Origin of the sequence: Zunongwangia endophytica (genome assembly GCF_030409505.1) — a bacterium.
GTDB classification, from domain to species: Bacteria; Bacteroidota; Bacteroidia; order Flavobacteriales; family Flavobacteriaceae; genus Zunongwangia; species Zunongwangia endophytica.
The window spans coordinates 403701-461371 of record NZ_JAUFPZ010000002.1 but is presented as its reverse complement, the minus strand read 5'-3'; the positions used below and the strand labels follow the sequence as shown (position 1 = coordinate 461371).

44 protein-coding genes and 1 pseudogene (2 of these 45 cut by a window edge) are annotated in these 57671 nt (G+C 34.7%); 18 read left to right on the top strand and 27 right to left on the bottom strand.

Annotated features, from left to right (window positions below; all coding sequences use genetic code 11):
• Both QWY91_RS02180 and QWY91_RS02175 read right to left on the bottom strand, forming a co-directional pair.
• Positions 1–412 carry the 5' portion of an efflux RND transporter periplasmic adaptor subunit gene (locus QWY91_RS02180; RefSeq protein ID WP_290231269.1) on the bottom strand. 635 nt of this gene lie to the left of the window's left edge, so the window shows 412 of its 1047 coding nt (coding positions 1–412); it begins with the start codon at positions 410–412; its stop codon lies off the left edge, out of view.
• Between the two features lie 22 nt (positions 413–434).
• Complete coding sequence (locus QWY91_RS02175; protein ID WP_290231266.1) at positions 435–1028, bottom strand: TetR/AcrR family transcriptional regulator; 594 nt, start codon at positions 1026–1028, stop codon at positions 435–437.
• 461 nt (positions 1029–1489) lie between these two features.
• On the opposite strand from QWY91_RS02175, the gene QWY91_RS02170 reads away from it, so the two are divergent.
• From QWY91_RS02170 to QWY91_RS02160, 3 genes are all read left to right on the top strand, one after another.
• Positions 1490–2041, top strand: a complete 552-nt coding sequence (locus QWY91_RS02170; RefSeq protein ID WP_290231264.1) for a hypothetical protein — start codon at positions 1490–1492, stop codon at positions 2039–2041.
• An 86-nt stretch (positions 2042–2127) separates the two neighbouring features.
• Positions 2128–2616: a MarR family winged helix-turn-helix transcriptional regulator gene (locus QWY91_RS02165; protein ID WP_290231261.1), complete on the top strand. Its 489-nt coding sequence runs from the start codon at positions 2128–2130 to the stop codon at positions 2614–2616.
• A 62-nt stretch (positions 2617–2678) separates the two neighbouring features.
• Positions 2679–3251, top strand: a complete 573-nt coding sequence (locus tag QWY91_RS02160; RefSeq protein WP_290231259.1) for a pseudouridine synthase — start codon at positions 2679–2681, stop codon at positions 3249–3251.
• 5 nt (positions 3252–3256) lie between these two features.
• On the opposite strand, the gene ggt is transcribed toward QWY91_RS02160, so the two are convergent.
• The 5 genes from ggt to QWY91_RS02135 all read right to left on the bottom strand — a co-directional run bounded on the left by ggt (position 3257) and on the right by QWY91_RS02135 (position 12096).
• The gene (gene ggt, locus QWY91_RS02155; protein WP_290231256.1) at positions 3257–4978 is read right to left on the bottom strand and encodes a gamma-glutamyltransferase; all 1722 of its coding nucleotides are present in this window, start codon (positions 4976–4978) and stop codon (positions 3257–3259) included.
• A 63-nt stretch (positions 4979–5041) separates the two neighbouring features.
• The gene (locus QWY91_RS02150) at positions 5042–5608 is read right to left on the bottom strand and encodes a biliverdin-producing heme oxygenase (protein ID WP_290231254.1); all 567 of its coding nucleotides are present in this window, start codon (positions 5606–5608) and stop codon (positions 5042–5044) included.
• Complete coding sequence (locus QWY91_RS02145) at positions 5589–6152, bottom strand: response regulator (RefSeq protein WP_290231252.1); 564 nt, start codon at positions 6150–6152, stop codon at positions 5589–5591. The genes QWY91_RS02150 and QWY91_RS02145 overlap by 20 nt, the downstream gene beginning before the upstream one ends.
• A gap of 55 nt (positions 6153–6207) precedes the next feature.
• Positions 6208–8433: an ATP-binding protein gene (locus QWY91_RS02140; protein ID WP_290231249.1), complete on the bottom strand. Its 2226-nt coding sequence runs from the start codon at positions 8431–8433 to the stop codon at positions 6208–6210.
• Positions 8434–12096, bottom strand: coding sequence for a chemotaxis protein CheB (locus QWY91_RS02135; RefSeq protein ID WP_290231247.1), 3663 nt, complete (start codon positions 12094–12096; stop codon positions 8434–8436).
• 530 nt (positions 12097–12626) lie between these two features.
• On the opposite strand from QWY91_RS02135, the gene proC reads away from it, so the two are divergent.
• From proC to QWY91_RS02105, 6 genes are all read left to right on the top strand, one after another.
• On the top strand, positions 12627–13448 hold the full coding sequence (gene proC, locus QWY91_RS02130; protein WP_290231245.1) for a pyrroline-5-carboxylate reductase: 822 nt from the start codon (positions 12627–12629) through the stop codon (positions 13446–13448).
• A gap of 29 nt (positions 13449–13477) precedes the next feature.
• On the top strand, positions 13478–14254 hold the full coding sequence (gene proB, locus QWY91_RS02125) for a glutamate 5-kinase (protein ID WP_290231243.1): 777 nt from the start codon (positions 13478–13480) through the stop codon (positions 14252–14254).
• Between the two features lie 108 nt (positions 14255–14362).
• Positions 14363–15559, top strand: a complete 1197-nt coding sequence (locus tag QWY91_RS02120; RefSeq protein WP_290231241.1) for a glutamate-5-semialdehyde dehydrogenase — start codon at positions 14363–14365, stop codon at positions 15557–15559.
• Between the two features lie 139 nt (positions 15560–15698).
• Entirely contained in the window at positions 15699–17570 is a 1872-nt protein-coding gene (locus QWY91_RS02115; protein ID WP_290231239.1) for a M61 family metallopeptidase, read from the top strand.
• Between the two features lie 148 nt (positions 17571–17718).
• Complete coding sequence (locus QWY91_RS02110) at positions 17719–19722, top strand: monovalent cation:proton antiporter family protein (RefSeq protein WP_290231237.1); 2004 nt, start codon at positions 17719–17721, stop codon at positions 19720–19722.
• Positions 19723–19876: 154 nt separating this feature from the next.
• Positions 19877–21358 carry a S10 family peptidase gene (locus QWY91_RS02105; RefSeq protein ID WP_290231235.1) on the top strand — a complete coding sequence of 494 codons (1482 nt, stop codon included), beginning with the start codon at positions 19877–19879 and terminating at the stop codon, positions 21356–21358.
• A 78-nt stretch (positions 21359–21436) separates the two neighbouring features.
• Here the strand turns inward: QWY91_RS02105 and QWY91_RS02100 are convergent, their stop codons facing one another.
• The 6 genes from QWY91_RS02100 to QWY91_RS02075 all read right to left on the bottom strand — a co-directional run bounded on the left by QWY91_RS02100 (position 21437) and on the right by QWY91_RS02075 (position 29968).
• Positions 21437–22219 carry an SDR family oxidoreductase gene (locus QWY91_RS02100; protein WP_290231233.1) on the bottom strand — a complete coding sequence of 261 codons (783 nt, stop codon included), beginning with the start codon at positions 22217–22219 and terminating at the stop codon, positions 21437–21439.
• Between the two features lie 104 nt (positions 22220–22323).
• A complete protein-coding gene (thrC, locus tag QWY91_RS02095; protein WP_290231231.1) occupies positions 22324–23619 on the bottom strand; it encodes a threonine synthase in 1296 nt (431 codons plus the stop codon).
• A 5-nt stretch (positions 23620–23624) separates the two neighbouring features.
• Positions 23625–24545 (bottom strand): homoserine kinase, encoded by a 921-nt coding sequence (locus QWY91_RS02090; protein ID WP_290231229.1) that lies wholly within the window; start codon positions 24543–24545, stop codon positions 23625–23627.
• A gap of 2 nt (positions 24546–24547) precedes the next feature.
• Positions 24548–26995 carry a bifunctional aspartate kinase/homoserine dehydrogenase I gene (gene thrA / locus QWY91_RS02085; protein ID WP_290231228.1) on the bottom strand — a complete coding sequence of 816 codons (2448 nt, stop codon included), beginning with the start codon at positions 26993–26995 and terminating at the stop codon, positions 24548–24550.
• A gap of 346 nt (positions 26996–27341) precedes the next feature.
• Positions 27342–28805: a magnesium chelatase gene (locus QWY91_RS02080; protein ID WP_290231226.1), complete on the bottom strand. Its 1464-nt coding sequence runs from the start codon at positions 28803–28805 to the stop codon at positions 27342–27344.
• A gap of 14 nt (positions 28806–28819) precedes the next feature.
• Complete coding sequence (locus QWY91_RS02075; RefSeq protein ID WP_290231223.1) at positions 28820–29968, bottom strand: vWA domain-containing protein; 1149 nt, start codon at positions 29966–29968, stop codon at positions 28820–28822.
• Between the two features lie 203 nt (positions 29969–30171).
• On the opposite strand from QWY91_RS02075, the gene QWY91_RS02070 reads away from it, so the two are divergent.
• Entirely contained in the window at positions 30172–31269 is a 1098-nt protein-coding gene (locus QWY91_RS02070) for an endonuclease/exonuclease/phosphatase family protein (protein WP_290231222.1), read from the top strand.
• Here QWY91_RS02070 and QWY91_RS02065 read toward each other — a convergent pair.
• Both QWY91_RS02065 and QWY91_RS02060 read right to left on the bottom strand, forming a co-directional pair.
• Positions 31253–31657, bottom strand: coding sequence for a response regulator (locus QWY91_RS02065; RefSeq protein ID WP_290231220.1), 405 nt, complete (start codon positions 31655–31657; stop codon positions 31253–31255). The genes QWY91_RS02070 and QWY91_RS02065 overlap by 17 nt on opposite strands.
• Positions 31658–31705: 48 nt before the next feature.
• Complete coding sequence (locus QWY91_RS02060) at positions 31706–33457, bottom strand: PAS domain-containing protein (protein WP_290231218.1); 1752 nt, start codon at positions 33455–33457, stop codon at positions 31706–31708.
• 235 nt (positions 33458–33692) lie between these two features.
• Between QWY91_RS02060 and QWY91_RS02055 the strand changes: the two genes are divergently transcribed.
• Entirely contained in the window at positions 33693–34391 is a 699-nt protein-coding gene (locus QWY91_RS02055) for a tyrosine-protein phosphatase (RefSeq protein WP_290231216.1), read from the top strand.
• Here the strand turns inward: QWY91_RS02055 and QWY91_RS02050 are convergent.
• The 6 genes and pseudogenes from QWY91_RS02050 to QWY91_RS02025 form a co-directional block, all read right to left on the bottom strand.
• Positions 34388–35707, bottom strand: a complete 1320-nt coding sequence (locus QWY91_RS02050; protein ID WP_290231214.1) for a polysaccharide biosynthesis protein — start codon at positions 35705–35707, stop codon at positions 34388–34390. The genes QWY91_RS02055 and QWY91_RS02050 overlap by 4 nt on opposite strands.
• Complete coding sequence (locus QWY91_RS02045; RefSeq protein ID WP_290231212.1) at positions 35700–36839, bottom strand: DegT/DnrJ/EryC1/StrS family aminotransferase; 1140 nt, start codon at positions 36837–36839, stop codon at positions 35700–35702. The genes QWY91_RS02050 and QWY91_RS02045 overlap by 8 nt, the downstream gene beginning before the upstream one ends.
• A 27-nt stretch (positions 36840–36866) precedes the next feature.
• A complete protein-coding gene (locus QWY91_RS02040; protein WP_290231210.1) occupies positions 36867–37463 on the bottom strand; it encodes a sugar transferase in 597 nt (198 codons plus the stop codon).
• Between the two features lie 51 nt (positions 37464–37514).
• Positions 37515–38794, bottom strand: a pseudogene (locus QWY91_RS02035) (nucleotide sugar dehydrogenase).
• Complete coding sequence (locus QWY91_RS02030; RefSeq protein ID WP_290231209.1) at positions 38795–39805, bottom strand: SDR family oxidoreductase; 1011 nt, start codon at positions 39803–39805, stop codon at positions 38795–38797.
• Positions 39802–40821 (bottom strand): LacI family DNA-binding transcriptional regulator, encoded by a 1020-nt coding sequence (locus QWY91_RS02025; RefSeq protein ID WP_290231207.1) that lies wholly within the window; start codon positions 40819–40821, stop codon positions 39802–39804. The genes QWY91_RS02030 and QWY91_RS02025 overlap by 4 nt, the downstream gene beginning before the upstream one ends.
• A gap of 398 nt (positions 40822–41219) precedes the next feature.
• On the opposite strand from QWY91_RS02025, the gene QWY91_RS02020 reads away from it, so the two are divergent.
• The 4 genes from QWY91_RS02020 to QWY91_RS02005 all read left to right on the top strand — a co-directional run bounded on the left by QWY91_RS02020 (position 41220) and on the right by QWY91_RS02005 (position 43313).
• The gene (locus QWY91_RS02020; protein WP_290231204.1) at positions 41220–41354 is read left to right on the top strand and encodes a hypothetical protein; all 135 of its coding nucleotides are present in this window, start codon (positions 41220–41222) and stop codon (positions 41352–41354) included.
• A 118-nt stretch (positions 41355–41472) separates the two neighbouring features.
• A complete protein-coding gene (locus QWY91_RS02015) occupies positions 41473–41793 on the top strand; it encodes a phosphoribosylpyrophosphate synthetase (protein WP_290231202.1) in 321 nt (106 codons plus the stop codon).
• 99 nt (positions 41794–41892) lie between these two features.
• Positions 41893–42393 carry a Dps family protein gene (locus QWY91_RS02010; RefSeq protein ID WP_290231200.1) on the top strand — a complete coding sequence of 167 codons (501 nt, stop codon included), beginning with the start codon at positions 41893–41895 and terminating at the stop codon, positions 42391–42393.
• A gap of 11 nt (positions 42394–42404) precedes the next feature.
• On the top strand, positions 42405–43313 hold the full coding sequence (locus QWY91_RS02005; protein WP_290231198.1) for a mechanosensitive ion channel family protein: 909 nt from the start codon (positions 42405–42407) through the stop codon (positions 43311–43313).
• 73 nt (positions 43314–43386) lie between these two features.
• Here QWY91_RS02005 and QWY91_RS02000 read toward each other — a convergent pair whose 3' ends face one another.
• Together QWY91_RS02000 and QWY91_RS01995 are read right to left on the bottom strand one after the other, a co-directional pair.
• On the bottom strand, positions 43387–46158 hold the full coding sequence (locus tag QWY91_RS02000; RefSeq protein ID WP_290231196.1) for an outer membrane beta-barrel protein: 2772 nt from the start codon (positions 46156–46158) through the stop codon (positions 43387–43389).
• Positions 46159–46353: 195 nt separating this feature from the next.
• Positions 46354–50073 carry a metallophosphoesterase gene (locus tag QWY91_RS01995; protein ID WP_290231194.1) on the bottom strand — a complete coding sequence of 1240 codons (3720 nt, stop codon included), beginning with the start codon at positions 50071–50073 and terminating at the stop codon, positions 46354–46356.
• A gap of 56 nt (positions 50074–50129) precedes the next feature.
• Here QWY91_RS01995 and QWY91_RS01990 point away from each other — a divergent pair, with 56 nt between their 5' ends.
• Complete coding sequence (locus QWY91_RS01990; RefSeq protein WP_290231193.1) at positions 50130–51314, top strand: Pycsar system effector family protein; 1185 nt, start codon at positions 50130–50132, stop codon at positions 51312–51314.
• A 15-nt stretch (positions 51315–51329) separates the two neighbouring features.
• On the opposite strand, the gene QWY91_RS01985 is transcribed toward QWY91_RS01990, so the two are convergent.
• A complete protein-coding gene (locus tag QWY91_RS01985) occupies positions 51330–53696 on the bottom strand; it encodes a GAF domain-containing protein (protein WP_290231191.1) in 2367 nt (788 codons plus the stop codon).
• 116 nt (positions 53697–53812) lie between these two features.
• On the opposite strand from QWY91_RS01985, the gene QWY91_RS01980 reads away from it, so the two are divergent.
• Positions 53813–54940 (top strand): TlpA disulfide reductase family protein, encoded by a 1128-nt coding sequence (locus QWY91_RS01980; RefSeq protein WP_290231189.1) that lies wholly within the window; start codon positions 53813–53815, stop codon positions 54938–54940.
• A gap of 77 nt (positions 54941–55017) precedes the next feature.
• On the opposite strand, the gene QWY91_RS01975 is transcribed toward QWY91_RS01980, so the two are convergent.
• Together QWY91_RS01975 and QWY91_RS01970 are read right to left on the bottom strand one after the other, a co-directional pair.
• Entirely contained in the window at positions 55018–55695 is a 678-nt protein-coding gene (locus QWY91_RS01975; protein ID WP_290231187.1) for an SIMPL domain-containing protein, read from the bottom strand.
• Between the two features lie 48 nt (positions 55696–55743).
• Entirely contained in the window at positions 55744–56391 is a 648-nt protein-coding gene (locus QWY91_RS01970; protein WP_290231185.1) for a rhomboid family intramembrane serine protease, read from the bottom strand.
• Between the two features lie 52 nt (positions 56392–56443).
• Between QWY91_RS01970 and QWY91_RS01965 the strand changes: the two genes are divergently transcribed.
• Positions 56444–57346 (top strand): lysophospholipid acyltransferase family protein, encoded by a 903-nt coding sequence (locus QWY91_RS01965; protein WP_290231184.1) that lies wholly within the window; start codon positions 56444–56446, stop codon positions 57344–57346.
• Positions 57347–57551: 205 nt separating this feature from the next.
• On the opposite strand, the gene glmM is transcribed toward QWY91_RS01965, so the two are convergent.
• Positions 57552–57671 carry the final stretch of a phosphoglucosamine mutase gene (gene glmM, locus QWY91_RS01960; RefSeq protein WP_290231182.1) on the bottom strand. The gene runs 1266 nt beyond the window's last position, so only the last 120 of its 1386 coding nucleotides appear in the window; its start codon lies off the right edge, out of view; the stop codon is at positions 57552–57554.

The following is a 57671-nucleotide window of genomic DNA, read 5'->3' as shown; positions in this document are numbered from 1 at the left end:
TAGATCGAGCTTCAATCATTTTTATTTCAGCAATACTTCCTTTTAAATATACTTCATTAATACGCTCGTAATTCTCCTTTGCCAATTCTGCCTGAGCTTTTTTTGCCTGGTATTGTTCTCTGTAAGCTGTAGCATCTACTTCGGCAAGTAATTCTCCTTTTTTTACAAAATCACCCATATCAACTTTTAGGTACTCAATAGTTCCGCCTATTTGAAAGCTTAGATTGATTTTTTTATTCGCTATAATTTTCCCTGTAAAACCAATATTTTGGGTATTTTGAAGCTCTTGATTTTTACCAATCGTCATTGTTTTTACACTTATAGGCTCGATAGATTTTGTTTTCTTCTCTTCACCACAACTTATGGCGATTAAGATGCTAAGGCTTAGTAATGTGAGGCGAATGTTACGCATAGTCTTCATGTTTAAAAAGCAGTTAATTTTGTAGTCCTTTTATAATGAGCTGATTGATCCAGTCTAAACGGTCAAACATATCGTTTGAATAATGCTGATATAAGAAAATTTCTTTTTCTAAACTTTCGGTAGCGGTAACAATAGCCAAAGCCAAAAAGTTTAAATCTGAAGCTGCTACCGGTGTTATTTCTTTCTTCTCGATGGCCCAGGTTAGGCAATTTTCTATAATACTGACTTCTTCTGTACGAATTTCATGCAACAACTGAAATAAGAACGTGGTATTCTCTTTCAAGTCGGTTAACAAATAAGTGTAGGTATTTGAAAGTTTGATGTAGTGTTCTAATTTTATTTTTCGGTAACTGGAAAGATTTTCCTCAATAGAAAGATTTTTAGAAACTATTTTTCCGGTTTCGATAATAATGGTTTCATATTCATTTTTCACAAAAGCTTCAAAAACCTCATTCTTATTTTTAAAGTAATAGTACAAAGTGCTACGGCCCTTACCAGAAGCTTTAGAAATATGAGCCATGGTTGCTTTTTTAAAACCGTATTTTTTAAATACCGTTTGGGAGGCAGCAACTACTTGCTTACGAACAAAGTCTTCTTTTGATTTCATTTTCGACATAAATTATAAAAATGTCTAATTTCAGACAAAAATAGTACTTTAGTTGAAAAGTGGATTTATCTTTCATGCTAAAACATTATTAAAATTACTGTTTGGCAATTCCTCGCTATCATCGATGAAGTCTTTCGAAAAAACTTGCATCAGAAAAATCCAAATAGAAAACTAAAACATAATTACCAACCTTAATAAAGTCTGCCCTACTCTAAATGTCAAGATTATTTAATATTCGATAAATTTATAAACATTGTGATATCATCAAAATCTATTCACTAAAAGTAAATAAATTTACGATATACTCATTTTAAGATGTAATATTAAATAATAGTTAAATCGAAATAACAATGTAAGCTCTTACGTATATTTTTGACTACTTTTGCGTAAGCACTTACGCATTATTTATTTAAAGTAAATTTTGCCCAGAAATTAGACAGACAATTTTAAACAAATGAGTTATGATCTTAGAAAGAAAAAACAACTTAGCACTAGACATTAAAGAACTCAATGCGATGGATTTAAACAACATTGCATCTATGTTTTTACCTAAAACATCTCATGTTGCTCAAAATAACGAGCAAGCAGATCCATACGTAGGTAAACTACTAACCTTTTTAAGCGCAGAGCTTAATTTGGAGCAGAAAAAAACTCAAAATTATCATTTGCTTTGGTCACGTAAAGAAGAGACTATTGGCTTTGTGAGTGTGACCAATATAAACCAGGGTAGAGAAGCTAAGATTAAATTTACGTTGTTTGAGCATGTTAATCTGAGTAAAGAAGAAAGTGAAAATAGTATCACATCTTCTGTAGAAAGAATATTCGAAAAGTTCGATCTACAGCGCTTAATTGTGACTATTGATACTAAAAATGAAAATCAACCTGAAAAAGATTTATTGAATCTTTACAAATATTATCCAATTGGGCTTTTGCATCTTGAAGGGTCTAAAAAAGATTATGTGATTCTTAGGGATGATAAAAACAGCAGTACAAGACCGTTCTATTTTCTATAAATAGGATAATTTAAGGGGATTATCATTTTTCTTTAATAAATCTGTGTAAGTGCTTACTTTTACTGCTAGTTTTTAAATTGGAGTTTATGGATGATGATTTTTTGGTTGAAATGAGTTATGCCGGTTTAACCGGTAGATTGAAACGACTTAGTGATTCCTTTTTGTATTCAACAAGACAATTTTATCGTGATAATGGTCTTGAAATTGAACCAAACTGGCACATGATTTTTCTTCTGTTAGAAAAATATGAGGAGCTAACTGTTATGGAAATCGCCGAAAAACTACACCTCTCCCACCCTGCAATTGTTCAGCTGGTTGATAAAATGAAGAAAAAAGGATATATCAATTCAGTTAAAGATCCTAAAGATAAAAGGAAACACCTACTTCGACTTTCAAAAAAGGCACAAGTAAAATTGCCTGAAATGCAGCAACATTGGGATGCCGGTGATGAAGCTGTAAAAGAAATCATGAATCATAGCAAAGCGATTTTCGATCACTTAGCCATTCTTGAAAATAACATTGAGCAAGCTGATTTTAATGAGCGTTCTAAAAAATACCTAAACAAAACCGAGTAGCGCATTACTCTTTTAAAAATTCTAAGCAAGATTGTCTATTTTCGTCTCAGAAAATATTTCTTATGCATCGGTATTTTAAAATCTACAAACCTTACGGCTACCTTAGCCAGTTTATCACCAACGAAAAACCTAGAAAAAAGAAAAAATTGTTGGGTGAACTTGGAAATTTCCCGGAAGAAACGATGGCTGTAGGAAGATTAGATCAAGATTCTGAAGGCTTATTATTTCTAACCACCGATGGCAAGGAAAGCGCCAGAATTACCGGTGGTGGCGTAGAGAAAGAATACTACGTTCAGGTTGATGGAGATATTTCTGAAGAAGCTGTTGAATTATTGAAACAAGGTGTAGAAATAAGTATAAACGGTGCAAAATATCTAACCCTTCCCTGCAAAGCTTACAAATTAGAAAATCGTCCTGTTTTTCCTGAGCGCGCTAAGAAAATTAGAGACGAGCGTCACGGACCAACAAGTTGGGTTTCGATAACTCTAACGGAAGGAAAATTCCGCCAGGTTAAAAAAATGACTGCGGTGGTTGGCTTTCCTACACTCCGTTTAGTTCGAGTTCGCATAGGCAACGAAAAGTTGAATCAAATGGATAGTGGCGAAGTGATTGATCTTAAAAAATTTGATAGCTAAATTGGCTAATCTTGAATTTCAATAGCTGCTGCTCCATTGTAACTTCTGGAATCTGCCGCTCCGTAGCGCATTCCGGTTTCAGGATCAATATAAATTCCCATAGCTCTTCCCTGAGTGCTACGGCTATCTATTTCATGTCCCATTTCTTCATAAATTCTTTTAGTATCCGGTGAAAATCCCCATTCTTCAAAATAAGTTGTATCAGGCAACCATTGATGATGAATTCTTGGTGACTCAATAGCTTTTGCAATATCCAAATTGTAATCGATCGTATTTAATATAACCTGCAACACGGTATTTATGATTGTTCTTCCACCGGGACTTCCAATCACTAAAACTGTCTTTCCGTTTTTAGCAACTATCGTAGGACTCATACTAGACAGCATTCGTTTTTCTGGCGCAATTAAATTAGGATCGGTACCAATTAAACCTTTAGCGTTGGTATACCCCGGAATTGGATTAAAATCTCCCATCTCATTATTCAGCAGAAAACCAGCGCCTTCTACAACATGTTTAGAACCATAACTTTGCTCTAAAGTATAGGTCATCGATACAGCATTGCCGTCTTTATCGACTACAGAAATATGTGTTGTTTCTTTACTTTCATGTTTTAAATGAGCTTTATTGAAATTCGCTGAATCACTTTTCGAAGCAATTTCCATTTGAATCGAGTTTCTCAATTTTTCAGCATAATTCTTAGAAGTCAATTTAGATAAAGGCATATTAGGATTGAAGTTGGAGTCTCCTAAAAACATCGCACGATCTGCAAAAGCGCGTCGCATTGCTTCGGTAATTACATGTAAAGAATTTGCAGAATTTTGCCCAAATTCGGTCATATTATAACCTTCAAGAATATTCAGCATTTCTATCACCGCTACCCCACCCGAACTTGGCGGCGGCATTCCGATAATTTCATAATCACGATACGTTCCTTTAATAGGCTGCATTTCTTCAGCTTCATATTTCACTAAATCTTCATCAGTAATTATTCCGCCATTTTTAGCCATAAAATCAGTGAGCAATTCTGCTGTTTTACCTTTGTAGAAACCTTCAGCCCCTTTCTTTTGGATTCTTTTTAATGTTTTAAATAAATCCTTCTGAATAAGAATTTCACCATTCTTATAGATCTCGCCATTCTTCTTCAGGAAAACTTTAGCGGTACTCGCATATTCTTCTTGATGCTCTTTTAGACCTTCAAAAAACCATTGCATATCTTCATTTACGGGAAAACCTTTTTTTGCCAATTTGAGCGCAGGTTTTAAAAGATCTTTCCAATCTGATTTTCCATATTTTTGATGAGCTTTCCAAAGTCCTGCCACAGTACCTGGCACGCCAACTGCCAATAAGCCTTCATGATTCGTATTGTTTTTGACCTTTCCGTTTTCATCCAAATACATGGTTTCGGTTGCAGCTAAGGGCGCTTTTTCTCGAAAATTAAAGCTTGTTTCAGTGCCGTCACTTCCACGATAAATCATAAAACCGCCTCCACCAATATTTCCTGCGGAAGGTAAAGTTACTGCTAAAGCAAAAGCTGTCGCAATCGAAGCATCGACAGCGTTACCACCTTCGGCAAGTATTTTTGCACCTGCATTTGATGCTAAATGATGACTACTGCTTACGATTCCGTTTTCAGAAGATACAGGGATTCGCCCGCTTTGAGCAGTCGCTAAAACAGATTGAAGTAAGAAACTAAAAAGGAAAATTTTTGAGATCGGTCGGTTTTTCATGGATAGGAAATCTATATCCTAAACCTACTCAAATAGTTTATAATTTGAAAGATTTAGGCTTTTTTAAACCGAAAATTGAGGATTGTAATTGAAAACTTTTCCAAAAAATCGAAAGGTTTCCTGAGCTTTAGTAGTAGCTTTCTTAATTTGATCTTCTGAAAATTCTTCTGAATTCACTTTTTTCATGAATTGTTTCCAGCCTTCCACATTTTTTCTGTCTCCATTAAAAAAATGATGCTTAGAGATCATATTTAGATGCTGGCAATTCTGAAGTTCTTTTGCAATAAGCATTCCGCCCATAGCCGATCCTTCTAAAACATAAGAGGCTCCTAAAGCTTCAATCTTATCTTTACACCTAAAATCGTCTTTAAAATAACTCAAAGCAGATTCAAATTCTACATCAAGTGCTTCTAAGTCTTCAGCTAAACGCTCACTTTTGTCTGTAGAAAATTCAGAATAAAAAGGCTTAATCTCATCTTCAACCACTCTATAGGCTAAAAAATTCTGAAGTAAAAGCGTTTTATAACCTTCTAAGGTGATGCTATGATCCATGATAAGACCAGCGGCATTATCGCTTTCGATCTCTTTATGTAAATCTGAAGTTTCTTCTCTAAGCGTTTTTAGCATCATTATCTAAAGTAATATTATCAATGTTTGCTCTAATCTTACTAATATTGAGACGTTGCTCATCATTTTCAGCATTCATCTCATTTAGATACTGGTAGATTTGATTAACCGCGATTTTATTTTTTCTAATTTTTTCACGCAATTCTTCCTGCTCCAGCATATTAAAAACTACTTTTTTAAGCAGCGGTTTCAGCTTTTCACTTAAGATATTCATATTCTTCTTAAGTATAAACCCTGAAGCTCCAGAGAGAATGGTATTTGCCGCAAGCTCATCATCGTCGATAGTTCCTGTCACAAATATAAAAGGAAGGCTATCATCAAAACTTTTAGTTAACTTAAGTATATCTAGACCAGTACATGTAGGTAGATTATAGTCTGATATTACCACATCTGGAACAAAATTGTGAAGTTTATTTTTGCAATCCTCTACGTTATCTACTACTTCAATTTCAGAATTTTCAACAATTTTATTAATCTGCATGGTAATAAGATCTGCATCAACGTCATAATCCTCTACCAACAAAATCTTTAGCGCCGTCGTAATCATTTAACAAATTTGTTTAATTTGTGTGGAAAAATACAAAATAGATTTCAATAAATCTTTATTCTTCAAGATCGGGCAAAATAAAAAAGAAAGTTGATCCTTTACCAGGTTCAGTCTCTACCCATAATTGCCCGTTATGCTTGTCTACCACTTTTTTAGCAATAGAAAGACCTATACCCGATCCCATATAATCTTTGGAAGCAACTCTAGAGAATAATTCGAAAATTTTCTCTTGATGTTTAGGATCAAAACCTACGCCATTATCTTTAATAAAATAGACATTTTGTTCTTTCTCTCTAAAAAAGCTTATTTCTACTGCCGGATATTCTTCTTTGCTGCTATATTTTAAAGCATTACTTATTAGATTATTAATCAACTGGGAAATCATGCGGCGATCACCAACAGCTTTAGGCAGATTTTCATCTAATTTTATTGAAGTGTTAGGATAATTATTTTCGGCATTCTGCGCTTCAATTGCATTGGCAGCAATCTGCTTTATCGATAATAGCTGCTTAGATAACTGAGTTTGTCCTACTTTGGAGTATGACAGGATATCATCAATCATCGTATCCATTTCTCCTGCCGATCTTACGATGGTATTAACCGCCTTTTTACTATAATCGTCTAAGCGATCCATGTAGTGATCTTTTAAGATTCTGGCGTAACCATCGATGCCTCTTAAAGGAGCTCGTAAATCGTGAGATACACTATAACTAAAAGCCTCCAGTTCTTTATTCGCATCTACCAATCTGTCATTTAGCGAGTAAATTTCATCTTTTTGCTTTTTAACCAAAATATGGATTATGCTTTCGCGTAACTTACTCACGGCCTCATAATCGTATTCCTCCCAAGGCTTGGCGATTCCTGAAACTTTTTCGGCCCATCGCTCAAAAGACTTTCGTGGTGTAAGATATTCTACACCATCTTTTATATAGCCTTGCTTAGTTGGGTTACCACCCCAACTAACAGTTTCTTTAGCTTCTGGTCTAAACCAAATAATATAATCCTCTTTTTCATCACCAAATCGTGTACTAAGAATTCCTGAAGCTTTATCTTTAAATTTACTAGCTTCCGGATAAACATTAGATAAAGATTTAGAGGAAAAATAAGTTCCTTTATTTACTAAAAAATTATTACACAATTGTACAATTTCACTTATCGCAGGTGTATCTCCGTAAGTACATAGCTCCCCACCTTTAACAATAGCTCCACCTCCACAATCTACAATATCAGTAAAAGCTGGTTCGAACTTACAGAGCGCATCGACAATATTATGTATTGACGTCATCTGCAAAACTAACTTTTTGCGAATCTCATTGGAAGCTGAAGTTTTGTCTAAAAATAAATTAGTTGTTTTTAATGCGAGTTTGTTTGAAAAAACCTGAGTTAAAAACAAGCAAGATTGCCTTTGATGATAATTTATAAATTTTGGTGTAGCGTTGTGACACGCAACTAATCCCCATAATTCTCCATTAAGTATGATTGCAGCAGTTAGAGAAGCTGCTACATTCATATTTTGAAGATATTCAATATGAATTGGAGAAACAGCACGCAATTCTGAACTAGATATATCTGAAGGTTGTCCTGTTATTGGAGAAATTTCCGGAATTATAGGCGAGGCCTTATAATTGACATCACTAATAATACGAACACCCTGCTTCATAAAAATATCACGTGCGGGTTTTGGAATATCGGTTGCAGGATAATGTAAGCCTAACCAACTATCCAGGTCTGGCTCCTTAACTTCTGCTACAACTTCACCATTCCAATCCTCATCGAATTTATAGATCATAATGCGATCGTAATCGAACAAGTGTTTCACAAGCAACGCAGCCTGTTGGCACATATCGTTTACAGATTCTGCATCATTAAGCTCGGTTAAAATTTTAGTAAGTTGTTCCTGAAAACGAACTGGATCTAAAGACTTCCCTGAGGGTTCTATATCAAGAATTAAGAGCTCTTGAGATATAGAAGGAATGCATATAAATTTTTGATCTCCTACTTTGAATTTTTCCGGTAGAAGGCTTTCATTATTTTTTAATTTTCGCTTAAAAGATTTAGCTACTTTTTTAGGCAAAACCTGTTTTAAAGGTTCACCTAAAATGGATTCATGATTAAACCCAAGAATGTTTTCGACATTTTCACTGCATTGCGAAACACTTAGAGTATCCATATCACAAATCATGATAACACCATGTTCTTGTGCTTTTCCTATTATATGTATAGGTTCACGATCGCAATTTGTAATAGTTATTTCCTGTTCGCTATATGCGCCTCTCGCCATCTACTTCGCTTTAATTTTGAAATAAAAGGTACTTCCTACTCCTGGTTGTGAATCTACCCAAATGGTACCTCCGTGAAGTATCACAATTTTATGAACATGGGCAAGTCCAACACCTGTACCTTCATATTTTTCTTCGGTAGGAACTCGGTTGAAGATTGTAAAAATATTCTTCTGATCTTCTTCAGAAATTCCAATTCCATTATCCATTACAGAAAACACCCAATATTCGTCTTCCTGATAAGCGGAAATTCGAACTTCTGGTGTTTTATCTTTCGCACAATATTTTAAAGCGTTACTCAGCAGGTTTTGGAAAAGCAATCGCATCTCTACTTCAAATACCTTCAATTTTGGTAAACTACCTATATGAACTTTTGCGTTGGTATCTTTTATTCTCTTAGTGAGATCATATTTTACAACTTCAGCAAGTTCTCTGGTATCGACCATTTTCTTCTTGGTATTTCTACCAATTCTAGAGTGTTCTAGCAAAGCTTTTATCTGTGCTGAAAGACGATCGGAGGCTTCATCTATGTATTGAATATAATCTTTACCTTTTTGATCTAATTTATCAGAATAAATTTTACCAAGAATATCACTACCAAACTTAATTGTACTCAATGGTTCCTGAAGGTCATGAGAGCATATAGAAACGAACTGCTCTAAATCATGATTCGCTCTTTGGAGATCCTTTTTTTGCTGTTCTAATTCGTCCTGCACTGTTTTCAGTTCAGAAATATCTACACATGTAAAGCGGTTAGTTATACCATTACCATTTTCATCGAGTTCTACTGTAGAGTTCATAATAACAGGTACTACTCGACCGTTTTTGGTAACCATTTCCTGTTCTACGTTCTTAAGCTCTCCTTTTTCCTGGAATAACTTATTAAGGCGTAAAGCTCGTAATTTAGATTCATCCTCGTAAAGCTCATATATCGGTTTCCCAATGATATCATCTTTAGAATCATATTCCAGTTTTTCTACAGCTTCCTGATTACACTGTACGATTTCTGAAGTTTTTGGATCTACGCTAAAATGTAAAACGGGATCTTCTTCGTAGAAGGATTTAAATCTTCGCTCACTAGCTAATAACTTATTTTTCGCCTTCTGAAGTGATTCTATATCTACAAAGGTGATAACAATCCCTTCAGTATTATCTTCACTATTTCTAAATGGTGAAATTCGTTGTAAATAGTTTCTTCCCTCTTTAGAAAGAATATTACGTTCTAAGGTATTATTAGTTTCCATCACCTTATGGCAACGATCTACCAAACCTTTACCTCTATTTACGCCAAAATTAGTAGTGAAGTTATCGATAGGTCGACCTACGTCACTATTAATAAGACTAAAGTGCTTCTTAATTGCTGGTGTAAACTTTCTAATTCTTAAATCACTATCCAAGAAAATAGTACCAATATTGGTGCTTTCCAGCAGGTTATTCATATCAGCATTAAGCTGTGCCAAATCATCCATTTTCTGGATGTTTTCAGCATTTACCGTATTAATTTCTTCATTAACACTCTGCAATTCTTCGTTAGTACTTTGTAATTCTTCGTTAGAAGCTAACAACTCTTCATTAGCCGCCTGCAACTCTTCGTTACTAGTCTCTATTTCTTCCAGCGAAGTTTGAAGTTCTTCTTTTGTTCTTTTCAGCTCTTCTTCAAGTTCAACGATATATTCCTGAGTTCTACCACTAATTGTAATTTGTTCTACCTCAATGGTATCTTCCTCCTGTACTTCCTTTTCTATAAAAGTAAGCACAAAATTATTTTCGTTATCAAGGTTCTTAGGCTTAAATGGCTTAACTACAATATCCATTTTTATAAGCCTATCTTCTCCTTCTTTAACGATGGCGTCGTGATAAACAACTCTTTTATTTTCTTTTGCTGCTTTTTTTGTAGTGGACTGCACCACATGCTTAAGATCTTTATTAAGCATCTCGATTAGGTTGGTAGTAAAACCTGAAATTGGTAAGTTGGCGTACTTTCTAAATTCACCAACTGCTTCCATTATATTAAATTCGGAATCTACATAAACGCTAGCAGCTCCAAATTGCTCCATAATAGCATCATTAAGTTCTTTAACAAACTTCTGCTTACTATTATTATTGCCACGACTATCTCTATATTGAGGTGTTTTATGATTATCTTCTTGCTCTGGTTGCTGTCTTCCAGTAGTCGATTTTAGACTTCGCGTTCTAATCCTGGATCTAGGATGCACGTTTCTAAAGATTTTCCATTTTCTGCTAATATCTTCGAAGGAATCTTTGTGAGAAGTTACACTTTCGCTGGTACCTAAAACTAAGAATCCATATTCTTTAAGTGAATAATGCAACACATCCATTGTTTTCTTTTGAATAGATGCTTGGAAGTATATCAACAAATTACGGCAAAATACCGCATCCATATTACTGAAAGGTGGATTCTTTATAATATTATGTTTTGAGAAAATCACCATCCGGCGAATTTTCTCTACGATTTGATAACCGTCTGATTTTTTTACGAAAAACTTCTTTAAAAATTTATCGTCAACATTAGCAACAACACTTTCAGAATAAATTCCGGCGCTACCAATATCCAGATGTTCCTGTGAAATATCTGTTGCAAAGATTTTAACTTCAAGCACTTTATCCTGGCGCTGCATTTCTTCATAAATCAGCATTGCCAAAGAATAAGCTTCTTCTCCCGTACTACATGCAACATCCCATACTTTAAGGATATCATTATTAGTTTTACTTTCTACAAGCTCAGGAATGATATCATCTGCAATTATTTCCCAAACTCGTTCGTCTCTAAAAAAGTTTGTTACACCAATTAGAAATTCACGATAAAGCATGGGGATCTCTTTATCATTATGCAATAACGTATCGTAATATTCCTCTAAACTACCACAACCGCAAACATTAACACGTCTTGCAACTCTTCTTGCTAAAGTAGAATATTTATATTCTCTAAAATCAAGTCCAGTTTTTTCATCAATTAGATTTAAAATCTTAGAAAGCGTTTTTTGATCAAATTCTACATCATGATTTTCAATATCAAAAATTAATGGAGCATTGATAAACTTTCTAAGTTCTTCCCCCATTTCTTCTACAGGTAAGATATAATCAACTAATCCAGTTTGGATAGCGCTTTTAGGCATTCCATCAAATTTAGATTGGTTAGGATCCTGAACCATAACCATCCCATCATTACTTTTGATGGCTCTAATCCCTCTGGTACCGTCACTACCTGTTCCACTAAGAATAATCGCTACCGCCTTATTTTTCTTGTATTCGGCAAGCGAATCCATAAACATATCTATAGGTAGATTAAGATGCGCTCTTTCTGGCTTTTTTACAAGCTTTAGCACTCCATCTTCTACCAAGAGATTAGATTTCGGCGGAATAAGATATATGGTTTTATCTTCTATGGTGGTACCATCCTGAATCTGCTTTATAGGAAGGTTTGTAGATTTTTCAAGCAGTTCACCCATCATACTTTTATGATCGGGAGAAAGATGTTGAACTACTACATAGGTATTATTGTCCTCTTCCGGCAATCCACCGAAAAAAGCTTTTAAAGCCTCCAGTCCCCCAGCACTTGCTCCTACAGCAATAATCCTGGACTCCACATCTTTGCTATTAATCTGTTTTACTTTTTGGGTCGTTAGTTTGTTGTTTCTAGTCATTAAAATTTATGAGCAGTAGTTTACACGTGTAAAAGTCAAATATATCGGATTAATTGCATTTATAGTAATACAAAAGAGTTTAAAATGCACGGTATTCACAAGATTTCAGCTTCAATTCTTCTAAAAGAGACTAAGAATTCTGCCAGCTTATCAGTTGTATTTGTCAGTTCGGCAGCTATAAGAAATAACTATCAACTATAGAAAAATCCAATAACACTGTTTCAACACCTATTCACCACCTGGAACTTTATGATATATTAACAATCGCACTCGAAATATCGCAATCTAAGAAAGCCTTAAAATACCCACTACTAGCCTTGATAACGGTATAATACTACCTAAACGGGTCTTATCAATTCTTCTAAATCTTTGCAATTCTTTAACTAGAGTTGAGATTTTGTTAAAACAATTTCAGCCTATATTATGGCTTCTTAAAAATTGTGCATTCAATTGGCCAATTTGGCTCGCACGATCTTTGAGTTATAAATAGAAGTTTAACTAAATATATGTGACAGACGTCACAATCAAAATTGAAAAACGTAAAAATGAAAGTATTAGTTATTGGAGCAGGAAATATGGGACTTACTTACGCTGAAGGTATGGCAAAAAGCAGTCTTTTAAATCGAAGAAATCTTATGATATTCGATAAATCTGCCGAAGTTATTACCGACTTAAGTAAAGTAGACCATTTTGATGTTTTCGACAAGATAGACCACTGCTTACCGCAAGCAGACATTATATTTTTAGCTGTAAAACCTTATCATATTGAGGAGCTATTTAAAGAGATAAGCCCGATGGTTAACGACGAGCAAATTTTCGTTTCGTTAATGGCAGGTGTTACGATAAAAACCATACAAGATGGTTTAGGAATTAAGAAGGTTGTAAGATCAATGCCTAACCTTCCGGCACAAGTTGGTAAAGGAGTTACTTCTTATACCGGAGCGAAAGAAGTTTCAAGAGTAGAACTACTAATGGTAAGAAATCTATTAGATACTACTGGAGAATCTATTAAAGTTAAAAACGAGAATTTTATAGATGCTTCTACAGGTATTAGCGGTAGTGGACCGGCATACGTATTCTATTTTATGGGATCTATGTTAGAAGCTGCACTTAAAATGGGATTCTCTGAAAATGACAGTAAAGTCTTAGTTAGTCAAACATTTGAAGGTGCCGTTGAATTATTCAACCAGCACAACTTATCTCCTGATACATGGATGGAACGTGTTGCATCTAAAGGAGGTACTACTAGAGCAGCATTAGACTCAATGGACGATAATAATGTAAAGGAATTAATTAAAAATGCAGCTTACGCAGCTTTTGATCGTGCTGTCGAACTTGGTGAAGGGAAATAATCAACTAACTAATACTATCAAATTTAATAATGGAAAATAAGAAGAAAAGAATTGTCGTTAAAGTTGGTACTAATGTAATGACCAATAAAGACAATAGAATTCTAGGGCCGATACTTAAACATTTAGTAGAACAGATTTCTGAATTGTACGAAGAAGATATAATGACGGTCTTAGTATCTTCAGGTTCGGCGATTGCTGGTAAAGAGATCTTGGGAGAAATTAATATCGATGAACCTTCAAAAAGAAGACAGGTATATTCTTCTGTAGGACAACCAAGAATGATGAGACACTACTACGGTATATTCCATGACTACGGAATGCGTTGTGCTCAGGTACTTGCAACTAAAAGAGATTTTAGCCCAGGTATTCATAGAGAAAATATGATCAATTGCTACGAATCTTTACTTTCTGAAGGTATTATACCAATCGCAAACGAAGACGATGCAGTTTCAGTAACAATGTCTATGTTCTCTGATAATGATGAGTTAGCAAGTCTTGTAGCTGAACTAATTGGTGCAGACTCTCTAATCATTTTAAGTGATACTGATGGTCTTTATACAGGACATCCAGATGATGATGATTCTGAAAAACTAAATAAAGTCCAGGTAGATCAGAACGTAGAAAAATATGTTCAGGAATCTGGAAAAGGTGAAGGTGAAGGCCGTGGAGGAATGGAGTCTAAAATTAAGATTGCAAAAGAAACTGCCTCAAAAAATATTACAACTTACATCGCAAATGGTAAACGACCTAATGTGATTGTAGATATTGTAAATGGTAAACCAGTTGGAACTAAGTTTACCTCATAAAATAATTCTGGAATAATCTAATTAGCTAACCAACGTAATTACAAATTCCAGAATATCAAAAAATTTAAATCCTATTTAATAGGGTTAAACCACTAAAAATTAAAATAAATGATACTTTTAAGTTCAGATAAAAAAAACAACGTATTAAAATCCATGATGAGAATCTTGGACGAAAGACGTCAGGAAATTATCACCGAAAATAAAAAGGATCTTGAAGCTTTTGGGGAAGGAGACCAGGCCATGTATGATCGCTTGGTATGTGATGATAAAAAAGTAGATGGTATGATTACTTCAGTAAAAGAAGTAATGGAACAGGAAGATCCTGTAGGTCAAACGATCGAAAATAGAACACTAGATACAGGTCTTGATATCACAAATAAAACGGCTCCTTTTGGAAACATCATGATTATTTACGAATCTCGTCCTGATGTTACTATCGAGGCTGCAGTTCTGGCTTTTAAAGCAAATAATAAGATCTATTTAAAAGGTGGTAAAGAAGCCATAAATAGTAATAAAATTCTTATCCAATGCTGGCATGATGCGCTAAAGGAAAATGACTTAGATTCAGATTGGATCGAGTTATTACACCTTAGCCGACCAGAAACTCAGGAATTTCTTAAAAACCCACCAGTACAATTAGATTTAATTGTGCCACGTGGTGGAGAGCGATTAATTGGTTTCGTAAAAGAGCATGCTACAGGAGCAGTATTAGTTAGTGGTAGAGGAAATAACTTCCTTTATGTTTCTAAAAACGCTGACTTTGAGGTTGCGAAGAAAGTGATGCTGAATGCGAAAATCGATAAAATTTCAGGTTGTAACGCATTAGATAAAGTGTTAGTAGATGTGAACATTCCAAATTACGAAAAGAAGTTGAAAGAGCTTCAGGAAATGTTTAAAACTAATGAAGTGAAAATCTTAGTTGATGAGGACGTTAAAAAAGTACTTACTGATGAAGAAGAAGTTCCTTCAGAATCTACATGGTACGAAGAGTTCTTAGCGATGAAGATCGTAATTGGTAGTATTGATGGTTTAGATGCTACAATCGATAAAATCAACAAATATTCAGGAGGACATTCAGCTGTTATTATCACTACCGAAAAAGAGGAAGCTCTTACTTTTATGGAGCAGGTAGATAGTGCTGCAGTATATCACAATGCTTCTACTAGGTTTACAGATGGTGGCCAAATGGGTGTTGGAGCAGAATTAGCAATTAGTACCGATAAATTGCACCACCGTGGACCATTAGGTTTAAAGCAGTTAACAACAAATAAATATTATGTGTTAGGTGACGGACACATTAGATAATCATTTCAATTTAAATTGAATCTATTAAAAAAGGGTGACTTCGCAGTCACCCTTTTTTATATCTCTGCCCAAAAAGAAATTATAATAAAATGTAACAATTTGGGTTATTAATAGTCTAAATAGGAAAGAAAATAATACAATGAAGAAAATACTGTATACAGCGGCTTTACTGGCCAGTTTGTACTCATGTAAGACCACTCAAAACCTAGGCTCTAAAGATCAGCCGGTTATTGCTAAATTAGATCTGGTAAATGTAGGAGAAGACAAAGTAAAAGTTGTTGTAGATCCTGCTAAAATCACCACTGGAGAAATTAGCTTTTTTATTCCGAAAACCGTTCCAGGCACCTACTCTACCGATAACTACGGTAAATTCGTAGAAAATTTTAAAGCCTACGATTACGACGGTAACGAACTTCAGTTTTCTCATGACGATGATAATACCTGGATAATAAGCGACGCTAAAAGCTTAGACAAGGTGAGTTACGAAGTGAATGACAGTTACGATGTTGAAGGTGAAGAAGGAGTTTTTTCTCCATCAGGTACCAATATCGACGCTTCTAATAATTTCATGCTGAATTTACATGGATTTATAGGGTATTTTAATACGCTTCAGGAAGAGCCTTATCGTATTGAAATTATGCGCCCAGACGGTCTAATCGCGGGAACATCTTTAACTGCTCAAACGCAAAACGAAGATGCCGATGATAATTTCAGTACAGATATTTTTAATGTTGGTCGCTATTTTGAAGTTACCGATCACCCGATCATGTATGCGAAACCAGATACCACTAGTTTTGATGTAGAGGGCATGAAAGTTCTTTTGGATGTTTATTCTCCATCGGGTAAATTTTCTGCACAAGATATCAAGCCGGGCATTCAAAAAATGATTAGTGCACAAAAGCAATTTTTAGGTGACATAAACGACACTAAAAAATATGCAATATTGCTTTACTTATCCAATCTTGAAGCTCCAGATGCTCGTGGTTTCGGTGCTTTAGAGCATCACACCAGTACAGTAGTTGTACTTCCTGAAACAATGACGAACGAGCAACTTGATGAAAGTATGAAGGATGTGGTTTCTCACGAATTCTTCCATATCGTAACTCCATTGAGCGTTCATTCTAACGAGATTCATTATTTTGATTATAATGATCCTAAAATGTCTCAGCATTTATGGATGTATGAAGGAGTTACTGAATATTTCGCTAATCTTTTTCAGGTAAATCAAGGTTTAATCAATAATCAGGATTTCTACGACCGTATGGCCGATAAGATCAAATCTTCGATGAATTTTGATGATACGGTACCTTTTACAGTGATGAGTGAAAATATTCTTTCTGAAGAATATGAAGATAGTTATTACAACGTATATCAAAAAGGTGCGCTTATTGGAATGGCTTTAGACATTAGACTAAGAGAACTTAGTAATGGCGAAATGGGCATTCTGGATCTTATGAAGAAACTAAGCGAAAAATACGGTAAAGATAAACCGTTTAACGATGAAGATTTAATAGGTGATATTGTTGAATTAACTTATCCTGAAATTCAGAATTTCTTCGACAGTTATATTACCGGTGAAACACCAATTCCGTACGAAGAGTTTTTCGCTAAAGTTGGATTAGAAGAGCAATCGAAAATGGTAAATACAGGATATTTTCTACATGGAAAAGTGCCATATATCGATGGCGAACCAACTTCACAAGAATTATTCTTTAGAGAAGGAATTAAATTGAATAGCTTTCTAGAAGAATTAGGTGTAAAAGGTGGTGACGTTATTAAAAAAATTGACGGGACTGAATATACAATCCAAAATGTATATGCGCTTATTAATAGTTCTAGATCTTGGGAAGAAGGAAAAGAAGTTGAATTTGTCGTAGAACGAGACGGTGAAGAAATGACTTTAACTGCCACAACTTCACAGCCACAAACTGAAGAAACTTCGATTACAGAAATAGATTTACCAGCCGGAAGTCCTAAAGTTGAACTTAGAAAAGCATGGCTTAAAAATTAAATTTTAGTCTGCAAAAGACTGAATTATTGCTGCTTAGAATTTTTCTTTACTATCTAAAATTGGATAGTTGAAAGATCAATTTTAAGCAGCTTTTTTTTTCCATTTAATTCAGCTAAATTACCAGAAAACTAACCTAACCCAATCTGCTATGGAAATCCCTATTTTACAAGATATTGTTGTTATTCTGGGATTATCTGTGCTTATTATTCTAGTTATTCAGAAAATAAAAATCCCGAGCATCCTAGGCTTTTTATTAGCAGGAATCATTGCCGGCCCGCATGCTTTTAATTTGATAAGCAATGGGCACGAAGTAGAATTACTAAGTGAAATTGGTATTATTTTCTTACTCTTCGTAATTGGGATAGAACTTTCGCTAAAAGGCCTGGCTGCAATTAAAAACACCATTTTTATTGGCGGGGGTCTGCAAGTTGGGGGTACAATTTTATTTACGGCGTTAGCAGCTCAGGTTTTAGGGCTGCCTTTAAATACTTCTATATTCCTTGGCTTTCTGTTCTCTCTAAGTAGTACAGCAATTGTCTTAAAATTATTCCAACAACGTGGCGAGATTACCTCACCTCACGGAAGAATTAGTATTGGGATACTAATATTCCAGGATATTATTGTTGTTCCCATGATGCTGCTAACTCCAATATTAGCGGGAAAAGCTGATAATATTTTAATGACCATTGGGATACTAGTAGGTAAAATTGCATTGGTTTTAGTGGTAATTTTACTCCTGGCAAAATATGTAGTTCCTAAAGTTCTTGGGTGGGTGGTTAAAACTAAAAATCAGGAATTATTTATTCTCACCGTTGTGGTTTTTTGTTTTGCGATTGCCTGGCTAACCAGTTCAGTGGGCTTGTCACTTGCTTTGGGTGCGTTTTTTGCCGGACTTATTATTTCTGAATCTGATTATAGCCATCAGGCAACTGCTAATGTGCTTCCCTTTCGGGAGATCTTTATCAGTTTCTTTTTTATCTCTGTAGGTACACTTTTAGATCTGAAGTTCTTTTTCTCAAATATTGGTTATATTCTGCTTTTAGTACTAGGAGTTGTTTTACTGAAAATGTTGGTGATTGGAATTACCGTTTTGGTGCTAAAGTACAAGCCAAGAACGATATTTCTAACGTTGTTTAGTCTATTTCAGGTAGGTGAATTTTCCTTACTACTATCTAGTGTTGGTTTAGAAAACGGAATACTCCCGGATAATGTTTATCAGTATTTTTTAGCAATTTCAATTTTAAGCATGGCGCTAACACCATTTTTAATTATGAATGCTTCTAAACTTACCTACGGAATTTTAAAAGCGCCAATACCATCTGCCGTTCGCCATCGCTTATCCAACATCAAGAAAAACACGCAATCTGAAGAGCAATTTTCAGAAGAAAACTTAAGCGATCATATTGTAATTATCGGTTATGGTACCAATGGAGAAAATATTGCAAAGGCAGCTAGAAGCGCAGATATTCCTTATGTTATTGTGGATATCGATCCTGAATCTTTTGAAAACGCAAAACGAAACAACGAACCTATTGTTTTTGGAGATGCAACCAATTCGGTTATTCTAAAACATATCCATATTCAGGAAAGTCGTGTTGTGGTAATAGCCATATCTGATGCTACAGCGACTAAAAAAATAATTAGCTCCATAAGACTGTTTACGCAGACGGCTTTTATTATCGTTAGAACTAGACAAGTGAAAGAAATTGAAGAAAACCTGCGTGTTGGTGCAGACGAAGTGATCCCGGCAGATTTCGAAACTTCTATAGAAATTTTTACGCGTGTGCTTAAAAAGTATTTAGTTCCTTATGATGAGATTGTTGATTTTACGAGTAGTATACGTTCAGCAGATTACGAGATGCTTACCAAAATTAAAGATAAGCCACATAACCCTGCCCTGCATCATCTCAACATTCCAAATAAAGAAATTGCCACGCTTAGTGTTCAGCAAAAAAATAAAAACATTGTTGGTAAAACACTGGAACAATCTGGAATAGCTAAGAATTACGGGGTTACCGTTCTTGCAATCAAACGCGATACCCAATATTTGACGGAGATTACTCCGAAAACTAAAATAAAAAGAGGCGATTTAATTTACATTTTTGGTAATCCTTCAAACATCAATCACTTAAATAGCTTACTTTCTATATAAACTGAAGACATTTAATAGTATCAATATTTTCATCCTCCGTTTTGGTTGTTTTTAGCAAAAATCATGAGCATTTTCGACCAAAAACGGGCATTTTTTGCAAGCTAAAGTAAATAGCAGTAATTTTAGGGAGTAACCCTAAACAATCAAATTACTGATGAAGAAAATTTGTACACTCTTTTTCACGCTTATTGCAAGCATTTCTTTTGCTCAACAAGTAAAAGTACCGGTAGATACGACCGTTGTAACTAACCACTCTGTGACAATTAATGGTAAAAATATTGATTATTCAGCAACTACAGGCATGCAGCCGGTATGGGATAAATCTGGAATTCCAATTGCCAGTTTATACTATACCTATTATAAAAGAAAAGATATTAAAAATACCGAAAATCGACCTTTAGTGATCTCTTTTAATGGTGGTCCTGGTTCGGCTTCAGTTTGGATGCATATTGCGTACACCGGCCCTAGAATCTTAAAAATTGATGATGAAGGATTTCCGGTACAGCCTTACGGGATAAAAGAAAATCCACATTCTATTTTAGATGTTGCCGATATCGTTTATGTAAACCCTGTAAACACAGGTTATTCTCGCCCAATTCCGGATAAAGACGGAAAAGTTGATAAAAGTAAATTCTTTGGTGTAAATGCAGATATTAGTTATTTAGCGGAATGGTTAAATACTTTTGTTACCAGAAACAATTGTTGGTTGTCTCCTAAATATTTAATTGGTGAAAGCTACGGAACTACAAGAGTTTCAGGATTGGCCTTAGAACTTCAGAATAACCAATGGATGTATTTAAACGGCGTTATTTTGGTATCACCAACCGAGCTTGGAATTGATCGAGAAGGTCCTGTTGAAGTCGCAAATCGTTTACCATATTTTGCTGCTACGGCATGGTATCACAAATTGCTTCCGCAGGAATTACAGAGCAAATCGCTCCACGAGCTTTTAGAAGAAGTGGAATCTTACAGTATTAATGAAGTTCTTCCTGTTTTAGTCAAAGGTGGATTTACTTCCGAAGAAACAAAAAATACTATTGCTGAAAAAATGGAGTATTACTCCAGCATCGATAAAAAAGTGTTTCTTCAGAATAATTTAGAACTACCAATTGGTGCATTCTGGAAAGAATTAAGAAGAGATGATGGTTTTACTGTGGGGCGTTTGGATTCTCGCTATTTAGGAATCGACCGCAAAGAAACTGGCAATTATCCAGATTATAATGCTGAGTTAACTTCCTGGTTACATTCTTTTACGCCGGCTATAAACTATTATCTACGTGAAGATTTGAATTTCAAAACCGATCTTAAATATTTTATGTTTGGACCGGTACATCCTTGGGATCGCACACGTAACAATACAGGCGAGAATTTAAGACAAGCTATGGCTCAAAATCCAAATTTAGATGTGATGATCCAATCAGGATATTTTGATGGTGCTTGTACGTATTTTAATGCTAAATACAGCATGTGGCAATTGGATCCTAGCGGTAAAATGAAAGACAGATTATCTTTTAAAGGTTATGAAAGCGGACATATGATGTATTTACGAAAAGATGACCTTAAAACTGCAAACGACGATATTCGAGCATTTATAAAAAACAGCTTACCAGCTGAAGGTGAATCTACAAAATATTAAGATTTAAAAGCTTAACAATAAAAAGCCTTTCTATTAATTTGGAAAGGCTTTTTAAATTAGAGTCTTTACTTCCTAAAATTATGAAGTCCCGTACATATTTGATTCTCCACCATCGATGGCGACTACCTGTCCATTAACATAACCATTATCTTCACTTAGAAAAAAAGAAACTACTTTGGCTACATCCTTAGGATCACCTAAAGCTCTGGTAGGGTTGCGACTTGCATATTCAGTTTCCGCAGCTTTTGGATCGTTTGGATTTACCTGTTTAAAAGATCCAGCTACCATAGGGGTTAAAATTGCTCCGGGCGCAATAGCATTGGTTAGAATACCAAACTGCCCATACTCTAACGCAGCATTCTTTGTCATCCCGCTTACCGCATGTTTACTGGCAACATAAGGTGATTGATTCATAACTCCACGTATTCCACCAACAGAAGCTACATTTACGATACGTCCGTACCCCTGCTTTTTCATGACAGGAAGTACATAGCGCATTCCATAATAAACGCCCATAAGGTTAATATCGATTACGGTTTTAAACACATTCATGTCGTAATCGGCCATTAAAGCTTGTTTGCCTTCTATTCCCGCATTGTTATAAAAAGCATCAATTCTTCCATATTTCTCTACTGTTTTATCCACGTAAGCTTTGACCTGATCTTCTTTAGAAACATCAGCGCTTATCTTTAATATTTCAACACCAGAAAACTGCTCTTTCAACTTTTCCTCGGCTTCTGCTAAAGCTTTTTCATTATAATCCACTAAAGCCAGTTTAGCCTTTTTAGAAGCTAATTCTTCAGCAGCCGCATAACCTAATCCAAGGGCTGCTCCTGTAATAATTACAATTTTATTTTCCATAAGTTTCAATGTTTCCATTTGATACATTAAAGATATGGAATGCTCAATTTGTCATCAATTTACAAGCATTAAAAAATGCTTAAAATTTACCTAAATTAAGATTTCTACTTTAGCAAGAAGGCTTTTAAATCTGCGTAATTTTTAATTGAAATAGCTTTTTTCTCTTTATCGAGAACTGCTTGAATTGAATCTGGAATTTCGATTTCTTTCCCAATAGCATCCTGAACAGTTTCTCTAAATTTACAAGGATGTGCCGTTTCTAAAAATGCACCAACTTCATTAGGATGTGTTTTAAAATACTCTTGTAAACCGAGATAACCAACCGCTCCGTGTGGATCCATTACGTAACCCGTTTCTTTGTAAACCGAATCCATAGCTTGCTTTGTAACCTCATCATCATAACTAAAGCTAGTTAGGTTTTCTTTTACATTTCCGTATTCATTATGAAATAACTCTAAAATTCGCACAAAATTACTTGGATTCCCAATATCCATCGCGTTCGAAATAGTCGAAACACTTGGTTTTGGTTTGTAAGTACCGGTTTCTAAATAATCGGTGATTGTTCTATTGGCGTTATTAGAAGCGATAAAATGTTTAATCGGCAAGCCTAACGCTTTTGCAACCATACCGGCACAAATATTTCCAAAATTTCCACTAGGCACAGAGAAAACAATATCTTTTCCTTCGGAAGATAACTGGCGATACGCTAAAAAGTAATAAAACATCTGCGGAAGCCAACGAGCAACGTTAATTGAATTTGCTGAAGTTAACTGGCGTTGGGATTGAATTTCTTCGTCTAAAAAGGCCTGTTTTACCATATCCTGGCATAAATCGAAAGCACCATCAATTTCTAAAGCAGTTATATTTTGCCCAAGCGTAGTTAATTGTTTTTCCTGAATTTTACTCACTTTACCTTTAGGATACAAAATCACGACATCGATTCCCTCTACCCCTAAAAAGCCATTGGCCACTGCACCACCGGTATCTCCAGATGTTGCAACAAGTACAGTTACTTTCCCAACTTCATTTTTGGTAATAAAATAACCTAAACTTCCCGCCATAAAACGAGCTCCTACATCTTTAAAAGCCAATGTTGGCCCATGAAAAAGCTCTAAAGTATAAACGTTATCTTTTACGTGAACTATCGGAAATTCAAAATCTAAAGTTGTAGCAATAATTTCTTTAAGTTCTTTTTCTGGAATTTCATCACCTACAAATTGCTTAATTGCCTGATAAGCAACTTCAGTTTGTGGTAAATTAGGAAGTTCTTTAAAAAAAGAATCTGGTAATTTTTCAATATTTTCAGGAAAGTATAATCCTTTATCTGGTGCCAGACCTCTAATTACAGCATTCTCGAAACTGGAAGAATGGCTTCTATTATTCAGACTAAAATAGTTCATTTTTTCTATAATATTTTAACTCCTTCAGGATTAATTTTTGATAAATGAAGATCGTAAGTTATACTTTGTTTTTCCATAAATTCAGCAATCTGATGTTTTACATTTTCAGCTTGCTCACGGCCACGACACATTGCGTAAACCGATGGTCCGGAACCAGAAATACCAAATCCCAATGCACCACTCTCTAAAGAAAGTGCCTTAATTTCATCGAAATACGGTATTAAAATAGACCGGATAGGTTCTACAATTTCATCTTTAAGACTTCTCCCCAATAATTCGTAATCATTAGTATATAAAGCACTCACTAAAGCCCCAAGGTTTCCCCATTGGCTTACTGCTTTATCCAAACTAATATTCCGCTTAATAATTGCGCGAGAATCTTTAGTTTTCACTTCAATTTGAGGATGAAGAATAACCACATTCAGCTCTTCCGGAGAAGGTAGAGATAGCACCTCTAATGGATGATAACTTTTTACTAGAGTAAAACCACCCAACAAAGCAGGTGCAACATTATCGGCATGCGCATTTCCACTAGCCAAACGCTCCCCTTCCATCGCGAAAGGCAATAATTCTACATTTTTAAATGGAGAACCTAATAATTTATTTACGGCAAAAACAGCACCGGCAGAACTGGCAGCACTACTGCCAATTCCGCTTCCTGCTTTTATTTTTTTATAAATCTCGATATCAAAACCTTCATCAGATCCTAGCTTTTCAAGCATTGCCTGTACCGCTACTCCTGCCACGTTTTGATCGATTTCCATAGGAAGATCCTGACCTTCTAGCTTAGTAATTCGAAGTTTTCTAAGATCATTTTTTTTAACGATCATCTCGTCCCCAACATTATCCAGGCAACAGCCTAAAACATCGAATCCGCAGGAAAGATTAGCAACCGTTGCCGGTGCAAAAACTTTTATTTCTTCCATCTCTATTTTTTACCTATTCGTATAACATCGGCAAAGATTCCTGAAGCCGTTACATCGGCACCAGCTCCTGCTCCTTTTACGATTAGTGGTTGTACGCTATAACGATCGGTAAAGAATAATACAATATTATCGCTACCACTAAGATTATAAAAAGGATGCTCTGCATCTACTTTTTGCAATCCAACGGAAGCTTTACCATCTTCTAATTGCGCTACATATTTTAATTGCGCTCCTTCTTTAGCTGTATCATCGTAAATCGCTTTAAATTTACTTTCATCTTCTTGAAGTAATTTAAAGAAATCCTCATTGTTTTCTGTATTCAAGCTTTCTTCAGAAAGGAAGCTTTTATTTTCAATATCGCTAAGCTCCATTTTTAATCCACTTTCACGAGCAAGAATCAAAATTTTACGGGCAACGTCTACTCCACTTAAATCGATTTTAGGATCTGGTTCGGTATAACCTTCTTCCATCGCTTGTTCTACTGTTTTGTAGAATGGATCGGTTCCGTTATAGGTATTAAACACAAAATTTAAACTTCCCGAAAGTACGGCCTGGATTTTATGAATTCTATCTCCTGAAGCAATTAGATTTTTAAGAGTATCGATAATTGGTAATCCTGCGCCTACATTGGTTTCATACAGAAAAGATGCACCATATTCTCTAGAAAGATGCTGCAAATTCTGGTAATTCACCAAATCATCTGCTGCTGCAATTTTATTACAGGTAACAACTGCAATAGAGTTTGCTAAATACTCTTTATACCATTTTGAAATTTCAGCACTAGCCGTATTATCAACGAAAATGCTATTTCTAAGGTTGAATTCTTTAACTCGGTTAAAAAAGTCGTGCTTACTTGCTTTTTCACCATTATCTAAGGCTTCTTCCCAATTGCTTAAATCTAGTCCGTTTTCATCAAAAGCCATTTTTCGAGAATTTGATAAACCAAGAACGCGGACTTTCAGTCTTAATTTTTCAAGTAAATATTGTTCCTGTTTCTCTAGCTGCGCCAATAATTTACTACCTACATTTCCTACCCCGGTAATAAATAAGTTTAGCTCTTTAGAAGGCACTTCGAAAAACTGCTCATGAAGCGTATTTAGCGCCTTATTAATATCTTTCTTAGCAATGATAGCTGATATATTACGCTCTGAAGATCCTTGCGCAATCGCTCTAATATTAATATTATTATTACCTAGTGCGCTGAACATTTTACCGCTTAATCCATGGTGACTCTTCATACGATCGCCAACCAAAGCAATAATCGCTACATTACCTTCTATTTCTACAGGTTTAATTTTCTGATAATCGATTTCAACAGCGAAAGCTTCATCTAAAGCTTCTTTAGCTGCTTCTGCCTCTTCATCTTTTACAGCCACACAAATACTATGTTCTGATGATGCCTGTGTGATCAAAACAACATTGATATTCTTCTGATACAAGGTTTCGAAGAAACGTTTCGAAAAACCTGGAATACCAACCATTCCGCTACCTTCGATATTCAATAATTTAATATCATCGATATGCGTAATTCCTGTTACCCATCTAAAGTTTTCTTTACTGGATTTTGAAATTAAAGTACCGGACTCATCTGGTGAAAACGTGTTTTTTATATGAATTTGAATTCCTTTGTCCAGAAGCGGTTGAAGTGTTGGCGGATATAATACTTTCGCCCCAAAATGTGAAAGCTCCATCGCTTCTTGATACGATATATTTTGAAGTGGATATGCTTGATGCACTACATTTGGATTAGCGGTGTACATTCCGTTAACATCGGTATAAATAAACACACTAGCAACATCTAGAGCTCCACCAAAAATAGCAGCTGTAAAATCACTACCTCCTCTTCCTAATGTACTTGGTACTCCTTGTTCGTTTTTAGCAACAAATCCAGGAACTATAAATAAGCTTGCATCGTTTTCTTTAAAATATTCAGTTATATTATTATTGGTAATTTCATAATTCAGCTGAATTTTTTCATTATCGTTTTTACAAACAATCAATTCTCTAGAATCAACTAAGGCTGCATCTGTAGCTAGACTTTTAAAATATTCAGCAATAATTAAAGAAGAAAGAATTTCACCAAAACTAGAAACCACATGTTTGGTTTTATTGGATAACTCATTCAATAAATAAACACCTTCGTAAAGTGTTTCTAATCTATTGAATTCAGTTTTTACTTTGCTTAGAACTCCGCTTTGATTCTGAATCGGAATAAGTTCTTTTACCGCATCTAAATGTCGCTTTTCGTTTTGTGCAAGAATTTCTTTGTATGCTAAATCTTCTGTAGCAGCTAACGCAGCCATTTTTAAAAGATCGTTAGTCACGCCTCCAAATGCAGAAAATACCGCAATGGTTTTATCTTGTTGCACATGCTTTTTTACAGTTTCGGCTACAAGTTTGATTCGCTCCGGAGAGGCTAAAGAAGATCCTCCGAATTTTAGGATATTCATAAGAATGGTTTAAAAGTTGAAATAAAAGATTTTGAGTTTCGTTGAAAAACGTGTGTGATTGCGGACGGAAAGCTATACAAATTACCCCAAAGGGGTAATAATTGTGCGAGTAATAATCATAGAAATAGCAGCTCCTATCGTAGAAGTAATTTTAGAACCGTTATTTAATTTAATACTCTTCATGTTTTTCCTTAAAAGATGTGATAAAAGTATACAAATAAGAACATATAAAAAACTAAAACCTCCTTTTTGCTGAAAAAATGTGAGATTTTCATAATATCAAAAAAAGAAAAGCCCGATTTTTAGTGAAATCGGGCTTTTATTTATTTTATTTCAATATCAATAATTACAATCCGCTAATATAACTTCCGTAAAGATCATTAAATTGAATTCCTTTTGTGTATCGTTGCTTACTAAGCTTCTTAAATTCTACTAATCCCCAAAGCAAAAATTCTTTGAGAAAATAAGAATCTTCTTTAGCCATTTCTGGCTGATATTTTTCGATAAGCTTGTTTAAAGGTGTTACCTCATCTAACTTTTGCTTGTATTCTTCATCAGTTAGATTGTCTGGCAACTCAAATCCAGTTTGTTCAAAAAACCATTCTACCAAATCGTCATACGGCGTTTGATCGTCTGGCTTTTGCAATTTCTCGATCTTTGGAAAGTAATCTGGGAATAAGGTTTTTACGGCATCGCCAATTAGTTGCGTTGCTACGGCCGCAGCACCTTCTTGTTCTCCTTCGTATACCAATTCTACTTTCCCGGTTACAGCAGGAATTACTCCCATAAAATCACCAAATCTTAATAAGGTTTTGTCTTCTCCATTTTTAAGGCTACGACGTTCTGCACTACTTAACAGATTTTCGTAAGCAGTAATACTCATCCTTGCACTAATACCACTTTTTTCATCTATAAATTCACTTTCGCGAGCTTCAAATCCAATTTGTTCCAAAAGATCTTTCGCAAGTTCTGGAACATGAACCATATCGGTTTGTCTGGAGTCTAACTTTGCTTCTTGTTGTGTTATGGTTTTTGCGATTTCAATAGTTTCCGGATAATGTGTAAGAATCTGAGAACCTATTCTATCTTTTAATGGCGTTACTATACTACCACGATTGGTGTAATCTTCAGGGTTTGCGGTAAACACAAATTGCATGTCTAAAGGCAATCTTAATTTAAATCCTCGTATTTGAATATCTCCTTCCTGAAGTATATTGAAAAGTGCGACCTGAATTCTTGCCTGTAAATCGGGTAATTCGTTGATTACAAAAATACTTCGGTTAGCTCTCGGAATCATCCCAAAATGGATCACACGATCGTCGGCATAACTCAATTTTAAATTTGCTGCTTTTATAGGATCTACATCTCCAATTAAATCGGCTACTGTTACATCTGGTGTTGCCAGTTTTTCGAAGAACCGCTCATCTCGATGAATCCAGTTAATTGGTGTATTCTCTCCTTTTTCAGCAATAGCTTCTTTAGCATATCTAGAGATTGGTTTTAAAGGATCGTCATTAATTTCAGAACCTTCTACCACTGGAATATATTCATCTAATAAACTTACCATGAGACGGGCTAATCTTGTTTTAGCTTGGCCTCGTAATCCCAGTAAATTGATGTTATGCTTCGAAAGAACTGCTCTTTCTAATTCTGGAATTACGGTATCATCGTACCCATGAATTCCGGTAAAAGCTGGCTCATTTTTTTTAATTTTTTCAATTAAATTATCGCGAAGTTCATCTTTTATTCCCTTGCTTTTATATCCTGAAGATTTTAAATCTCCTAATGTTTTCAAATTCTCAATATTCATATCTTCTTTTTCTTTTAGCCTCTAATTCTTTTTTTTCTGTTTGTTTCGTAATCTTCAAAAATCATTTCTCCTAAACCTTGCAAACCGGTGTAAAATGCCTTCCCTTGATTAGCTTGTGTAAATTCTCGAATAAATTGCATCAAATAAGGATCTTGAGCAATCATAAAAGTCGTAATAGGAATTTGCAATTTTCTTGCTTGCTGCGCCATGTTGTAGCACTTATCCACAATATATGGATCTAATCCCATACTGTTTTTATAATAACTCCCATCGCGCTCTCTAATACAACTTGGTTTCCCATCGGTAATCATAAAAATTTGCTTGTTGGTATTTCGTTTTCTTCGCAAAATATCCATCGCTAATTTCAAACCATCTACAGTGTTCGTATGATAAGGCCCTACTTTCAAATATGGCAAATCGGCTATTGAAACCGGCCAGGCATCATTCCCAAAAACGATGATATCCAAAGTATCTTTTGGATAACGCGTCGTAATAAGTTCTGCTAAAGCCATCGCCACTTTTTTAGCCGGAGTGATACGATCTTCCCCGTATAGAATCATACTATGACTAAGGTCGATCATGAGGACCGTGCTCATTTGAGATTTGTAGTGTGTTTCTTCGACTACCAAATCATCATGACTCATATTAAAATCACCAATACCATGATTAATTTGAGCATTTCGTAAACTTTCGGTCATTGAAATTCGGTCTAAAGAATCCCCAAACTGATAATCCCTAAAATCTCCGGTATGCTCATCGCCGCGTCCTACGTGACTTGTTCTATGATTTCCGGAATTTGATTTACGCATTTTTCCGAAAATCTGATCTAAAGCCTGCTTACGAATCGCTCTTTCGGTTTTTGAGGTAATCTTTAAACTTCCAGAACCGTCGCCTTCCCCATCACCATCGGGATCAAGCTCTTCTTTGATATATCCCTTTTGTTTCAGATCTTCGATAAAATCTTCGATGGTATAATCATCGTCGGTAAGTTTATATTCTTCGTCTAGTTGGTACAACCAGTCGAGCGCTTCATCTAAATCACCCGAGGTATGAGTGATCAATTCCTTAAAAATCTCAAAGAGTTTTTCAAAAGGAGTGATGTTGGGTTCTTCGTACTTTTTAAATACAAATCCCTTTTCCTTCATTTTATCTTTCTTCTTCATAGCTTAAATTTACGCTTTTTTCGACAGAATTAAAATTGAACATTTCATAACTTTCTTAATTTGAAAAAACTCAGGATTATTAGTCCTTCCATTTTATCTTTACGTTATTCTTTTCTTAAATACTTTCTAATTTTCCTGAATAATTAGAAATTTGAAAAGAATCTACAAAAACCGGCTTCGAAAGCTAAAAATCGACTATCAGCATGGAAACCGCTGAAATTATAATTCTTTGTTTAAATATTCTTTTCTTAATTCCTTCCATAGCTTCAATCACAAGGTTTGATCAATGGTGGATTCGTGGTTTTGATTTTCCAAGAATACAGATCTCTTTTAGTCTGATTGTAGTTCTGCTGTTATGTGGATACTTTTATGATTTCTCCAAAACATGGCACTATGTGGGTGCTGGATTTTTAGTATTGAGCCTTGTACATCAATTTTTCAAAGTATATCCTTACACCTATCTATCTAGAAGACAAGTGGTAAAATTTAAAGGAAAGGAAACAAATGGCGCAATTTCAATTCTTGTTAGCAACGTACTAACCACTAATAAGCATCCTGAAAAGCTTGTTGCTTTGGTTAAAGAACGTGACCCTGATATTTTATTGACGTTGGAAAGTGACAAAAGATGGGAGAAAGCACTGGAAGAAATTGAAGACCGCTATAAATATACCGTAAAGGTGCCATTAGATAATCTTTATGGAATGCACCTATATTCAAAATTGGAATTAGTAGATACTGATGTACATTATCTGGTACAAGACGATATTCCATCGATACATGGTTTCGTAAAATTGAGGAATGGTGAATTCGTTAAAATTCATTGTCTGCATCCTATGCCTCCGAGTCCTACGGAAAGTTACACTTCAACGAACCGAGATGCTGAAATTTTAATGCTGGGAAGAGATATTACTCCGGAAGATAGAAAAGTTTTAGTATTTGGAGATTTGAATGATGTTGCCTGGTCTAGAACAACAAAATTGTTTCAGGAAATGAGCGGACTAATGGATCCAAGAATTGGTCGAGGATTTTTTAATACATTTCATACAGGTTACCCTTTACTACGGTGGCCTTTAGATCATGTATTCCATTCAAAAGACTTTACACTAATAGATATTGCGAGAGAAAAAAGTATTGGCAGTGATCACTTTCCTATGTATATAAAATTACATTACGAACCTAGAGCTGTAAATGTACAGGATGAATTAGAGCTAGATCGAGAGGACGAGCAATGGGCATTCGAAAAAATTGAGGAAGCACATCCTTTAGAAAAAAGTATTGATATGCCTAAAAAAATTCACTAATAGGCTCAAGCTTCTTTAATGTATTGCAATGCTTGATAGTAACTGGTTTCTCTATATAATCTATTACTCTTTGGTAGCTTTTAGCTTTCAAACGGTCTTTTCGATCAATAGAAGAAGTCACCATTATGACATTGAAATTATCTTTTAATGGATGATTTTTAAGTTCATCTAAAAATTCCCAGCCATTCATTTTTGGCATATTTATGTCAAGTAGAATTAAATAGCGTTTTTCAGGATTATTAATATTTTGGGGATGATTTAAGTAATTTAGCGTTTCTGTCGCGCTTTTAAAAGCTACCGGTTTAGAAGCTATTCCGCATCTTAAAACCATCTTTTTCTGCATCATCAAAACAATATCATCGTCATCCACTAGTATGACCTCTAACATAAGCGTAGGTTAAGATTAAAATTTTTAAATAGATTTGTGGGCGTAAATCTAATTATCGTATGTTTTCTCAGCTATTTTTCTAACGATAGCATCCAAATCATCTGCGGAATTTAATAATTTTTCTAACAAATCTTCATTTTCTGCAACATTTTTTTTGTCATGCTTTATAAGTTGCACTAATCCCATTATCTTTGCGAGTGGTGCTCTTACCATGTGTGACTGCTGCCAGGCTATTTCTTCTAGTTTGCGATTTCTCTTTTCAATCTGTTTTAAATGTTCCTTTTGCTGCGTAATATCCTGTTTCGACCCTATAATTCTTTCGGCATTTCCATCTGAATCATAAACAATATAACTACGATCTAAAAAAACCTTATAAAATCCGTCTGCACATTTAAAGCGATATTCTAACTGGAATGTTCGCTCTCCAGAACGTATTACTTTTTTAATTTTATCTATTACATGAAGACGATCCTCCGGATGAATATTTTCATTCCACCAATATCGAAATTCTTTCTTCATCACCTCTCTATGATCATATCCACAAACTTTGTAAATCGCCTTAGAAACTTTCACATTCTCACTTTCAATATTATAATCAGTAATAATATCACTTGTAGCTTCTGAAATAATTTCATATCCCGATAAACTTTCTGAAAGTCGGTTTCTTTGTTCTACCAAATCGGTTACATCTCTACTGTTAATCACTATACCATTTACAGGGGCATAATCTAAAAGATTAGTGACTTTTGTCTCGATAAAACGACAATAACCGGTACCGTCGATAAACCTATAGAACGGAAGACTGACTTTTTTATTAGGTTCATTTTTTATTCCACGGAGAAAAGTTGTTATGAAAGACTGATCCTCAGGATGCACATGACTGACAAAACTTTCAGTGATAATATCTTCAAGTTTGTAATGCAAAACGTTTTCACTACCGGGACTTAAATAGGTATACTTTAAATTTTCGTCTAGAATAGCAATTAGATCACCACCTTCCTGAACCAAAGCTTTAAAGCGTTCTTCGCTATTTTCAAGAGCTTTTTTTATTTTTACATTCTCTGTTACATCCCTGGCAAGCGTTAACCTAGCAGTCTTCCCATCATAATCAATGGGTGTACTGTGAAAGTTAACTCGAATTAATTGTCCGTCTTTTTTTCTATGAACAATTGTATCTTTAAAAAACTCATCGCTTCTTTTTCTTTTGACCAAGAATATTTCTTTCTCCTCTTCCACCTGCCATATATCATTTGCAGATTTTTGTAAAAATTCTCCTTCTGAATAGCCGTAGTGATTAATAGCTGCCTGATTGACACTCAAAAATTTTAAGCTCTGGCGATCCAACACCCACATAGGGAGCGGCGAAAAATAAAAAAGCGTTTTATAATTATTCTCAGATCGCTCTATTTGACATTTGTAGAATTTACGCTTAATTGTGAAATCTATACTACGTTTTAAAGAAGATGGATTTACTTCAGCTATATGCATATAGTCTTCTATGCCTCTTGCAAAAGATTCATAAGCGTACCTTCTAACTCTACAATTGGTAACAATTAGAACAGGAAATTCCTTTCGATCCGTTACAAAATCTAATATTTCATCTACATTAGATTCTTTGTAATTTAATTGCAATACCAGAATATCAAAATCGCAATTTTCAATTAAAATTCTTTTTAGAGAATCTAATCCGGTACACTGAGAAATATAGTAATTGGCTTCTTTTTTTAAAGCGCTGAGAAGTATCTCGGTTTCCGAAATAAAACCGAAAAGAAGTATATGTAATTTTGATGAAGTGTTCATAATTTCAAATGACCGCTAAAACCATCATTTAATGCAATAAGATTTAAAGGGACACCAAATTAATATTTTTTTAAGTTAAATTGGTGAAAATTTAGTTTTATTTAAAACAATTACTCAATTGCTTTCAAATATCATAATATTGAAGTTTTTTTTACTTGCTGATGTGGTAAAAACATGGTAATTTTCGAAAAAAGTAATTTAGATGTTTTCATTCTTTTCGAAGAAATATTTTTTCGTGGATCTGATAGAAGGTTTTACCGACTTTCATAATCATATTTTACCGGGGATCGACGACGGTTCGCCAGATGTTGAGACTAGCCTTCAGCTACTTAAAAAATTTGGGGAATTTGGTGTAACCAGTTTTGTGCACACCCCCCATGTGATGAATGATTATCATCCTAATACTCCTGAAACTATCCACGCTGCACTAGCAGAGTTGCAATCAGCACAGCATCCTGATATAAAGAATTCAGCAGCTGCAGAATATATGATGGATCAATCACTAATGGAAAAACTTGATGATGAGGAACTCCTAAAAATTTCAGGAAACTTCAGTCTGGTTGAGATGTCTTTTTTACAAGCTCCCATTAACCTTAAAGAAATCATCTTTAAACTTCAAAATAAGGGTCACGTATTAATTCTAGCCCATCCAGAGCGTTATGGATTTAATCATTCCGCAGATCTAAAAAAATACACAGATCTAAAAAATAGAGGTTGTTATTTCCAGCTGAATATGCTCTCACTTTCTGAACACTACGGAAAAGGCATCCAGAAAATGGCTTTCAAATTACTCGAAAATCAGATGATCGATTACATAAGTAGTGATGCGCATCGCATGGAACATCTAGAAAAATTACAGCATATTAAACTGAAGTCGAAAGAAATTGAAATGCTAAAGCCGATTATAGAAAAAAGTAAGGAGCTTTTTGCCTAAATCTTATAATTTTCGAGAATAGCTTTTTTCTCCTCTGGCGAAATTTTATCACTCAGCAATACGCTAAGCTGTTCCATAAAATCGTCATTGATCTCGGTATTTTCCAGGATTAAAAAATTACCATGTCGTTGAATCTCTTTCTCATTTTTAGCAATAAGTTGTTCCTGCTTCTTTTCCCCGCGCTTTAATTCTGTTCTTAAAATATCGGCAGATTGATTATACAACTTAAGATTTGCAAGTGTATTTAACGAAACTCCCTGTTCATTTTTGGAAATGAAAATTTGGCCAGAGCTTTCACTTTCCAAAATAAAATCGGTAAGCTTAAATACCTCCTGAAGCGTAAAAAAATATCGTGAAGCATCGCCATCGGTTAGGTTTATAGCATTTTTCCACTCAATCTGCTTCTGCCAAACCGGTAAAACCGAGCCGGTGCTTCCCAAAACATTCCCAAACCGAATCGTTTTAAAAGTTGTCTTCTCTCCAATCTGCGAAAACCAAAAACATAATCTTTCTGCCCAAAGTTTGCTTTTTCCCATAACAGATTTTGGCGCTACCGCTTTATCTGTCGACAGCAAAATACATTGTTCTGCTTTATAAGTTTCGGCTAAATAAAACAAAATATAAGCGCCCGCAATATTATTATTAATCGCTTCCTCCGTTTCATTTTCCAGTAAACTCACATGTTTATAAGCTGCTGCATGAATCACTATTTCTGGTTCAAATTCTTCGAATATAGAAGTCATTCTTTGCCGGTTGGTAACATCGGCTAAAAAACATCGAATATTAGCATTAGGGTATAAAAAACCGATTTCTTCTTTTAGAAAAAACAACGCCGACTCACTCTGATCGACAATTATGATTTCTGAAAACGAATCTGAATAATATTTAACCAAAGCTGAACCGATATACCCGGCACCACCAGTAATCAATAACTTTTTATTTTTCTGCGGAAATTTACTTGGACTTACTTTTTCGATTTTATAAAGATCCTGAAGCTCGAATTCTCTAAAATTGAAATCTGTTTTTAGGTCCTGCTGAAACGCAATCGTGAAAAGATCTGCTTTTGCTTTAATGGCATTATCTAAAAAAGTAGCTTTCTTCCCAAAATCAGATTTATAAACTTCTTCAATATAAATTACAGAGCAGTTATTTTCTTGAAACTCAAAATTCAAAAAATCCTCTGAATAAAGCTGATATTTATCGAAATTTAAGATGTTCGATTTTGGTGATTTTCGTTGAATAAATTCAGAAACTTCCTGAAATTTGGAAGCTTCTCCTATTAAAATAATTTGCTCTTTTAGATCTGGTTTAAGCATATTTTACTGCCGCTAATAGTTCGGTTTTTATAAATTGAAGATCTGCTTTAGTCATTGCAGTTCCTGAAGGTAAACATAATCCTTTTTCAAAGATTTCTTCAGCGATTGTTTCACCGTAAAAATCAAATTCAGAAAAGACTGGTTGGGTGTGCAGTGGTTTCCAAATTCGTCGAGTTTCAATATTTTTTTCAGCTAATCTTTTCATTAAATCTATGACCGATATTGGAGATTTTTCAGGATCTATTTCAAGAATAGTCAACCAATGATTACTATAAAAATCTTCTGAAGCTGCTGTATATACTTTAAAACCTTCAACTTCATTTAAAAATGAACTATAAAATTGCTGAATTTCGCGTTTCTTCTCTACTCTTTTTTTTAAAACATCGATTTGAGAAATTCCGATTGCCGCTAAAACATTACTCATTCTATAATTAAAGCCAATTTCTTTGTGAAGATAAAAACTCGCCGCTTCTTTTGACTGCGTGGCCCAGAAAATCGCTTTTTCCTTCTGAATTTCATTCTTGCAAACTAGCGCACCTCCTGCTGAAGTAGTTATTATTTTATTTCCGTTAAAAGAAAATATCGCTAAATCGCCAAAACTACCACAAAGCTTGTTTTTGAACTGACTTCCCATCGCTTCTGCCGCATCCTCGATCACCGGAATATCATACTTATTCGAAATTCGTTGAATTTCGTCTACTTTATAAGGCATCCCATATATATGAATGGCGATTATTGCTTTCGGCTTTTTGCCTTTTTCAATTTGAGATTTTATGGCTTGCTCTAAAAAATAGGGTGATAAATTATAAGTTTCCTTTTCGCTATCTACAAAAACCGGCTTTGCACCCAAATAAAGAACAGGATTAACCGAGGCTACGAAACTTAAACTTTGGCAGAGAACAATATCTCCTTTTTCGATATTTAGTAATTTTAATGCCAAATGCAGCGCAGATGTCCCAGAATTTAAGGCTGCTACCTGATAATTGCTTCCACCCAAAAACTTAGAAATTCTCGCTTCAAATTCACCAATCTGAGGTCCCACGGGAGCGATCCAGTTTTCCTGAAAAACCTCCTGAATTTTTTGCAATTCGTTACCGCTAAGATGTGGTGGTGAAAGCCAGATTTTCTTCATCCAATTGTTAATTTTAGGAAATATACTCTATTCTGCTTTCTTTTTAGGAATTACATTCTCAAAATTTACAGCATCATAGCCGTTGGAACTATAGATTGTCTTTAGAAAGATGTTTAAGTCTAACCAGAAGGTTTGATTTTCGATATAATAATTATCTAATCGATATTTTTCTGGCCATTTTAGCGAATTCCTGCCAGTTATCTGCGCCAATCCTGTTATGCCTGGTAAAACGCGATGACGATCACGTTGTAATTTATCTTTAAGATCGATGTAATATACCGGTAAAGGTCGCGGTCCTATAAAACTCATTTCAAACTTTAGAATATTAAAAAGCTGTGGCAATTCATCTAAACCAGATTTCCTTAGCCATTTACCAAGCTGAGTGACGCGACGCTCTTCATTTAGTAGATTTCCTTTAGCATCCTTTGCGTCTGTCATCGTTTTAAACTTATAGATCCTAAAACTCTTGGCATTCTTGCCTACTCGTTCTTGCACGAAAAAGGGATTAAGTTTATCAAGAAATAAAATCAAAATACTGATAAGTAAAAGAATGGGAAGAAATAAAAATAGTGCAAAAAGCGCAAAAATAAAGTCGAAACTACTTTTGACAAATTTGCGATACATACTCAATCACTTTTTATTTACCGAAAATTGAAGATTACTTCAATAGATCAATTATAGTTTCTTGTCGGCTTTTTCAGCTAAAACTCCTTTTACATCATATACAACAGCGTCGTCAGATTTCAATTCTGCCAGATCCATTTCTAAAAATTCCTGATGCGCTACCGCAAGAATTAAAGCATCAAATTTAGAATTTGGCTTTTGATGAAGCGTTTTAATGCCATACTCGTGCTGAACTTCTTCTGGATTAGCTAAAGGATCATACACCGAAACATTCACTCCGTATTCAACTAAATTTCGATACACATCGATCACTCGTGTGTTGCGTACATCTGGACAATTTTCCTTAAAGGTAAAACCTAAAATTAGAATATTAGAATCCTTAACTTTTAGATCGTTTTTCAGCATTAATTTAACCAATTCGGCCGCTACATATTGGCCCATACTATCATTCATTCGCCTACCGGCTAGGATGATCTCTGGATGATACCCAACTGCTTGTGCTTTTTGGGCTAAATAATAAGGATCCACGCCAATGCAATGACCACCAACCAAACGGGAGTAAACGGAATGAAATTCCATTTTGTTCCCGCAGCTTCTAAAACTGCTCTGGTATCAATTTCAAGAATATTAAAAATTTTCGCCAATTCGTTTACAAAAGCGATATTGATATCTCGCTGAGAGTTTTCGATCACTTTTGCAGCTTCGGCCACTTTTATGGATGCAGCCAGATGCGTACCTGCAGTGATTACAGAAGCGTAAATGTTATTTACTTCTTCAGCAACTTCTTTTGTGGAACCTGAAGTTACTTTTAAAATTTTATCTACAGTATGCTTTTTATCGCCGGGATTAATACGCTCTGGAGAATAGCCTACAAAAAAATCTTTATTGAATTGAAGTCCGCTTATTTTTTCTAAAACGGGCACACATTCTTCTTCTGTAGCGCCAGGATAAACTGTGCTTTCGTAAACTACGATATCTCCATCCTGAATTACTTTACCTACAGTTTCACTACTCTTGTAAAGTGGTGTAAGATCTGGTTTGTTGTTTTTATCAACAGGCGTAGGAACGGTAATAATGTAAAAATTACAAGTTTCTAGAGCGCTTACTTCATTAGAACAAAACAGTCCGTTTTCTTCAGAATTCTCCTCTTTTAGAACAGCTTTTAAAACTGTATTTTCGACCTCGAGTGTTTTATCTTCGCCTTGATTTAATTCATTTATGCGAGCCTGATTAATATCAAAACCTACAACAGCGTATTTTGTAGCAAAAAGTCGCGCTAATGGCAGCCCAACATATCCAAGACCAATTACTGCTATTTTCTTTTTAGTCATTTACTTTAAATTATTCCAATACCAGGAAACCGCTTCGGTTAAACCTTCTTTTACTGAAAAATCTGGCCGGTATCCAAGTAGCTCTTTTGCCTTTTCTATTGAAGCCTGAGAATGTGGAACATCGCCTTGTCGTGCAGCGCCATATTCAGCAGAAATTTTTGAAATTTCAGGATCAAATTTAGCTAATTCTGACTGCAATATATCAAGAAGTTCATTAAGATCGGTTCTTCCTCCACAAGCGACATTATAAACCTGATTAACGGCTTTTGGATTGTCAGTGGTAATTGCGAGAAGATTCATTTGAATCACGTTATCGATATAAGTGAAATCTCGAGAAAAACTTCCGTCGCCATTAATAATAGGTGACTCGTGATTCATTAATTTTTTTACAAACTTCGGAATAACAGCAGCATAAGCTCCATTGGGATCCTGATGCCTTCCGAAGACATTAAAATAGCGTAAACCAATGCTTTCTAAGCCGTATGTCCTTTGAAAAACATCTGCGTAAAGTTCGTTTACATATTTTGTTACCGCGTATGGTGACAACGGTTTCCCTATATTATCCTCTATTTTTGGCAAATCTGAAGAATCTCCGTAAGTAGAAGAACTTGCAGCGTAAATAAACCTTTTTACCCCGGTATCTTTAGCAGCAACAAGCATATTTAAAAAACCGCCAACGTTAACCTCGTTTGTTAATTGCGGATCCTTAATCGATCTTGGCACCGAGCCTAAAGCAGCTTGATGCAAGACATAATCGATATTTTCGCAGGCTTTTTTGCAAGCTTCTTCATCTCGAATATCTGCTTCGATTAGCCTAAAATTAGGATGATCTTCAAAACGTTTTAAATTGTGTCTTTTTCCAGTAGAAAAATTATCCAGACAAACTACTTCAGCATTAAAATCGAGAAGAGTTTTACACAGATTTGAGCCAATAAAACCTGCACCACCGGTAACTAAGATTTTACTGGTGGCAAGCGTTGCTGTTTTATTTTTATCTATTAAATTTTTCACTTATCAGAATCAAAATCTGTAGATTCTAAATGGATCAATTTAGTTTTTATAATTTTCTCGGTTGTTTTGTTTAATTCGGCTTCTCCCTTAAGTCGCTTTCCTAGAAGTTTCATGGCTCCTTTACCAATCTTACGTGGATTCTGTTCTATATAACTGATTGACGGATTCAGGTATTTTGTAATTTCTTCATTCAAAAACCCAACAACCTTTAAATCTTCAGGAATTCGAATATTATTTTGGTGGGCGTAACGATAAACTTTCATCGTACTTTCTGTATCACAACAAAGAACAGCCTGTACACGATCTTCGCTAAGAATTTCATGAATTCTTTCATCCAAAAATTCTCTACGAGTAGAAGCAGCAATATGTTCTTTCATGCTTGGTAATAAAGCTTCCTGATAGCCGCGTATTCTCTCCTTACCATTTACTAAATGTAGTATTGTAGAAACTACACCAATCTTCTTTAATCCTTTTTTAATAAGTTTAGTGGTCACTTTTTTAAAGCTTTCAGCATCATCGACACCAACTTTATCTACCGGCATATCGTAATTAATACGATCGTATAAAACTACAGGTATATCATAATCGATAAGTTGATAAATATGATCGAAAGAACGTTTACGTTGCGTTTCTTCTGCAATAGAAACTAAAACACCATCTACAAAACCAGATGTAAGGTGATCGATAATTTGTACTTCTCTATCGTAAGATTCGTTAGAAATATATGTAATTACCTGCAAACCTTCTTCCTGCGCTTTAGCTTCGATCCCAGAAAGGACTTTCGCGAAAAACACATTGGCGATATTTGGAATAATCACCCCAATAGTTCCACTTTTACTGCTTTTTAAATTAACAGCTACAGGATTAGGACGATAATTATGAAGTTTCGCCAACTCTTTAACGCGCTCTACAGTTTTCTGACTGATTTCAGGACTGTCATTAAGTGCCTTTGATACAGTAGAAACTGAAACGTTTAGCAACTTAGAAAGCTCTTTTAAGGTGATCTTATTTTTCATACCTTCAACCTAAAGTTAATATCTGGTTTAAATTCAAAGAAAAGCAATTTTGACTTTGAAAGAAAATAAATTCGACGAGATGTAACTGGTCTTATTTATTTTTAAGTGTGCAAAGATAGCTTATCCAAATCACAAACCCAACCCCCTATTTTTATTATTATTCTTGATGAAAATTAAATATTAGACGCTATTCGGCAGAAAATCTAGGGCTTACTATTTCAAAGTGCTCGAAATATCAAGTTCACCCCCTTTATTCTTAGACCATAGAAAAAAAACCTCAGCAATTTTATCGAATATTCACTAATCCCATTTATAGATTTTTTGAGTTTATTTGTTGGATTAAATAACTTGTCGTCCAAAAATTAATTCTTCATAATTTCGATCAAACATTTTTTTTCATGAAAATTCCGAAGTCTTATTGGTTCTATATTATCGCTGCCATCATCACGATAGTTGATTTGATAACGGGTTGGTATTTCTTTTTTCTGCTTGTTATTCCTTTTGGTTTATTCGGAAGAAATAAAGAAGAATAAATGCAGTTCTAAAGGAATCGCCAAATCGAGTTAAACTTATACTAAACACTCCAAATCACTTGGAAATAAAGCATTCTCAACGTAATTTAACATTTGAAATAAATTGAAAACTAAGAAAATGAAAGATTACGGAACCCTGTCTCAGGCAATTAATAAACTGAAATTAGAAGAAGGATATGAACACGATTTTAACCTTTTAGATGAACATTTAGAGCTTAAATCTGAAGACGAAAAATTTGGAGCACATGAGTTTGATGTGGACAAAGTTCTTCGTTTTGAAGGAATGAGTAATCCAGACGATAATTCTATACTATACGCAATCACTACAGAAAGCGGTCGTAAAGGTACTTTGGTTGATGGTTATGGAATTTCAAGTGGTCAACTTTCTGACAAGATGACCAAAAAACTGGATCTTAAAGAAAACCGACCTATAAAGTAAATTTATATACCTATTTGATTTAACTTCTGAAATAAGATTTTTAAACAAATGAAGTATTGTAAATTTGTATTGAAATTAAGAAAACTATAAATAAATACTATGAATTACTTAGGATTAGACAAAGAAAAAACAGCCGTTACAGTAGATGAGCTAAATATTCTATTGGCTGATTATCACATATATTATCAAAAACTTAGAAACTTTCATTGGAATGTAATCGGTAAAAACTTCTTCGATCTACATGAGAAGTTTGAGGAAATGTACGATGAAGCAAAACTGAAGATTGATGAGATTGCTGAACGTATTTTGACATTAAGATTCCAGCCAACGAGTAATCTAAGTGATTATCTCAAAATGGCCAATCTGGAAGAATCAATTTCTGAACTTACAGATTATGATATGATCGAGCAACTAATTGATGACCACGGAATTTTGCTGAAGCAAATGCGTAAGGTTGTGAAATGTGCAGATACTGCTGGTGATGAAGGGACTATAGATCTAATTGGAGCATACATTAGAGAGCTTGAGAAAACAAGCTGGATGTTAGATGCATGGAAGATGAAAACTACAGAAACTCATAAAGCTATTGCAGCCGAATAATCTTTAAATACATGTTTGAGAGTTTTGATTTTAAAAAATCTATAAATTCATTAGTTGATAAACTAACTGGATGGCTTGACAGCCTAATCGTGAACCTGCCAAATATTATTTTGGCAGTTCTCGTTTTTATACTTTTTTGGTTTGTAGCAAAGTGGGTTGGCAAATTTGTTAATCGACTTCTAATTAAGAAAGTTAAGCAAGATTCTATAAGAGAGATTACCGTCAAAGTTTTAAAAGCAACAATCACACTTGTTGGATTTTTCGTGGCTTTAGGACTTTTAAATCTCAACCAACTGCTTACCTCCATTCTCGCTGGTGCGGGAGTAATTGGTTTAGCTGTCGGCTTAGCGCTGCAGGGGCCCTTAAATAACAGCTTTTCGGGTGTTATATTAAGTTTCTTACCAGAACTCCAAATTGGCGATTGGGTGGAAACAAACGGTTATGCTGGTTCTGTAATGGAGATTAACTTGAGAAGCATAAAGATTAAGCAATCGGATAATAATTTTGTAATTATACCAAATACTAAAATTGTAAACGAATCTTTTAAAAATTTCAGTAGAACTGAACGTTCGAGAATTTTTGTAAACTGTGGTGTACATTACGATTCTGATCTAGAAATGGTGAAGAAGTTAACTGAAGATACCATAGCCGATTTATTTCCGCAAAATGGCCAGGAAGAAGTGGAATTTATGTATAATGAATTTGCGGATAGTTCGATTAATTTTACCGTTAGATTCTGGACCGACGCTAAAAAGAATTACGATATTTTAGTTGCACAAAGTCGAGCTATTATAGGAATCAAGAAAGCTTTTGATGGTAAAGGTATTAATATTCCGTTCCCCATTAGAACGATTGATTTTTCAAACAAACTGAATTTGAATCAGGCTCAGGAAAAATCCAGTCAGGATTCAGAAGATTAAAAAATTACAAGATTTCTTTATAAAAGCGGCTTTTGGATTTCCAAAAGCCGCTTTTTATTTAACTAAACTCAGCTTAGAAGAAAAAATTGGTTTCTCTAACTTCTCCTTTTTTACCCAAGGTATTAAACTTGTAACTAAAGCCTATCATAAAGTATTGCTGCAAAACGGTACTTTGCACATCCTCTATAAAGTTACCTGAAGTTTGACGTTCTGTATTTGTATTTTGATTTAAGAGATCAAAAGCTTTTAAACTTATATTGCCTTTGTTATCTAGAATAGAATAAGTTAATGTACTATTCCATAACAGGGTGTTTTTCTGAAAAGCTTCGCCAACATTAGGATTATTAAAATAGCGAAGATCATTTTGCCACTCTAAATTTTTCGGCCAATTTGTAGTTGCTCTTAATCGCAATTCGTGCCGAGTAAATTCATAATCTTGTATGGCATTAATATCGAAATCGGTATTATTAAATCTAACGGTATATCCTGGTCGTAACTCTAAGAAATCCCCGAGCGTATAAGTTAAGTTCAAAGTTGGGTTTAAAGCTGTGGTATTGCTGTTATAAATTTCATTGTTTATAAAATTCACATTTCTCAGTAACGTTCCATAAAATCCTAAACCTATTCTAAAGGACGAAAGAGAATCAATTTGCACTTCTTTACTATAACTAATACTTCCTGATCCTGTAAAGGCACCGTCGACATTATCGTAAGTTGTAGTTCTCACAAAATTATTATTTACGGTAGACTTGGAAACTACCTGATCGTCGGTATAACTATACACAATATACGCGTAAAACCCGCTTCGCGATTGAAAATCATAATTATTATAGTTCAAGTAAAATTGGGTTTCGTTTGAAGGTTTTAAATCTGGATTACCTTGAATAATGTTTAATGGATCTGAAACATCAACATAAGGTGATAATTGCCGAACTTGGGGTGCATTATTATTTCTTGAAACCGATGCGTATATTCTCGTTTTCTGACTAAGCGAATAATTCATATTCAAATCAAATTCGATAGCATCAAAATCCTGAGAAAAATCAAAATCTCTTAAATTATCACGACTAGATAGTTCTCTTAAAACGTAGCCGACATCTAAACCAAGATTGAGCTTTTCTGTATTCCAATCTACCCCAAATTCAGGTCTGTAGTATTCATTAATATTTTCAAAATCGGTACTTTGCTCTTCATTAAAATTGTCTAAAAAAGAATCGCCATTTACATCGTAAACATATTGTTTATCATCTCTGGAATCATTTCCGTATCCGGCTTCAGCATTAAGAAAAAGCTTGTCCTTCAATACCGGTATTCGATATTTTAAAGATGAACTAATATTTGCATTATCCTGGTTTCCATCAGTAACTTGATTTCTAAAGATATCTTCTCCTTCTTGCCCAAAAGTTTCTGCGGAAGTCAGTATAAAAGATTCTGATTCATTTTTCTCGACATTCCCTTCGGTTCGCAGCGATAATGAAGATCCGTTTGCCCATTTTTTATTTACATTGAAGTTACCTCCAAAACTTTGCCCGTCACTAAACGTTTGGTTATCACTTTCGGACTGGTTTACCAGTTCTCCAGCTTCATTATAGGTTTCAGAACTGCTCTCGTAATTATTTTCTGCTTTTGTGGTACTAAAGGTAGGTCGAGCATCGATAAACCAGGTAGTATCTGGCTTTGTTGTAAACTTCATATTCGCCTGATGACGATCGGTATTTCCATCACTTCTAGAATAACTTTCTGTAAAAAAACGCTCGTCTGGTAATATATTTTGTCGCTCTCGCTGCGTATTTTCGTAATTATTTGATCCTGAATAAAAATAATCTGCGGATATCTCTGAAGTTTCTCCCCAAGAATCTGCAAAATTCAAACCACCAGTTCTGGAATTTATAATTCCACTTCCAAAACCAAAATTACGACCGTTGATGCTAAAAGCTCCAGAGCTAGAAACCATTAAACTACCTCCTCCTCCAAACATTTTTTCAATTTCACCAAAACTAAATCCCGGGGAATTGATATTGTTTCCTCCACCAAGTGCACTTATTTGTAAATCATTATCAAAATAATTTACCAGTCCAGCATATTCAAACCTCTCGTCTGTTCCTCCGCCGCCAGAAACTCTACCAAAGATTCCTTTATTTTTATCTTCGTCGATGGTTATATTAATAGTTTTGTTCTCGCCATCGCTATTTTCGCCGGTAAACGCATCTGAATCTGATTTCGAATCGGAAACCTGTATTTTACTGATCATCTCTTTGGTAAGATTTCTGGTTGCGATCGTAGGATCATCTCCGCCAAAAAATGTTTTACCGTTTACCAGTATTTTATTTACCGGCTTTCCATTCACCGTTATATTTCCTTCAGCATCTACCTCAACTCCTGGTAATTCTTTCAGCAAATCCTCTACGGTAGCATCTTTCTTAGTCTTAAACGATTCTGCATTAAATTCAAGCGTATCCTTTTTTATTGTTACAGGTGCACGTCTTGCTTTTACTAAAACATCACCTAACGACTCCACCTGAAATTCTAAAGAAATAGGATCTAAATTTATTATTCTGCTTTCTTTTAAGCTAACCCGACTTTCATACGGTACATAACCAACAAAAGTGACATACAAATTCAGCTCCTTTAGAGATGTTATACCTTTTAGTTTAAAAGAGCCATCTTTATCGCTAATTGTGTAGGTTACCAGTGTACTATCGCTAACAGCTTCGGCAAAAACTGTAGCTGCTTCTAGTGGTTCAGCGGTTTCTTTATCTAATAATTTTCCTAAAATTTCGAATTTCTGAGCAGTTAGCGATACACTGAAAAGTCCTATGGTGAGAACCAGTAATTTTTTGAGCATGAGATGATTGTTTTGATTGATGTCCTCTAAGAACTAAAAAAACAGTTATAAAATTGCGAACAATTAATCTTTTAAGTTTTATTTAACATTCTTAGGTATTCCCTATTTTTAGATTTCATCTCTAAATCATCAAATATGAATCAAAAAAAAACCTGCAAAAATGCAGGTTTCTTTTATAAAAGTTAAAATATTTTACTAGAATCTAAATCCAAAGCCAAAGCTCAGTCGCCATCCTTCATCACCCTTAAAAACATTTAGAGTTCCGTTTACGGCTTCCGCACTATTAATCCAAATACCACCACCGTAGCTGTCGTGCCATTCATTACTATCTTCACTATCTGCCCAAACTCGACCAATATCATATCCTCCAAAAACTCCTATCTGAAATGGCAAAAATGACGTTTTGAATTTATTAAAGCTATAACGTAGATCTCCACCTGTTGCAAATGTGCTTTTACCTGCAAAACGCTGCAACCTGTAACCTCGCAAACCAGATCCACTACCCAGTACTGCTGCCTGATAAAATTCGTAATCGGTACCGATGTTTATTTGCGTTTGTACGTGACTTTTAAGCACCAGTTTTCTACTTCGTATTAGAGAATTGTAAAATTCCAGATACGATTTGAAATAGCCGAAATTGCGATCTGTTTCAGAGGTGTTTAATTTCCCTCCTAAATTCAGATCAAATTGCATCCCTCTACTAGGATTTAAAACATCATCATAACTCTCGTAACGATAGAGCGCATCAAGACCTGCAAAAAACTTTCTATCAAAAAAGCCATCGGAATCTTCAGGAGTAAATTCATCTATAAAACGTCCTTCAGTATTATCAACTTCTACCGTTTCGAAACTCGCTTTGTAGCTAAAATAGCTTCCAAATGGCGTTTCATTAACTAAACCAATATCACCGCCAATTCGGCTAATCTTAACTCGGTTAAAATCCAATGTTCTTTCATCATCGAAATTTACGGTTTCATTTCCGTAGCCAAAAAAGTTTCTGGCAAAATTAGGACTAGTAAAATGAGCTCCTACCTGCAAATTGTAATTACCAATTATTGTAGCGAATCTTGCTTTATAATCTAGATCGAATCCATCTGTTGCGAAGTAAAAACCAGCGTTTAGTTCATGCTGAGAGGTGTAAGGATTACGCTTAAAATCGTTTATGGTATAAAGCGCTTTAAAACCAAGCTTTAAACCATCATCTGGATTATAACCTATCCCGGGCGTTATGCTAGTAGACTTAAATACCTTTTTGTCTTTATCGTAAACATTTAAATCATATTTATCCGTAAATCTAAAGCGGGAATCTTCCCCTTCTTCTATAGTATTTGGTTTCGATTTGTAATCGTAGATTTTAAGTCTTTTACCATTTCTAATTCTATAAATATCATTATTCTGGCCGCCAATAACACGGGTATAAATTAAGTGATCCCCTTCGCCATCTACCGTAATAATATCGTCGTCATCTAAAGCATAAACCCAAATATCTTTTGTAAATTCTTTATCGTAAACATAGTCGCTAACAACGTCTTTACGCTCTCCTTTTTTATTACGATAAACAGTAACCCTTGTTTTACCTTCGGGCATGCGGGTAATATCTATAAAATCATCTTTATCGGTTCCCGTTACGATTGCCAGTTTGGCGTAATAATCATAGTATCGCTCGGCGATTTCAATGATATTATCTCTTCTACCTTTTACTTTTTCAATAAGATCTTGTGTAATATCGCCTTGTGTTTCCGATGGCAATTTGCTGAAAGCATTTTCTATAACCTGATCGGTTATATTTTCCTGCACAAATCTGGCCTGAGATAACCAGGTATCCTTTCCGGTATTCTGAAGAATAGAACGATCTAGACCAATTGCAGCAATATTAAACCACTCAATATTTGGTAATTTTTTATCGTAAACCGCAAATTGATTTGCGAGACCTACTAGCGAGCGCAAAGTTCCAAAAAAAGCACCGTCAAAATTTGAAAAAACCTGATCCCGATCTCTTGGTATAGGTGTGAAAGTATGGTTTCCTTCTGCGTCTTCGTTCTCTGCCCATCTCCATTGATCTTGATGTCGATCCCAATCGCCAACAAGCATATCAAAAATTCTAGCTTTTACGTAAGCAGTTTCATCTACTTTATACTTTTCGTCTCTTCTAATCCGTTCAAACATATCTGCTGTGCTCACGATATCATGGTTAGGAGAACCAAAACTTTCGCTCTCCAGCCAATGCTCTTCAGGACGTTCTACAATCATATAAACATCATCACCATGATTTTCATTCATGGCGCCAAGATTATCTTGCTTCGGTAAATAATATATTTCAGGATTTGTATGCGCTAAACCAATAGCTTCAGACAATGTAGGAATCGCTAAAAAACCAAATGGATGTGCTGAAGTATAAAAATCGCTAATTATATCTTCTGCTGCTGTATTCTCAAATTGTTTTTCTATCGGCTTAGTTTTATAAGCGACAGTCTGCAAAAATTGCACAGCGTCCTTTCTTATTCTTCTAATATTATATTCTCTATCTAAAGAATCTTTAACACGAATAGATACCGTTTGATGACCGCCACCTTCCAACATTGGTGTTAATCCTCCATACAGCGTATCCAAATCTGCTACTTTGTAAGTAACATCGGTACCGTATAATTTTCGATAGCGTTCACCCCATAAAGTTTTATACAACCCGCTAACATCAGTTTCTTCTTTAGAGTAAATACTTGCAGTTTCTGTTTTAGAAAAAGAATTTGGATACTCGGCCAGTTCGTAAGGTTTAGGGGAAGCAAAAACTTCTTTCTGATACATCAATTCTGGTTTATCATCTTTATTTCGGTAATAACTTACCCAGGAAGAACCATCCTTAAAAACATCGTAAACCGCAAAACCCTGAAGTGAAAAGGCGAACAATCCATCTGTTCCCAACGCTACGTAATTCTCTTTGGAACCAGATCCTGAAATGATCTGCTTTATCCCACCATGGTCGATATATTGAAGGGTATGTTCGTGACCAGAAACAAAGACCACTCTTTCCTGCCCTTTTGCAAGAGTTTCCAAACGATCTGAAAGTGACTTATAACGTTCATTTTGTAAATCCTGAATAGATACTCCGCCGGTCGTTCTTATAAGCATTGCTAACGAGCCAAGAAGAGGAATAGGTATTTTATTCTGAGAAGGATACAAATGCCTGTTGAAGTTATATTGCCCACCGTGAATTCCATTTGAAAATAATGGATGATGCAACGCAATAACTACAGTTTTGTTCTGCGATTTTTTCAGTTCGCTTTCAATTTCAAGAAATAAAGCTTCTCTTGTTTTAATTTGATCGCAATTATCATTGATCGTTGGGTTTTTATCCCAATCCTCTAAATACCACTGAGAATCGATAATAATCATTTGAATATCTTCCGATATTTCTTTGATTTCCAAACCACAACCTGTACCGGGTGACCAGTCTAAAGAATCACCATATTGTTCTATCAAATACTCTTCCTGGCGCTCTAAGCCTTCTATTCGCTCACTATACCAATCGTGATTACCGGGTATATAAATTACTTTACCATTATAATTTTCTACTGCATCCAGTTGCGCATCAAGTCGATATTCCGATTGTTCTCTTAAAGGATCATCTTTGGGGGGCATTCCCGCTGGATAAATATTATCCCCTAAAAAGATGGCGTAATCGCCCCGTGTATCTCGTTCTTTAATAAACTCTTTAAAAACAATTAAAGCTTTTGAAGTTCCTCCTGCCGGTGAATATCCTCCATCACCTAAAAGATAAAAGGTCTTTTCAATTTCTTTATTTTCAGGATATTCGAAATTTGAAGTTGGTTCTCCCTTTCGATATTTAGGATCTGAACTTGTACAAGAAGCGACAAGCGTTAAAATTAATAAAAAACAGTAGTAGTTATTTCTTTTCATAAATGTTGTTACACAAATTTTCGTAATTTGGCCTCTGTTAAACAAGTAATTTATAGATGAACAACCTATTAGATAAAGCTGATAAATATATCCTTGAATTGTTCAAGGAAGACCTTCCAAATACTTATCTATACCATAATTATAAGCACACTGAAAGGGTTGTTAAAAGTACAGAAGAATTAATTGAACATTCTGAAATTAATGTTAAACAAGAAGAAGCACTCAAGCTGGCTGCATGGTTTCACGACACTGGTTATACCGAAGGGTATGAAAAGCACGAAGAATCTAGTGTTAAAATAGCTGAGAAATTTCTGAAAGAAAATAACGCTACCCAGGAACTTATAGATATGGTTTCCCGGTACATCATGGCTACGAAATTTAGCCATAATCCTGAGGGAATTGGAGAAATGATTATACGCGATGCCGATTCTTCTCATTTTGCAAAAGAATATTACGACGAAACCAGCGAGCTTTTAAGACAGGAATTGCAACTCCATAATCGTAAAAATTTCTCCTCTACCGAGTGGATCATGGAGAATATTAAAATGCTTACTGAAAAGCATACCTTTTATACCGATTATGCCCTAAAAAACTGGAATCAGGCAAAAGAACAAAATCTCTTAAATCTCGTAGAGAAACAAAATAAAAGAGAAAAGAAACTTACCAAAGAAGAACATAAAGCGCGTTTAAAAGCGAAATATAAAAACGACAATCCCGAACGTAGCATACAAACTTTGTTTAGGGTAACGCTTCGAAATCATATTAAGCTGAGTGATATTGCAGATACCAAAGCTAACATTCTATTATCTGTAAATGCTATTATAATCTCTTTGGCTATCTCTAATCTTATTCCAAAATTAGATGCTGTAAGCAATCGCCATCTGCTTATTCCTACGTTGGTATTAGTGCTTTTCAGCGTTGCTTCTATGATATTATCAATAATGTCTACCCGCCCAAATGTAACTACAGGCGAGTTCACCAAAGAACAAGTTAAAAACAGAGATGTTAATTTATTATTCTTCGGAAATTTTCATAAAATGCCTTTCGACTTATTTAAGTGGGGAATTAATGAAATGATTCAAGATAAAGACTATGTTTACGAATCCTTGATGCTGGATCTACATCTTTTAGGTAAAGTGCTTCATCGAAAGTACTTATTACTAAGATTAACCTACACTGTTTTTATGCTAGGAATAATCGTATCTGTAATTGCTTTTGTAATCGCCTTTTATCTTATGTAAGAATCAAGGAAGAGTTTAATGCAACTCTTCCATTAGATTTTCATAAGTTATAGGTTCTTCTTGATCTTGTTTATCTGAAGTATACAAAACATTTATACGTATTGCTTTTAAGCCAATAACGCCCTGAACGTCTTCCAATTCCAGTAATTCTAATTCGTCACCCAGATAATTTTTGGCCTGTAAATATTTTACATATCTCAGGTATTCCCGCTCATCAGATTTTTGAGAATAAATAATTACAATCTTACCTTTCTGAGTAATTCGCTCTTCAGTTCCTTTTATAAATGCTTTATCTATTCTTTTCTTGATAATCTCATATCTCGCATTATAAGTACCATCTACATCGAATTTCTTTTCATCCATTCGATATCTGATCGATAACGTAGAATTATAAACCAAAATCAATGAAGCGGCATCTAAATGCATAGGAGTCGATTCTTGCAAATGATAGAATTTATTCTCCATTTCTACCATGGTTTTAATTTGCCATAACCTCAAATTAAAAAGATATACGTTATTAAAGGGTCTATTCTTAGTAAGCGAAGATCCTATATACATATTGTGATCTACACCATCGGTTTTGTAACGTTCAAAATAATGTGGATAAATTTGCTGCGCTTCGGCCTGTTTCTTGTCTAAAAATCGCGACATAGTGCGATTAATTTGCTGCACGGTATCATCGTAGTTTTTCCGGTTATCATAGACAATACCTGTCTCAGGATTTAGCAAATTTTGATAATCGGAAACCATTGCTCTAATTTCTTCACTTTGCTTTTCTAAGTGTTCCATCAAAGGATTTACTTCTTTCTGTAATAACCCGAATATTTTTTGCTCACTACTAGCATTTAAGCTTTCATCTATATCTACTCGAAAATCTTTAATTCTAAATTTAACCTGCTCGTAGATCGGTAGTTCTTCAATTTCATAAGCTTTATCAATAATATCCATTATCATATCTAACTGATATAGCAGATCTTTCTGAATAGCATCGTTCCTGGCATCACTACTTGCCACGATGTCAATTTGTCCGTATAAGGGATAAACGTCTTTAAAAACAATATCTTTAAATGAAGCTAAACCGTCGTTATCATAATCGCTGATGAATTTTCGCGCCTCGCGCTCAAAAATCCATAGCACACTTGGATGAATGGATGTACATTCACTTTGGATAACCGCTTTTACACGATTTTCGAAATCATTTTTATTACGCTCTGATGCCGTAATGATGTATGGCAAAATCTCATCAAGCTTCATAGCGTTGATTCGATTTAATACATTTTTACGATTGGCTACTAACTCTAATACTCCTACTAAGTTGCCATTTTTAGAAAGCGGTGCCAAAATGCAGCTTTTCACATCGTTCGCGAGAAGATTTTTAGCTAACAGATTATCGTTTTCTTTAGCATAGATTTCAACATTAGGAATGCTAAATTTTTTATTCTTCTCGATAAGACTATTAAAACTTTGCTCACAAATACCGGTTTTGCAATCGCTGGATAAATCTTTATTCAGCATAAAACTTTTCGCTTTCATCTTAGTGACGCGCTCAAAAGTTTTTTCGTCCATATTGTAACCGGTAAAACCTACACGAAGATCAGGAACTTTATAGATTGTCCTAAAAATACGTTCTAATTTGTCTAATTCATCCTTACGTGTTGTTTTTTGAAAAAGCAAGGTGGTTTTCAACTCAGATATTGCATCTTCAATAGTAACATCTGTAAGGTTTACAATAATAAATCCTTTAAAAACCCAACTACATGGCGGGAATTTCTCTTTCCATAGATCGATATTCTCTACATCCTGTAATAATTCATCTACATCTTCCTGCGTAATTTCGTTTGCTTCATCTTTTGGGTATAATTCAACAAAATCACCATTCAAACTCGCTCTATAATGTTTTTCAATTCCGTTTTCATCTGGAATATCATAATATGGCGGCCTAGAAAAATCTATATTAAAATTGTAGTAATTATTTAGAATATTGATACAAGCGTGAATGTATTTAGAATTCCCATCAATTTCTCGCATTTCGGGCTTAAAATCGTTTCCTGCTGCTTCTATAATTTTCTTTAAGCGATTAGAATGATTAAAAAGCAAATTATGATAAGGGATAGAAACTGCTTTGATTTCGTTATTGCTTAAAACACTAGGAAAAAGATCGTCCAACAGAATTTTTATCGGATCCTTATACTTTTTTAAATCTTCTATAGTCTCAATTCCATCAACCAGTTTTGGATAATCTTGGATATAATTTAATACACTTTCGATATAACTTTTGGCAATAGGATTTTCTTCGAGCTTAAGCCGATCTTCATATTGCTCTATCACTTTATGAAAGCTAATTTTTATATCTAGGGGGAAATCCTGTTTCTGTTCCTTCATTCTATATTGGTTCGTTTTCCAAGCTAATAGCGGACTTTAAATTACAAAACTTTTGCAATAATCACACCGCTTTCAATCGCCAGTTCATTACTTTTGCACAAAATTAATATTTTATCATGCGAAAATTAATAGGAATAGCTAGTTTATTGGTTATACTAACCGGATGCGAAAAAGATCAGGGATATTCGATCTCAGGTAAAGCTGAGGGAATCGAAAATGGAAAAAAGATTTATATTTCTGAATTAACAAATCTAGATCAACGCCCAGAAAGAGTTGATTCTACTACCGTAAAAGACGGGAAGTTTGAAGCAGACCTTGCAGATACAGAAAGTCCTAATTTAAGTTATCTTGAGGTTGAAGGTGTAAATGGTATGGTTCTTTTTATTTCTGAAAACGAAAATATCGATTTTACATTATATAAAGACAGCTTACAGGCTTCTAAGAAACAAGGAGGAAAACAAAATGAACTTCTTAACGAATATCTTGAGAACCTAAATAGCATTAATAAAGAGGTTAGTGATCTAAGAGTAGAAATGAGATCTGCTTACCAAAGTCAGGATTCTACAAAATTAGAAACTTTACAGGGTACGCAAACTGAAATTATGGATAACGACAAGGTGTTCAAAAAACAAATTATCAAAGAAAACAAAGATGCTTTTGTTTCTCTTATGGCGATAATGGACTTGTTAAGAATGCAGGGCGCTACCACTAAAGAGCTTAAAGAAATGTATAATTCTTTAAACGAAGAAATTAAAAATACTGCTCTAGGCACTAAAGTTGGAGAGCAACTAGAATCTATGACGGCTACAGAAATTGGTAGCAAAGCACCAGATTTTAGTGCGCTTACACCAGAGGGTGAAAAGCTTGCTTTAAATGATGTTCTTGGTAAAGTGACAATTGTAGATTTTTGGGCATCATGGTGTAAACCTTGCCGAAAAGAAAATCCTAATGTGGTTAAGGTTTACAATAAATATCACGAAAAAGGCCTAAATATTATTGCTGTTTCTTTAGATAAAAAAGAAGACAAGGATAAATGGTTAAAAGCTATCGAAGATGATGGTCTTGTATGGAATCATGTATCTAACTTACAGGCTTGGAACGATCCTATTGCAAAAAAATACGGAGTTCGTGCAATTCCTGCTACTTTTATCTTGGATGAAAACGGAGTAATCGTAGATCGCGATGTACGTGGAGAGGAAGCTTTAGACAAGAAAATAGAAGAGCTTTTAGCTAGCGCTGAATAATCTTTTGTAGAAATTAAACAAAAAAATCCCCGGCAATGCCGGGGATTTTTTTGTTCAACTAATTCGTATAACAGTGATTAAAATAATTGAAAACTTATATTTACACTTACGCTAACTTCCATTTCACCCGGAGCGATAGTTTGTTGATCAGAACTCTGTGAAGACTTCATTTCTGCCATTCGCATCACCGGATAATTGTTTTGAGTACTTTCTGAGATCATTACCGCTTTACCAATTTCCTGATCCAAAGGAGCTACAAGATCTTCAGCTCTTTGTTTCGCATCTAATACTGCTTTTTTTCTTGCCTCTTTTTGATATTCTTTAATTTCAGAAGAAGAAAAACTCACACTATTAATTCGGTTTAAACCATTTTTAAGCAAACCTTGCATAATTTTTTCGTAGTTCTTTAGATTTTCCAATTTGATGGAAATCGATTGATTGGCTACGTAGGTTTCTTCTTTGGTATTATAATCGGTACGCTTATTTAAATTTACATATTCTGTCTGGATATTCTTTTCAGCAACACCCTGAGATTTTAGATATTTAAAAACCTTATTCGCTATTTTATCATTTTCTTTTTTAACCTCATCAGCATTTAATCCTTCGGTTTCGATTCTAGAACTTATAGTTACCTGATCGGGAATTACATTTACGGTACCTTCTCCGTTTACATTAACCACATTTCTTTCTATAGAATTCTGAGCGTTTACACCCATGCTGGTGATTACCGCCAGTAGTAGCACTAACTTTTTCATAGTTTGATTTTTTTGATTTATAGTAGATATTTCAAATACAATACCAAACTATAATTTACCGGTACGATGAAGTATAAATAAAATAATGATTGGCACCGCCAAAAGTATAACCATCATTAGATGAGCCTCTAAAACATAGGGCGCAAGAATTATTGTTGATAAATATCCACCAACGGCACCACCAAAGTGAGCATCATGGCCAATACTATCGCGTCTGCTCTTCATCCCGTAAATGGTATAAAGCAAATAGCCAATTCCAAATAAATACGCAGGAATAGGAATTATAAAAAACAATCCCAGCATCATATCTGGATTTAGTAATATTGCTGAGTACAAAACTCCCATAACAGCACCACTTGCTCCTACAGCAGTATAATGATACTCATCCTTATGAAAATAAAGAGAAAGCAAATTCCCCAATATTAAGCTTACCAAATACACTACTATAAAACCTGTGGTGCCTAGATAATACATCACAGATTCCGCAAAGAAATACAGCGTAAGCATATTCACAAACAAATGCGATTGATCTACGTGTAAAAATCCTGAAGTTAATATTTGATATTTTTTGCCGCTTTTTATATCGGCGATGTTGAATTTGTATTTATGAAAAAATCCTGGATCATTAAATCCTTTAAAAGAAATAATCACGTTGGCCGCGATAATGATAATGGTTACCAAGCTTAAATCTCCCATAGGTGTTGCAGTTTAATTTCAAATATACCATATATTTGCTGAAAGTTTTTTTATGCAAGGATTAGTTTTCTGGCTAGCCTATCCTCTACTTTGGTTAATTTCTATTTTGCCATTTAGGCTATTCTATGTTTTTTCAGATTTAATTTATGTTTTGGTCTATCATTTAATTGGTTACCGAAAAAAAACGGTCGTAAAAAACCTAAAAATCGCTTTTCCAGAAAAGTCTGAAAAAGAAAGAAACATCATCAAAAAGAAATTCTATCGTCACATGTGCGATATGTTTTTAGAGATGATCAAAACCATGAATATTTCTGAAAAAGAAATAAAAAAACGCTTTGTTTTTACTCATCCTGAAGAAATTGAAAACATTAACAAGCTTGGCAAAGGTGTTTTGGTGATGTGCGGACATTACGCCAGTTACGAATGGATGATTTCTATGGAAGTATACGGACTTAAATTAAAAGGTCACGGTATTTACAAAAGGATTAGGAATAAACGCTTTGATAAACTTATTAAAGATATTCGCGGAAAATTTAATACTGAAATGATCGAATCTCACCGTGTAGTGAGCACCATTGCCCGCCATCAAAAAAATGATTTAAAAGGAATTTACGGAATGATCGCCGATCAAACACCGAAGCGTGCAAACTATAAATTCTGGACTGATTTTATGGGAGTTAAAGTTCCATTTTTTACAGGATCAGAAAAACTGGCTAAAGATTTCGATATGCCGGTTTACTATCTTGAAGTTGAAAAAGTGAAACGTGGTTTTTACCAAGCTCGCCTAAAAGAAATTACTAATAATCCACAATCTGAACCTGAATTCTTTATCACTACTGAATTCCGTAATCGCCTGGAGGCACAAATCAAAAATCACCCAGAATTTTATCTATGGACTCACAAACGTTGGAAACATCGTAATGCTCCTATCCCAGAAAATGCGGTGGTAAAGTAATGTTGACAATTAACAATAAGCAGTAAACAATTATCAGTTAGCAGTTATCAATTATCAATTATCAGAAACGTCGTTTAAATCTCGATCTTTTCAAAAGAAAAGCTGCGCTTCAAGAGAGGTGAGAATCTAAAAATCAACATTATAAATTGATCTTATTTTCTATTCTCTAAAAGCGAAGCGATCTTGAATCCAATTTCAATCTGAATTACCCCACAATTTCCTTGATCTCTTCGATCATTTTCTGAGCAAGTTCATCGGCTTTTTGTTGGGACTTGGCTTCAGTATAAATTCTAATTATTGGTTCGGTATTCGATTTTCTTAAATG

Excerpts from the sequence above, each read along its gene's own strand:
- QWY91_RS02175 (WP_290231266.1), bottom strand. The coding sequence starts at position 1,028 with ATGAAATCAAAAGAAGACTTTGTTCGTAAGCAAGTAGTTGCTGCCTCC.
- QWY91_RS02170 (WP_290231264.1), top strand. The coding sequence starts at position 1,490 with ATGATCTTAGAAAGAAAAAACAACTTAGCACTAGACATTAAAGAACTC.
- QWY91_RS02165 (WP_290231261.1), top strand. The coding sequence starts at position 2,128 with ATGGATGATGATTTTTTGGTTGAAATGAGTTATGCCGGTTTAACCGGT.
- QWY91_RS02160 (WP_290231259.1), top strand. The coding sequence starts at position 2,679 with ATGCATCGGTATTTTAAAATCTACAAACCTTACGGCTACCTTAGCCAG.
- ggt (WP_290231256.1), bottom strand. The coding sequence starts at position 4,978 with ATGAAAAACCGACCGATCTCAAAAATTTTCCTTTTTAGTTTCTTACTT.
- QWY91_RS02150 (WP_290231254.1), bottom strand. The coding sequence starts at position 5,608 with ATGATGCTAAAAACGCTTAGAGAAGAAACTTCAGATTTACATAAAGAG.
- QWY91_RS02145 (WP_290231252.1), bottom strand. The coding sequence starts at position 6,152 with ATGATTACGACGGCGCTAAAGATTTTGTTGGTAGAGGATTATGACGTT.
- QWY91_RS02140 (WP_290231249.1), bottom strand. The coding sequence starts at position 8,433 with ATGGCGAGAGGCGCATATAGCGAACAGGAAATAACTATTACAAATTGC.
- QWY91_RS02135 (WP_290231247.1), bottom strand. The coding sequence starts at position 12,096 with ATGACTAGAAACAACAAACTAACGACCCAAAAAGTAAAACAGATTAAT.
- proB (WP_290231243.1), top strand. The coding sequence starts at position 13,478 with ATGGAAAATAAGAAGAAAAGAATTGTCGTTAAAGTTGGTACTAATGTA.
- QWY91_RS02120 (WP_290231241.1), top strand. The coding sequence starts at position 14,363 with ATGATACTTTTAAGTTCAGATAAAAAAAACAACGTATTAAAATCCATG.
- QWY91_RS02115 (WP_290231239.1), top strand. The coding sequence starts at position 15,699 with ATGAAGAAAATACTGTATACAGCGGCTTTACTGGCCAGTTTGTACTCA.
- QWY91_RS02110 (WP_290231237.1), top strand. The coding sequence starts at position 17,719 with ATGGAAATCCCTATTTTACAAGATATTGTTGTTATTCTGGGATTATCT.
- QWY91_RS02105 (WP_290231235.1), top strand. The coding sequence starts at position 19,877 with ATGAAGAAAATTTGTACACTCTTTTTCACGCTTATTGCAAGCATTTCT.
- QWY91_RS02100 (WP_290231233.1), bottom strand. The coding sequence starts at position 22,219 with ATGGAAAATAAAATTGTAATTATTACAGGAGCAGCCCTTGGATTAGGT.
- thrC (WP_290231231.1), bottom strand. The coding sequence starts at position 23,619 with ATGAACTATTTTAGTCTGAATAATAGAAGCCATTCTTCCAGTTTCGAG.
- QWY91_RS02090 (WP_290231229.1), bottom strand. The coding sequence starts at position 24,545 with ATGGAAGAAATAAAAGTTTTTGCACCGGCAACGGTTGCTAATCTTTCC.
- thrA (WP_290231228.1), bottom strand. The coding sequence starts at position 26,995 with ATGAATATCCTAAAATTCGGAGGATCTTCTTTAGCCTCTCCGGAGCGA.
- QWY91_RS02080 (WP_290231226.1), bottom strand. The coding sequence starts at position 28,805 with ATGAATATTGAGAATTTGAAAACATTAGGAGATTTAAAATCTTCAGGA.
- QWY91_RS02075 (WP_290231223.1), bottom strand. The coding sequence starts at position 29,968 with ATGAAGAAGAAAGATAAAATGAAGGAAAAGGGATTTGTATTTAAAAAG.
- QWY91_RS02070 (WP_290231222.1), top strand. The coding sequence starts at position 30,172 with ATGGAAACCGCTGAAATTATAATTCTTTGTTTAAATATTCTTTTCTTA.
- QWY91_RS02065 (WP_290231220.1), bottom strand. The coding sequence starts at position 31,657 with ATGTTAGAGGTCATACTAGTGGATGACGATGATATTGTTTTGATGATG.
- QWY91_RS02060 (WP_290231218.1), bottom strand. The coding sequence starts at position 33,457 with ATGAACACTTCATCAAAATTACATATACTTCTTTTCGGTTTTATTTCG.
- QWY91_RS02050 (WP_290231214.1), bottom strand. The coding sequence starts at position 35,707 with ATGCTTAAACCAGATCTAAAAGAGCAAATTATTTTAATAGGAGAAGCT.
- QWY91_RS02045 (WP_290231212.1), bottom strand. The coding sequence starts at position 36,839 with ATGAAGAAAATCTGGCTTTCACCACCACATCTTAGCGGTAACGAATTG.
- QWY91_RS02040 (WP_290231210.1), bottom strand. The coding sequence starts at position 37,463 with ATGTATCGCAAATTTGTCAAAAGTAGTTTCGACTTTATTTTTGCGCTT.
- QWY91_RS02025 (WP_290231207.1), bottom strand. The coding sequence starts at position 40,821 with ATGAAAAATAAGATCACCTTAAAAGAGCTTTCTAAGTTGCTAAACGTT.
- QWY91_RS02020 (WP_290231204.1), top strand. The coding sequence starts at position 41,220 with ATGAAAATTCCGAAGTCTTATTGGTTCTATATTATCGCTGCCATCATC.
- QWY91_RS02015 (WP_290231202.1), top strand. The coding sequence starts at position 41,473 with ATGAAAGATTACGGAACCCTGTCTCAGGCAATTAATAAACTGAAATTA.
- QWY91_RS02010 (WP_290231200.1), top strand. The coding sequence starts at position 41,893 with ATGAATTACTTAGGATTAGACAAAGAAAAAACAGCCGTTACAGTAGAT.
- QWY91_RS02005 (WP_290231198.1), top strand. The coding sequence starts at position 42,405 with ATGTTTGAGAGTTTTGATTTTAAAAAATCTATAAATTCATTAGTTGAT.
- QWY91_RS02000 (WP_290231196.1), bottom strand. The coding sequence starts at position 46,158 with ATGCTCAAAAAATTACTGGTTCTCACCATAGGACTTTTCAGTGTATCG.
- QWY91_RS01995 (WP_290231194.1), bottom strand. The coding sequence starts at position 50,073 with ATGAAAAGAAATAACTACTACTGTTTTTTATTAATTTTAACGCTTGTC.
- QWY91_RS01990 (WP_290231193.1), top strand. The coding sequence starts at position 50,130 with ATGAACAACCTATTAGATAAAGCTGATAAATATATCCTTGAATTGTTC.
- QWY91_RS01985 (WP_290231191.1), bottom strand. The coding sequence starts at position 53,696 with ATGAAGGAACAGAAACAGGATTTCCCCCTAGATATAAAAATTAGCTTT.
- QWY91_RS01980 (WP_290231189.1), top strand. The coding sequence starts at position 53,813 with ATGCGAAAATTAATAGGAATAGCTAGTTTATTGGTTATACTAACCGGA.
- QWY91_RS01975 (WP_290231187.1), bottom strand. The coding sequence starts at position 55,695 with ATGAAAAAGTTAGTGCTACTACTGGCGGTAATCACCAGCATGGGTGTA.
- QWY91_RS01970 (WP_290231185.1), bottom strand. The coding sequence starts at position 56,391 with ATGGGAGATTTAAGCTTGGTAACCATTATCATTATCGCGGCCAACGTG.
- QWY91_RS01965 (WP_290231184.1), top strand. The coding sequence starts at position 56,444 with ATGCAAGGATTAGTTTTCTGGCTAGCCTATCCTCTACTTTGGTTAATT.